Source organism: Ancylomarina sp. 16SWW S1-10-2 (genome assembly GCF_009669305.1).
Classification (GTDB): Bacteria; Bacteroidota; Bacteroidia; order Bacteroidales; family Marinifilaceae; genus Ancylomarina.
Window position 1 is genome coordinate 1 of record NZ_SADB01000023.1, and the last position, 57,671, is coordinate 57,671.

General features: G+C 33.3%; 41 protein-coding genes and 1 tRNA gene (1 of these 42 running past the window's edge). 22 read left to right on the forward strand and 20 right to left on the reverse strand.

Annotation, left to right across the window (positions count from 1 at the left end):
• Positions 1-904: IS30 family transposase (locus tag EMN46_RS15760; protein WP_154201782.1), on the reverse strand; the 904-nt coding region annotated here is incomplete at its 3' end.
• 341 nt (positions 905-1,245) lie between these two features.
• A complete protein-coding gene (locus EMN46_RS15765) occupies positions 1,246-1,662 on the reverse strand; it encodes a BT0820 family HAD-type phosphatase (protein ID WP_154201783.1) in 417 nt (138 codons plus the stop codon).
• A gap of 470 nt (positions 1,663-2,132) precedes the next feature.
• Between EMN46_RS15765 and trxB the strand changes: the two genes are divergently transcribed.
• Positions 2,133-3,107: a thioredoxin-disulfide reductase gene (gene trxB / locus EMN46_RS15770; protein WP_154201784.1), complete on the forward strand. Its 975-nt coding sequence runs from the start codon at positions 2,133-2,135 to the stop codon at positions 3,105-3,107.
• Positions 3,108-3,237: 130 nt separating this feature from the next.
• Here the strand turns inward: trxB and EMN46_RS15775 are convergent, their stop codons facing one another.
• Both EMN46_RS15775 and EMN46_RS15780 read right to left on the reverse strand, forming a co-directional pair.
• Positions 3,238-3,459 (reverse strand): (2Fe-2S)-binding protein, encoded by a 222-nt coding sequence (locus EMN46_RS15775; RefSeq protein ID WP_154201785.1) that lies wholly within the window; start codon positions 3,457-3,459, stop codon positions 3,238-3,240.
• 155 nt (positions 3,460-3,614) lie between these two features.
• Entirely contained in the window at positions 3,615-4,394 is a 780-nt protein-coding gene (locus tag EMN46_RS15780) for an HD domain-containing protein (protein WP_154201786.1), read from the reverse strand.
• Positions 4,395-4,710: 316 nt separating this feature from the next.
• Between EMN46_RS15780 and nadB the strand changes: the two genes are divergently transcribed.
• From nadB to EMN46_RS15810, 6 genes are all read left to right on the forward strand, one after another.
• Complete coding sequence (gene nadB, locus EMN46_RS15785; RefSeq protein ID WP_154201787.1) at positions 4,711-6,291, forward strand: L-aspartate oxidase; 1,581 nt, start codon at positions 4,711-4,713, stop codon at positions 6,289-6,291.
• 2 nt (positions 6,292-6,293) lie between these two features.
• Positions 6,294-7,145, forward strand: coding sequence for a carboxylating nicotinate-nucleotide diphosphorylase (gene nadC, locus EMN46_RS15790; RefSeq protein ID WP_154201788.1), 852 nt, complete (start codon positions 6,294-6,296; stop codon positions 7,143-7,145).
• A 37-nt stretch (positions 7,146-7,182) separates the two neighbouring features.
• Positions 7,183-8,109, forward strand: a complete 927-nt coding sequence (gene nadA / locus EMN46_RS15795; protein WP_154201789.1) for a quinolinate synthase NadA — start codon at positions 7,183-7,185, stop codon at positions 8,107-8,109.
• 252 nt (positions 8,110-8,361) lie between these two features.
• Positions 8,362-10,488: a tetratricopeptide repeat-containing sensor histidine kinase gene (locus EMN46_RS15800; protein WP_154201790.1), complete on the forward strand. Its 2,127-nt coding sequence runs from the start codon at positions 8,362-8,364 to the stop codon at positions 10,486-10,488.
• 372 nt (positions 10,489-10,860) lie between these two features.
• The gene (locus tag EMN46_RS15805; protein ID WP_154201791.1) at positions 10,861-13,005 is read left to right on the forward strand and encodes a tetratricopeptide repeat protein; all 2,145 of its coding nucleotides are present in this window, start codon (positions 10,861-10,863) and stop codon (positions 13,003-13,005) included.
• A gap of 394 nt (positions 13,006-13,399) precedes the next feature.
• Positions 13,400-14,740: an SO_0444 family Cu/Zn efflux transporter gene (locus EMN46_RS15810; RefSeq protein ID WP_154201792.1), complete on the forward strand. Its 1,341-nt coding sequence runs from the start codon at positions 13,400-13,402 to the stop codon at positions 14,738-14,740.
• A gap of 83 nt (positions 14,741-14,823) precedes the next feature.
• Here the strand turns inward: EMN46_RS15810 and EMN46_RS20270 are convergent, their stop codons facing one another.
• From EMN46_RS20270 to EMN46_RS15855, 9 genes are all read right to left on the reverse strand, one after another.
• Entirely contained in the window at positions 14,824-14,949 is a 126-nt protein-coding gene (locus EMN46_RS20270; RefSeq protein WP_255447794.1) for a hypothetical protein, read from the reverse strand.
• Between the two features lie 81 nt (positions 14,950-15,030).
• Positions 15,031-15,627 (reverse strand): hypothetical protein, encoded by a 597-nt coding sequence (locus tag EMN46_RS15820; protein WP_154201793.1) that lies wholly within the window; start codon positions 15,625-15,627, stop codon positions 15,031-15,033.
• Between the two features lie 47 nt (positions 15,628-15,674).
• Positions 15,675-16,490 carry a metallophosphoesterase gene (locus tag EMN46_RS15825; RefSeq protein ID WP_154201794.1) on the reverse strand — a complete coding sequence of 272 codons (816 nt, stop codon included), beginning with the start codon at positions 16,488-16,490 and terminating at the stop codon, positions 15,675-15,677.
• Positions 16,491-16,944: 454 nt separating this feature from the next.
• The gene (locus EMN46_RS15830) at positions 16,945-18,354 is read right to left on the reverse strand and encodes a TolC family protein (protein ID WP_154201795.1); all 1,410 of its coding nucleotides are present in this window, start codon (positions 18,352-18,354) and stop codon (positions 16,945-16,947) included.
• A 13-nt stretch (positions 18,355-18,367) separates the two neighbouring features.
• Positions 18,368-21,520 carry an efflux RND transporter permease subunit gene (locus EMN46_RS15835; RefSeq protein ID WP_154201796.1) on the reverse strand — a complete coding sequence of 1,051 codons (3,153 nt, stop codon included), beginning with the start codon at positions 21,518-21,520 and terminating at the stop codon, positions 18,368-18,370.
• Positions 21,521-21,554: 34 nt separating this feature from the next.
• The gene (locus tag EMN46_RS15840) at positions 21,555-22,718 is read right to left on the reverse strand and encodes an efflux RND transporter periplasmic adaptor subunit (protein WP_154201797.1); all 1,164 of its coding nucleotides are present in this window, start codon (positions 22,716-22,718) and stop codon (positions 21,555-21,557) included.
• 210 nt (positions 22,719-22,928) lie between these two features.
• Positions 22,929-23,462: a GbsR/MarR family transcriptional regulator gene (locus EMN46_RS15845; protein ID WP_154201798.1), complete on the reverse strand. Its 534-nt coding sequence runs from the start codon at positions 23,460-23,462 to the stop codon at positions 22,929-22,931.
• Between the two features lie 104 nt (positions 23,463-23,566).
• Positions 23,567-23,812 carry a VF530 family DNA-binding protein gene (locus EMN46_RS15850; protein WP_154201799.1) on the reverse strand — a complete coding sequence of 82 codons (246 nt, stop codon included), beginning with the start codon at positions 23,810-23,812 and terminating at the stop codon, positions 23,567-23,569.
• Between the two features lie 212 nt (positions 23,813-24,024).
• Complete coding sequence (locus EMN46_RS15855) at positions 24,025-24,381, reverse strand: hypothetical protein (protein ID WP_154201800.1); 357 nt, start codon at positions 24,379-24,381, stop codon at positions 24,025-24,027.
• A gap of 285 nt (positions 24,382-24,666) precedes the next feature.
• Here EMN46_RS15855 and EMN46_RS15860 point away from each other — a divergent pair, with 285 nt between their 5' ends.
• A complete protein-coding gene (locus tag EMN46_RS15860) occupies positions 24,667-25,836 on the forward strand; it encodes an MFS transporter (RefSeq protein ID WP_154201801.1) in 1,170 nt (389 codons plus the stop codon).
• 512 nt (positions 25,837-26,348) lie between these two features.
• The gene (locus tag EMN46_RS15865; protein WP_154201802.1) at positions 26,349-27,056 is read left to right on the forward strand and encodes a DUF5715 family protein; all 708 of its coding nucleotides are present in this window, start codon (positions 26,349-26,351) and stop codon (positions 27,054-27,056) included.
• Positions 27,057-27,176: 120 nt separating this feature from the next.
• Here EMN46_RS15865 and EMN46_RS15870 read toward each other — a convergent pair.
• A tRNA-Leu gene (locus tag EMN46_RS15870) sits at positions 27,177-27,260 on the reverse strand.
• Between the two features lie 170 nt (positions 27,261-27,430).
• On the opposite strand from EMN46_RS15870, the gene EMN46_RS15875 reads away from it, so the two are divergent.
• Complete coding sequence (locus tag EMN46_RS15875) at positions 27,431-27,979, forward strand: hypothetical protein (RefSeq protein ID WP_154201803.1); 549 nt, start codon at positions 27,431-27,433, stop codon at positions 27,977-27,979.
• A gap of 98 nt (positions 27,980-28,077) precedes the next feature.
• Here EMN46_RS15875 and EMN46_RS15880 read toward each other — a convergent pair whose 3' ends face one another.
• Complete coding sequence (locus tag EMN46_RS15880) at positions 28,078-28,323, reverse strand: hypothetical protein (protein WP_154201804.1); 246 nt, start codon at positions 28,321-28,323, stop codon at positions 28,078-28,080.
• A gap of 849 nt (positions 28,324-29,172) precedes the next feature.
• Between EMN46_RS15880 and EMN46_RS15885 the strand changes: the two genes are divergently transcribed.
• From EMN46_RS15885 to glgP, 4 genes are all read left to right on the forward strand, one after another.
• Positions 29,173-31,086, forward strand: coding sequence for a glycogen debranching enzyme N-terminal domain-containing protein (locus EMN46_RS15885; protein ID WP_154201805.1), 1,914 nt, complete (start codon positions 29,173-29,175; stop codon positions 31,084-31,086).
• 23 nt (positions 31,087-31,109) lie between these two features.
• Positions 31,110-32,393 (forward strand): glycosyltransferase family 4 protein, encoded by a 1,284-nt coding sequence (locus EMN46_RS15890; RefSeq protein WP_154201806.1) that lies wholly within the window; start codon positions 31,110-31,112, stop codon positions 32,391-32,393.
• Between the two features lie 27 nt (positions 32,394-32,420).
• On the forward strand, positions 32,421-33,710 hold the full coding sequence (locus tag EMN46_RS15895) for a glycoside hydrolase family 57 protein (RefSeq protein ID WP_154201807.1): 1,290 nt from the start codon (positions 32,421-32,423) through the stop codon (positions 33,708-33,710).
• Between the two features lie 136 nt (positions 33,711-33,846).
• Positions 33,847-38,091 (forward strand): alpha-glucan family phosphorylase, encoded by a 4,245-nt coding sequence (gene glgP, locus EMN46_RS15900; RefSeq protein ID WP_154201808.1) that lies wholly within the window; start codon positions 33,847-33,849, stop codon positions 38,089-38,091.
• Between the two features lie 153 nt (positions 38,092-38,244).
• Here glgP and EMN46_RS15905 read toward each other — a convergent pair whose 3' ends face one another.
• From EMN46_RS15905 to EMN46_RS15925, 5 genes are all read right to left on the reverse strand, one after another.
• A complete protein-coding gene (locus EMN46_RS15905; protein WP_154201809.1) occupies positions 38,245-39,939 on the reverse strand; it encodes an alpha-amylase family glycosyl hydrolase in 1,695 nt (564 codons plus the stop codon).
• An 81-nt stretch (positions 39,940-40,020) separates the two neighbouring features.
• A complete protein-coding gene (locus EMN46_RS15910) occupies positions 40,021-42,039 on the reverse strand; it encodes an alpha amylase C-terminal domain-containing protein (protein ID WP_154201810.1) in 2,019 nt (672 codons plus the stop codon).
• 158 nt (positions 42,040-42,197) lie between these two features.
• Positions 42,198-43,658 carry an aminoacyl-histidine dipeptidase gene (locus EMN46_RS15915; RefSeq protein ID WP_154201811.1) on the reverse strand — a complete coding sequence of 487 codons (1,461 nt, stop codon included), beginning with the start codon at positions 43,656-43,658 and terminating at the stop codon, positions 42,198-42,200.
• Between the two features lie 104 nt (positions 43,659-43,762).
• Positions 43,763-45,421, reverse strand: coding sequence for a hypothetical protein (locus EMN46_RS15920; RefSeq protein WP_229130397.1), 1,659 nt, complete (start codon positions 45,419-45,421; stop codon positions 43,763-43,765).
• A 3-nt stretch (positions 45,422-45,424) separates the two neighbouring features.
• On the reverse strand, positions 45,425-46,216 hold the full coding sequence (locus tag EMN46_RS15925; protein WP_154201813.1) for an ABC transporter ATP-binding protein: 792 nt from the start codon (positions 46,214-46,216) through the stop codon (positions 45,425-45,427).
• Between the two features lie 257 nt (positions 46,217-46,473).
• Between EMN46_RS15925 and htpG the strand changes: the two genes are divergently transcribed.
• The 8 genes from htpG to EMN46_RS15965 form a co-directional block, all read left to right on the forward strand.
• Positions 46,474-48,525, forward strand: coding sequence for a molecular chaperone HtpG (gene htpG, locus EMN46_RS15930; RefSeq protein WP_154201814.1), 2,052 nt, complete (start codon positions 46,474-46,476; stop codon positions 48,523-48,525).
• Between the two features lie 749 nt (positions 48,526-49,274).
• A complete protein-coding gene (locus EMN46_RS15935; protein ID WP_154201815.1) occupies positions 49,275-49,730 on the forward strand; it encodes a hypothetical protein in 456 nt (151 codons plus the stop codon).
• A gap of 483 nt (positions 49,731-50,213) precedes the next feature.
• A complete protein-coding gene (locus EMN46_RS15940; protein WP_154201816.1) occupies positions 50,214-50,651 on the forward strand; it encodes a MarR family winged helix-turn-helix transcriptional regulator in 438 nt (145 codons plus the stop codon).
• A 164-nt stretch (positions 50,652-50,815) separates the two neighbouring features.
• A complete protein-coding gene (locus EMN46_RS15945; RefSeq protein ID WP_154201817.1) occupies positions 50,816-52,111 on the forward strand; it encodes a TolC family protein in 1,296 nt (431 codons plus the stop codon).
• Between the two features lie 11 nt (positions 52,112-52,122).
• Positions 52,123-53,178, forward strand: a complete 1,056-nt coding sequence (locus tag EMN46_RS15950; RefSeq protein ID WP_154201818.1) for an efflux RND transporter periplasmic adaptor subunit — start codon at positions 52,123-52,125, stop codon at positions 53,176-53,178.
• Between the two features lie 29 nt (positions 53,179-53,207).
• On the forward strand, positions 53,208-56,324 hold the full coding sequence (locus EMN46_RS15955; protein ID WP_154201819.1) for an efflux RND transporter permease subunit: 3,117 nt from the start codon (positions 53,208-53,210) through the stop codon (positions 56,322-56,324).
• 80 nt (positions 56,325-56,404) lie between these two features.
• Positions 56,405-56,698: a PG0541 family transporter-associated protein gene (locus EMN46_RS15960; RefSeq protein WP_154201820.1), complete on the forward strand. Its 294-nt coding sequence runs from the start codon at positions 56,405-56,407 to the stop codon at positions 56,696-56,698.
• 711 nt (positions 56,699-57,409) lie between these two features.
• Positions 57,410-57,671 carry the beginning of a hypothetical protein gene (locus tag EMN46_RS15965; protein WP_154201821.1) on the forward strand. 2,774 nt of this gene lie beyond the right edge of the window, so only the first 262 of its 3,036 coding nucleotides appear in the window; its start codon is at positions 57,410-57,412; its stop codon lies beyond the right edge, outside the window.

Here is a 57,671-nt window from a genome sequence, read left to right on the forward strand (position 1 = left end):
GCTTTCTAGGCCTATTATTTAGTTTATCTTGAACCCATTGTACTTTTTCATTTGTTATTCCATCAAAAGAAGATCCTTTAATGAAATATTGTCTAATTAAACCATTCGTATTTTCATTAGCACCTCTTTCCCAAGAATGATACGGTCTGGCAAAATAGACATCCAAATTAAGTTGTTCAGCAATCTGCTGGTGTTTAGCAAACTCCTTCCCATTATCTGCCGTTATTGTATGTAGCAAATCTTTTATTGGATTTAGCGCCTCAACAGTTTCTTTTGCAAGCGGCTCAGCTTCTTTGCCTTCTAAGAGACGTATCCAAACCATACCTGTGAGTCTATCATTAATAGTCAGTAAAGCACCTTTATGATTTTTCCCCATCACCGTATCTATTTCTAGGTCTCCAAACCTTGACTTTTCATCAACTATTGTTGGACGTTTTTCAATACCAATACGGTTCTTTAATTGACCACGAGTATCCTTAGCACCTCCTCTTTTTCGGTACCTTTTTTTATTTCTCCAAAGGTGTGTATAAAGATCACCTCCAGCTTTCAGATCAGCCCAAATATGTTGATAAATACACTCATGTGAAACACAGGCTTGTCCTTGTGCTTTCAAGCGACCTACAACCTGTTCTGGACTATAATCTTCTCTTATCAAAACCTCTACTTGAGTTTTTAATACTGGAGTGAAATTTCGATATTTTGCCTTTTTAGAAAGACGATTTAAGTATTTAGTATGAGCTAATTCATATCTGTATTCTCCATTTCTTAGATCACAGTTTCTCTTTAATTCTCTACTTATTACTGATTTATCCTTTCCGATGGCTTTGGCTATCTCAATTTGTTGGTAGCCGCTTCCTTTCATTACCGAAATAGTATATCTTTGTTCTCTGGTTAATTGTCCCATATTACAACTTTAGTTTGGCGATTTTAGTGGTAAAAAAAAGACTTTTATTCCACATAGACAATGGGTGAGACTAATTCTCCTCATTGTCTTGAAAAAATATATCTCCTTTTTTCATCTAAAATCCCATCAGTTGCATTTGTGACTTGAATCTAAGATTTAATGAAATCTGATAAATTATACTCTTCCAATTCCCTGGTATCAATAAACGAATCAACCTTAAGATCAAACATAAACACCTTATAACCACAAACTTTCAATATACATTTAAAAGTCACTTGAGAATTCCATTTAATCAAATAAATTTAATTTTAGCCAAAAACGACTCGTATTACCTATTGACATCACTTCATAAAATACTTTCTGAAGAGCTTATTTAATCCACTTGCATTTTTCTGCTCAAATATTAAAGAAGCGTTATATTCTTTTCCAACAATTTTAAGGTAAATAGCACCCCAATCAGGCAAACCACCAAAATTACGGTCATCAATATAAATATCAGCATTTATTTTTCGACTAATGCTTTCATCAAAAACCTCTTCTGGATAATTTTTATTCACAGCATAAAACTCAAGACCATTGGTTCTACAATACTCAACGGCTTCTTTTAATTCTTTTCCAGAACGGTAAGTCCATAAAATCAAATCATGTCCTTGCTTTTGAATCAACTTTAAACTATCAAAGGCAAAAGGTATTTCTTTACCTAAATAAGGGTATCGATGCTCCACTATTGTACCATCAAAATCTACTGCTATCTTCATTTTTACGAGTTGAATATTTTAGCTTAAAGTTTTAATTTATCAATGTCTTAAATTATTAAAAGTATAGGATATTCAAGTTTAAAACGCATGTTTTTTTTGCTTTACGCTTATTTACTTTCCATACCACACAAGCACTACTATTTAGAACTGATTCTAAAAAATGAACTTATTAGTAACTCCCTTTGGTTACATTTTATTAGAAAAACAGTTTAAACACAAAGAACAACAATCTTAACTACCAGCTCAAAGACAACAACATACACATAACACACACTAAACAAACTTCATCATAATCAATTTATATTAGATACAATAATTATTAAGATACAATAAATAAATAGAAATTATACTGATAACTTAAGTAAATTAAGAGTTTGAACATCTGAACTTATATAGATATTTTATAAATTTGCTCACACAAAGTTATTTAGAATTAGAACAAAAAAACATAAATAGATCCTCTTAAGATTATGAACGTAGAAAACAAAACGACAACACCTAAAGGTGATATTGAAAAAGTAAAATGTCTAATTATTGGATCAGGTCCTGCTGGATATACAGCTGCTATATACGCAGCTCGCGCAAATCTTAGTCCAGTAATTATAGAAGGAATGCAACCTGGTGGTCAATTAACAACAACCACTGAAATTGATAATTTCCCTGGATACCCAGAAGGTATTACAGGCACTGAAATGATGGCTGATCTTAAAAAACAAGCTGAACGTTTTGGTACTGATTGCCGTTGGGGACTTGTTACTTCTGTAGATTTTTCTTCATATCCACACAAAGTGGTTGTTGATGGTAACAAAACCATCGAAGCTGAATCTGTTATTTTAGGAACTGGTGCAACTGCTAAATACTTAGGCCTTGAGACAGAAACGACATATGCAGGATCGGGCGTTTCCGCTTGTGCTACTTGCGATGGTTTCTTTTACCGTGGTAAAGATGTAGCTGTTGTTGGTGGTGGTGACACTGCTGCTGAAGAAGCAACATACCTAGCAGGTCTTTGTAATAAGGTATACTTAATTGTTCGTAAGCCATTTTTACGTGCATCAAAAGCTATGCAAGACCGTGTAAATCGTACTGAGAATATTGAAGTTCTTTACGAACACAACACAAAAGAAATTACAGGTGATGGCGTTGTTGAAGGTGTAACATTAATTAAGCGTCTTGGCCATGACGATGAACAAGAAGTTAAAATCAAAGTTGATGGTTTCTTCTTAGCTATTGGTCATACACCAAACTCAGGTTTCTTTAAGCAATTTATCACTACTGATGCTAATGGTTATGTTATTACAGAACCAGACTCAACTCGAACTAATGTTCCTGGAGTATTCGCTTGCGGAGACCTTAAAGATTCTGTTTATCGTCAAGCTGTTACTTCGGCAGGTTCTGGCTGTATGGCAGCAATCGATGCTGAAAAATTTCTTGCTGAACGCGAGTAATTTCACACAATATAAAACATTAAAATGCCACCATTTATTGGTGGCATTTTTGGTTTCTTACCTAATATTGGCAAATAAAAAAACGCTCCTTTTTATAAAGAGCGTTTCATATCTATTTAAAACATTTAGCTTACCATAATTTAAACCGATTACTTGCTTCGGGCTTTTTTGCGGCTACCTTAGGAACTTCAGAATCTAGAATTGAGTTAATATAACTCATACACTTACCACATCCTGTATTAGCTCCAGTATATCGACGAATTTCTTCGATAGTGGTAGCATATTTTTCATGAATAGCTTTATCTATAGTATCTCTGTCAACCATCTGACAATTACAAACAATATCTCTCATTATATCTTGTATTTTCTACATTTACACACATTAAAGGCTCTGCTCAATTACAATATCTTTCAACTGCTAAACCTCACTACTAAGAACAAAGATATAAAAAAGACTCATTATTTAAAATGAGTCTACATAGATATTATTGATATGCTGATTGAATCTTACAATTGATTCTCCATAAAGATCTTCATATTTCGATACATATCAATCACATCATCACTTTTAGAAAGTGTCTCAAAAATTGATTTTACATATCCTCCTTCACTTATCATCTTAAAGCTTTTCTTGTTATTCATATCAAAAATCCAAGACATTTGCGACAACTTCAAATCATTTAAATTTTGAACATCATCACGATTCGCGACTTTATCATTCATTACAGCTTTATATATTTTCTTAGAAATACCAGGCGTATCCTTAAGATCCATATCTAAACGACTATTAGGATAAACTTTCTTATGTGTATAGTAATCAGACACAATCCTTAATACATCAATTCTATCTGCATCACGAAGCAAATAAATTAAAGTAAGAAATTGATCATCTTCAACTTCAGGTAATTTATTTGTGTCATAGTTATTCACACAATCAACAACAAGTTGCCTTTCTCTCTCATTTAAAACACTTAGAACTTCATGTTCCTCAATCACTTTCAGTCCAATTTGAATATGATTCGATTCCTCATCATCAACATAAGTTCCAGACTTTACGAGTTGCTCTAAACGACCAATATCATGTAAAACGGCACTAATCTTTAGTAAAAATAAGTCTGATTCATCAAGATCTATAGTTGTTGCCAACTCCATCACATTTTCTTCTACACGAAAGGCGTGTTCTTTAATTAAGTTGATATTCATTAATATCTCTGAATCTTCACTCGAAAATTCCGAAATATAAGCATCATACCAAGTTCTAATCTTATTATAGGATTCTTGTATCACTTTATATCTAATTTGATAATTCTTGCAAAACTACATTATTTCATCAAATTGTAAAAGGTTTTTAAACACGAGAATTTTTTTTTAGGCCTTATATAATTTCATCAAAGGATATTCACATATCAATCAAGTCATTAAAGGAAGTCAATATTTTAAATAAAAATTAAAAACAATTTTAAAAACCAATTTCAGTAATGGAAAAGCTCAAGCAAATCTTAATTTTAGATTATATTTTTATGAGCTAAACCGTTAAAAAGTATTATTTTCGCATCAAGATTATAAGTCTTTATTCGGAAAGAATAAAATTGATTTCAAAAAGATGTCTACAGAAAAAGAGTGTGATTTTTTGATTATTGGTAGTGGATTAGCTGGACTTTATGCAGCTAATTACGCATCCAAGTTTGGTCGCGTAGTTATTGTAACTAAAGCGAAAATTAATGTTAGTAATTCCTATTATGCCCAGGGCGGTATTGCTGCAGTTACAAATCCTGACGACTCTCCTGATTTTCATCAAGAAGATACCTTTATAGCTGGAGGTGGATTATGTGATTTTTCTCCCGTTAACACGCTCGTAAACGAAGGTCCTGAAAGAATCAAAGATCTTATAGAGATGGGGATGCAATTTGACACATTTGAAGGTCATTTATCTCGCGGTCTCGAAGGTGGTCATCACAAAAGAAGAATATTACATGCAGGTGGCGATTCTACGGGGAAAGAATTAATTAAATTTCTTATTCAAAAGACGCTAGATAACAAAAAAATTGAAGTCATTGAAAATCAACTTGTTTATAAATTACTTTGTAAAAATGGACAATGTTTTGGTGCGCTTACATACAATAATATTGATAATACAAACCTTAAAGTAACAGCTAAAAATACATTTTTAGCTATGGGTGGTGCTTCAGCTATATATCGCAGAACAACCAACCCAGAAACAACTGTTGGTGATGGTATTGCTTTAGCATTTGCCGAAGGTGTTGAAGTTGAAGATATGGAATTTATTCAATTTCATCCAACAGCTTTCTACTCTAAAACTGGTGAAACCTTTTTAATAAGTGAAGCCGTTCGTGGAGAAGGTGCGTACTTGTATAATAAAAAAGGAGAACGTTTCATGCTAAATAAACATGAATTAGCAGAACTTGCTCCTCGTGATATTGTTGCCCGCTCAATATTTGAGCAAATGCAAGACAATAATGACGACTATGTCTACTTGACACTTGATCATCTCGACTCCAACATTATAAAACAACGCTTTCCAACACTTCTTAAAAGATGTGCTGATTTAGGAGTAGATATGTGCAAACGAGTACCCATCGCTCCTGCTGCTCACTATATGGTTGGTGGTGTTCGAACTAGTTTAGATGCTGAAACAAATGTTTCTAATTTATACTGTTTTGGAGAACTTGCTTCATCAGGTGTTATGGGAGCAAATAGACTTGCATCCAATTCACTTTTAGAATGTTTGGTCTTTGGTAAGCGTGCAATTATTCATGCAAATAAGCAATCGACCAATTCAACTAAACCTGAATTTAACTCAATAAAACTACATTCTAATCCAGAATTAGAAGAAAAGTTCTTAAGTCAAGTGAATCAAATTGCAGATTTAATGAATAACCAACTTGGTATTGTTCGTTGCCAAAAAGAAATTTGTGATCTAATAAATACCTTAGAATCTATAAAAAAAGATTTCCCTTTAGAGGATAATGAATATTACAGTACTAGACTGCTAAACTTATTACAAGTTTGCAATATTATGGCCAAAGCTGCTCTTCAAAGAGAAGAAAGTCGTGGAGGTCATATTCGAAGTGATTTTGATCACGTCAGCAAATCCTTTTTAGCTCATTCAATACAAACCAAAGACAAAGACTTGCGCTTTGTTCCCGTAGAAAACAACCAATAAATATGGAAGAAACCGGACTAAACAAACAAGAAGTCGATTTCATTATAGATCACGCCTTTCGCGAAGATATTGGAACAGGTGATATTACAAGCAATAGTATAATTCCCGAAAATGCAACAGCAAAAGCTACTATGACAGCAAAAGCTGATGGCGTAATTGCAGGTTTACCAATTGCTAAAAGAGTTTTTGAAAAATTAGACACCAATCTTATATGGCAACCTAATGTGAAAGATGGTGACCAAGTAAAGAAAGGTGATTTAATTGTTGAAATTGAAGCTAGCTTTAGAGCCCTTCTTACAGGAGAACGATTAGCTTTAAATTTTCTTCAACGCTTATCGGGTATAGCAAGCGAAACGGCTAAATACGTAAAAGAAGTTGAAGGCACAAAAGTGAAAATTCTAGATACACGTAAAACTGTTCCTGGACTACGTATCTTCGATAAATATGCAGTTAAAATGGGTGGCGGAACTAATCACCGCATTGGTTTATTCGATTTAGCTATGATTAAGGACAATCATATTAAAATTGCTGGTGGTATTGAAAAAGCCGTAAATCAGGTAAGAAAAGCAATCGCTGCTGATATTAAAATTGAAGTTGAGACTACTAATCTTGACGAGGTTGCTCAAGCTATAAATGCAGGTGCTGACATTATTATGCTTGACAATATGAGCAATGAGCTAATGACAGAAGCTGTAAAACGTATAAATAATAGATGTCTTGTTGAAGCCTCAGGAAATATGAACATTTCACGTTTAAAAAGTGTTGCTGCAACAGGTATTGATGTAATTTCAGTAGGTGCTTTAACTCATTCGGTTATTGCATTAGATATAAGTCAGAATATTTGCCAATTATAAATAGCATTGTAAACTTTTAATTACATCAAATATTAAGATGGAAAAACAAGACATAATCGAACAGATTAAAAGCTTGAAAACGCAGAAAAATGCTGTTATTCTTGCACATTATTATACTGACCCAGATATTCAAGACCTCGCAGATTACATAGGAGATTCTTTAGGTTTAGCACGTCAGGCCGCTGAGACTACAGCTGATATAATTGTATTTTGTGGTGTTCATTTTATGGCTGAAACGGCTGCAATAACCTCTCCAGAAAAAAAGGTTTTAATACCAGCTCAAGCTTGCGGTTGCTCTTTAGCTGAAAGCATTACTGCTGCTGATATTAGAAAATGGAAAGATGCTAACCCAGATGGTTTAGTTGTATCCTATGTAAATACAACTGCTGAAGTTAAAGCAGAGACAGACTATTGTTGTACCTCGTCAAACGCAATAAAAGTCATAGAACATTTAGGTAAGGATCAAAAAATATTCTTTACGCCAGATAAGAATCTAGGTGCTTATTTGAATAAGGAAACCGGTTCTAATATGGAACTTTGGGATGGAGATTGCTGTGTTCATGAATTCATATCTTCAAAATTGGTATTAGATATGCATCAACAATATCCTGAGGCAGATATTCTAATTCATCCAGAAAGTAGTTGTTCTAGTGATGATGCAATATTAAATCATCCAAGCACTTTTTTTTATGCAACTTCTGGCATAATTAAACATGCCAAAGAGTCGAATAAAAAACAGTTTATAATTGCAACAGAAAAAGGCACATTACATCAACTTCAAAAAGAGAATCCTGATAAAGAATTTATTCTTGTTGATCCTAAAGTTATTTGTAGCTCGATGAAAAAAGTTACACTGAAAGGTTTATATGAAGCCTTACTTTACGAACAATATCGAGTTGTAATAGATCCTGAAATATCGAAAAAAGCACGACTCTCTATTAGTCGAATGTTAGAAATTGGATAAATATTTTAAGCCTTGTCAGTATATGACAAGGCTTTTTTTATGTGCATACAACACCTTTAAAACAGAGATAAACTAAGCTATTTCTGTCATAATAAAACAATTAATTCCTTCCATCACAAGTCGATTTATAAGCATTCTAACTATTTTACACTCTATTTTATATAGAAAACGTTATCTTTGCTCTTCGAAAAAATCATGATAACCTCTTATTATTCATGATTATACCTATTAACCCTATTACAAGCCACATATATGTCTAAATTAACCACATTCATATTTCTCATTTTTTTCACCTGTACAACTAACCTTAGTTTTTCAATAGAAAATAAAACTCAGGATTCTATATCTAATTACCTAAAAACCCAATTCTACAAATACCAAGAAACAGATATTGATTCATGTAATTACTTTGCACAAAAACTCATAAATCACTATTATGAAAATTTGAACGATAGTCTTGCAATTACGACACAACAAAACTTAGGCTTTGCATACCAATTACATTTTAAATTAGACTCATCATTAAAGCAATACGAAGATGCTTTACAACTTGCTAGTGCAGCAAATAACCACTACTTAATAGTCCGATCACATTTATTCATTGGGAATAATTACAATAATCGTTCTCAATTATTCAAAGCTGAAAAGCAATATAAAATTGCTTTAAACCTATCTAAGAATAATAACCTTAAAAGATATGAAGCTATTTCTTATATCGAGTTAGGACATATTTATTCTGACTTAGGAAACTACTCAAAGGCATTAGATGTGTATTTAAAAGCTAATAAACTTGTAGAAACTTTTAACATAAATGATCTGAAATTTAGTGCACTGATAAACATAGCTAACACATATAGCAATAAAAAACAATGGGATCTCTCTATATTAAAATTAAATAATCTTCTGAAATCTACTAAAATCAATCAATCCCAAACTGCAATAATATATACTAATCTAGGCACAGCCTATGAAGAAAAAAAGGAATATCAAAAAGCGCTTGACTATCACCTTAAGGCTTTCAAAATTGATGAAAAAGCACAAATTCAAGGCAGTACAAATTTAGGTCAAGATTATCATAATCTAGGATCAGTTTACTATTACTTAAAAAACTACACCTTAGCAATAGAATATTTAGAGAAGTCTTTGGATTTTGCTAAAAAAACAAAATCAAGAATAGATTATATCTATAATTATGAGATTTTAGCCAAGGTTTATACAAAATTGAAACAATTCGATAAAGCAAATACCTATCTTTCCGATGCAATGTCTCTTGCTAAAGAGGTTAAGATGAAAGATAAAGAACTCAATCTAACCAAATTTAAAACGGAATATTATTTTGCGACAGGAAATTTGGGCCTTGCAGAAAAAACTTTCTTCGAATATGACTCTCTGCGAAACCTATATATAAAGAATGAAAAATCAGAGACTTTTATCCAAATGCAGACGCTTTACGAGACTGATAAAAAAGAAAAAGAAAACGAACTGCTAAAAGCACAGAATAAATTAACCCAAAACAATCTTAAAGAAGAGATACGAAGAAAAAATCAATTCATTATTAGCTTTGGAATTTCTATCGTTATACTCATAGTTATCATATTCCTTTTACGAAAAATGTCAAAAGCTCACAAGGTTATTAAGAACTTTAACAATAAATTGGAAGAATCAAATGAAAAACTAAAACTTATTAATAATACAAAAGACAAATTCTCCTCAATTATTGCTCACGATTTACGATCGCCTTTAGGTGCAATTCTCAGTTTTTCAAATTTAATTGACGATGAGTGCAATTCTTCAAAGGAGATTGAGACAGTAGCAGAATACAATACATACTTAAATCAGTCTGCAAGAAATTTAAATTCTCTTCTCGATAATCTCCTACAATGGTCTAAATCTCAACTAGGTAATATTAAGCATTATGCCACAAATTTTAACTTATCAATGGTTATCGAAGATAATATTGAGATTCAAAAATTAAAAGCAAAAGAAAAATCTATAGATATTAGGTCGCAAGTTGAAGAAAATACGCACGTGTATGCAGATATAAACATGGTTAATACAATAATTCGCAACCTCTTAAATAATGCGATAAAATTTTCTTATCCAAAATCAGAAATTACACTTTTTGCAAAAACTGACGGGAATATGCTTCACTTATCGGTCCAAGATAAAGGCATAGGCCTAAGCCAAGACAAGCAAGAGAAGCTGTTTAAAATTGGCAATAACTTATCAACTCCTGGTACTAATAACGAAATAGGAACAGGTTTGGGATTAATTCTTTGCAAAGAATTTGCTGAAACCAATGGCGGCAAAATATGGATAACAAGTGAAGAAAGTAAGGGGTCTACTTTCACATTTACAATTCCATTAAAAAAGGCTTAATTCAACGGATTTTACATAATAATCTCTATAATTAACAGATTTAATTGGCTTTTTGATAATACAAATAATATGACTTCTGGAATGCCATTAATATTTTATCCCTAGCTATATCTTAAACTTTAGTTTTACTTCCAACTTGTTTTAATCAATAGCGAGTTAAAATCAAATAAAGATACATGTAAAACAATAATCTATTTATCTTCTTCATAACAAACAGCTTAATTCCTTTCATTATCAGTCTATTTAGAATTATTCCTATCAATCATATAATATATTTTACATATAAATCATTACCTTTGTTCGGCGTAAAAAATTATGCTAACCTCTTATTATGCATGATTATACCTATTAACCCTATTACAAGCCCCATATATGCCTAAGTTAACCACAATCTTATTCCTCATTTTTTTAACCTGTTCAACCAACTTCGTTTTTTCAACAGAAAATAAAAACCAAGATTCCATATCTGATCATTTACAATATCAATTTAAAAAATACAGAGAGACAAATATTGACTTAAGTATTGTATATGCTAATAGACTCATAAAACACACACAAGAGATTTCAAACGACAGTCTGTTAATAAGAACCCAACAAGATATGGGAAATCTCTACAGAACAAAAAAACAATTAGATTCTGCACTATATTACTACAATACTTCCCTTAAAATTGCAAAAAAAATAGATAATTCTTATTTCATTAGTAGAGCTCATATATTATGTGGAATTTGCTTTTCAAGACAATCAGAATTTGAAAAAGCCATACATTCTTATCGAATAGCTACAAAAATAACTCAACAACCTGATAAATACACTCATAAATTATTCCTATTCAATAAAGTATTTGCTTTCAACCAACTTGGCACAATTTATATGGAACGTGGCGATTTAAAAAAAGCACTTCAAGCTTTCTTAAATGCCAATACTATCATTGAAGAAAACAATATTGAAGACCAAAGAATAAACAGTCTTATTAATATTGCAAATTTATACAGTACTGATAAACAATGGGGAAAGGCACTTACGAAACAAAATGAGATACTAAAATTAGCAAAAAAAGATAACGACATTTACTCACAAGCAATAGCTAATAATAATATTGGAACAATTTACGAAGATCTAAAAGAATACAATAAAGCACTTACCTATTACCTTAAATCTTTAGAACTACGTAAATCTGGAAATATAACACAGGGGCTTTCATCTAATTATCACAACCTAGGCTCTATAAACTATAGACTAGGCAAATATAAACAAGCAATTGATTTCTTAAATAAATCTATAACCATCTCAAAAGAAGATAACTCTAAAATTGACTATGTTTATAATTATGAATGCCTGGCGAATATATATATAAAGACAAAAGAATATACTAAAGCTGGACTTTTCCTTTCAAAAGCTAAAGCCTTAGCCGAAGATCAAAACTTAAGTAATAAGAAGCTTGATTTAGCAAAACTACAAACGGCATATTATTTTGCAACAGGAAATTTGGGGCTTGCTGAAAAAGCTTTCTTCGAATATGACTCTCTAAAAGACTTATCTATTAAAAATGAAAAATCAGAGACATTTATCCAAATGCAGACGCTTTACGAGACTGATAAAAAAGAAAAAGAAAACGATCTGCTAAAAGCACAAAATGAATTATCCCAGAATAATCTTAAAGAAGAGATTCAAAGGAAAAATCAATTCATTATCAGCTTTGGCATTTCTATTGTTATACTCATAATTATCATTTTCCTTTTGCGAAGAATGTTTGGAGCTAACAAAATAATTAAAGATTTTAACATTAAACTGGAGAAATCAAATGAAAAACTAAAACTTATTAATAACACCAAAGACAAATTTTCCTCGATTATTGCACATGATTTACGATCACCTTTGGGCGCAATTCTCAGTTTTTCAAATTTAATTGATGATGAATGTAATTCATCAAAAGAGATTGAAACAGTAGCAGAATACAACACCTATTTAAATCAGTCTGCAAGAAATTTAAATTCTCTTCTCGAGAATCTCTTACAATGGTCTAAATCTCAACTAGGTAATATTAAACATTACGCCACCGATTTTAATTTATCATTGGTTATCGAGGAGAATATCGAAATTCAAAAATTAAAAGCAAAAGAAAAATCGATAGAGATCAAATCGCAAATTGAAGAAAACACACATGTGTATGCAGATATTAATATGGTTAATACAATAATTCGAAATCTCTTAAGTAATGCCATAAAATTTTCTTATCCAAAAACAGAAATAATCATATTAACAAAAGTAGAGGATAAAATGCTCCACTTGTCAGTTCAAGATAGAGGAATAGGAATAAACCAAGACAAGCAAGAAAAACTATTTAAAATTGGCAGTAATTTATCAACTCTTGGTACTAATAACGAAACAGGAACAGGTTTGGGATTAATTCTTTGTAAAGAATTTGCTGAAACCAATGGAGGCAAAATATGGATAACAAGTGAAGAAAGTAAGGGGTCTACTTTCACATTTACAATTCCATTAAAAGAAGCATAATTCTTTAAATCATAGAAGGTCGAGTATACGAAAGACATCACCATATAATATAGATCTACTGCAGTAATGTAAGAAATTATATAAGCATTTGCAGCTTGTACGGAGTCTCACCCTAACTACAAATACTTATATACTCATCATTAACTTTTTATCTTTCAATCTAAAAACAAGAGTCATTTAATAACAAAATTGGGATTTCATTTTCCGATATCACTTAAATGTTATCGTATTTTAGTAAAATAGGATTTTAACTAATGCCATTAAACTAATTCTAGTCAAAATAGAAAATACCTATATGTTGGTATTTTTCTCTAAACAGCAATGAATCCGCTCGTATACACTGCTAATCTCCTCCATATTTTATACTTTCGTCATCACAACTAATAAATAAAACATGGACTTTACTCTATATATTAAACAATTCATCGTCGATTTCATTCAGATATTAAATGAAATGTCGCCTTACTTATTATTAGGTTTCTTATTTGCAGGAATTCTAAAGGTTGCTATTCCACAAAAGTTCATAGATAAGTATATGGGACAAAAGAATAGTAGATCGGTACTTAATGCTGCACTTCTTGGAATCCCAATGCCTTTATGCTCTTGTGGTGTTATTCCAACCGGCATATCGTTCTATAAAAGTGGTGCGAGTAAAGGTTCAACTGTTTCCTTTCTTATATCAACCCCTCAAACTGGAGTTGACTCTATTCTAGTAACCTATTCGCTACTCGGGCTTCCATTTGCCATTATACGTCCAATTATTGCATTAGTAACTGGTTATGTTGGTGGTATGTTAGCGAATAGCTTCGATAAAAAAGAAGAGAAAATTGAAGAGAAAATTTTATCAGAGGTTAAAAACTGTGATACCAATTCGAAAGAAGGTTGTGGATGTGGCGATTCTTGCGGTACTCAAGTAGACGAAAAACATTCGAAACTATACACCATGTTTAAATATGCCTTTGTAGACTTTCTACAGGACATCTCGAAATGGTTAGTTATTGGTTTACTGTTAGCCGCTGTTATCTCAGTTGCCCTTCCCGATGATTTCTTTGCAAGTTATATAGGTAACGATTTTGTTGGTATGTTAATCATTCTAGTCGCATCGGTTCCTCTTTATATCTGTGCAACCTCATCGGTTCCTGTTGCAGCAATCCTTCTTATGAAAGGTGTTTCCCCAGGTGCAGCTTTAGTTTTTCTGATGGCCGGGCCTGCGACGAATGCAGCAACCATTACGGTTCTAAACAAAGTATTGGGAAAGAAAACAAGCTTTGCCTATCTGATATCAATTATTATGGGAGCCCTTGTTTTTGGCTTACTAATCGACCATACTTTACCTAGAGAATGGTTTACACTTAAAGGTTTACATGCCACAATGGGAGCTCACGATGGGCATTTTTCATTACCTCTTTGGTTACAATGGGGAAGCAGTATTTCATTGACTCTATTAATCATTAATGGCTACATTCAAAAGACAATACTTAAACGTAAAATAACCGACGATACAACTCTTGTAGATAAAACAGACAAACATTTAATTTCGGTATTAGGTATGAGTTGTAATCATTGTAAAAACTCTGTAGAAAAGCATATTGGCGCTCTTAAAAACATTAATTCAGCAAAAGTTAACTTGGAACAAAAACAACTTCGTATATCAGGAAATAAAATCGAACTCGAGATCATACAAAAAGAACTCGAAAGTTTAGGTTTTGAATATGGAGGAGAAATTGATAGCTAATAAAAGCAAACATATAAATACTAGAAAAGACAGCTAAACAGCTGTCTTTTTTTAATTTTAACCAACACATGGGAAAGTAAATATTACTTCTTCCATCCTCCTCCAAATGCTTTATATAGTTCAACAACTGAGTTCAATTGCTTGAATTTTGAGTCTATCATATTAAGTTCTGAAGAAAGTGCATTACTTCTCGCTGTTAATACTTCCAAATAGGTTGTATTAGCGTAGCCATTGTTAAGTAACTCTTCTAAATAACTAACCGCATCGTTTAAGACTTGTAGTTCTAGAAATTAAAAATAGAGCGTAACACCTAGTGACAAGTTCCAAATTTCACTATACTTAACGTAATCTGTTCGAATAGCCTCAAGCAAATAATTATCCATTGTAGCTAATTCTGAATAAAAATCAATGCCTTTAATTAGCTTAAAGGGTAAAGGATGATATACCATTACACCTACAAAGGGAGCAAAATGGACCTTATTTTGAAAATAATAATCATCTGGAAAATAATCTGGCAACTTATTAAAAACATTATGAGTAGAGCCAATATTAATACTTAATCCAACGATAGGACTGAAAACAAAATCTTTATAATGAAATTTCGTTAATAAAAATGTATTCTTGAAAGCGATACTTTTTAAAAGTCTTTCATGTTCAGGATGTTTATCCATTCCATACATGATTGACAACTGATACCAATCGTCTACCAAGTAATAAGTTGCACCAATAGAGATAATACCTATATTACCAGCATATTGTATCTTTGCTGCTCTTGGTTTATACCACTTCCTTAAACTATCTTGCGCTAAGTTATTTTTTTCTACAGCCAGTAATGTGCTAGAAAAAAGAATAAAGCTTATAATCGTATATATAAATTTTCGGACCATTTCCATTTTTTTATTCTAATACTCAAGTTTAGTTATCAGATTGAATATTAAAAATCTATTCTTTCAATATCATAATTAGCTTCATCTATTGAGATAACTGCGTAATTTCTATCTGGCGTATCACCCACAATTAAATAATCAATTTGGCCATACTTTTTACCGTAATAATACGTATGCGTATGTCCATGTATTGATAGTTTAATATCCTTATCTTCCATTATATTATTAAAAGCTAATTCATTACCATAATTCATTTGATCTCCCCATGGTGGTATATGAGAAACAGGTATAACATGATTATAATCACCATCATTTATTAAATTCTCTTCAAACCAGTCAAAATCAGGATCGTTATTACCATTTTCCCAAATAATATTATCGAACATCACAAATTTGCATCCTCTAAAAGTGAAAACATAACTAGTTGGTCCAAAGGATTTTTGATAAATACTTTCTCCACTAGAGAGATAATCATGATTTCCTATAACAGTTAGAAATGGAACTTTTAACTTACTTATAATCTCGTTAAACCAGGTAAATTCTTTACTCAAAGCACTTAATGTTAAATCACCACCATGAATAACAAAATCAATATCATCCCTAGAATTAATATCTTCTATTTGATCTTCAAAATCGTCATAAGAATTATGACTATCTGAAATAAAGGCAATTTTGAATGATGTTTTTCCATCTTCTAATTCCTTTAATTTAGCTAGGTTCTTTGCTGTTAAATCTTGATACTTCTTTTCAACAACAACGTCGTAAGGACTATATTCAAAGGAAACATTACAAGCCGACAATAGCCCAGTCAAAGTTACGGCACTTAGAATACCAGTCTGTTTTAGAAAATCTCTTCTACGCATTATTATTTTAAATTTAGCCAGAGTCTTTTTTGAATTAAAGGATTAAACAGGAATAAATACTCGAAGGAGTATTCATTCCTGTTTAATATTCTTGAGAGGGCATAACTTTTTATAATCCTATTTTTGGGGAATTTTTAGCTTTAAATTTATCTAATTCATTAACCAGATATGATATGCATTAAAGTTTTGACACACAAAACCCTCACATAATCACCTCACCCTCAGACACATTTAACAATCCATGTCTTATATTATTTGCTCTAACAAACTTCTGATAGATACATAAACTTCACTACAGAATAAAACATCTTTTATTCAAGCTTAGAAACTGATTACTGCTTAAGAATAATAAATATTCAATAACATCCTATAATATACGGAACCAAAGAAGCCATATTAACCTTTAACAATAAAACAGTCTTTCATATCTAAGCTCAATTTGAAGAAGTAGATCTTACTTCTTCCATCCTCCACCTAATGCTTTATATAGTTCAACAACAGAGTTCAATTGCTTGAATTTTGAGTCAATCATATTAAGTTCTGAAGAAAGTGCATTACTTCTAGCTGTTAACACCTCTAAGTAAGTTGTATTAGCATAGCCATTGTTAAGTAACTCTTCTGAATAACTAACCGCATCAGTTAATGCTTGTAGTTCCAATTTTCTTATTTCGTAGCGTTCTTCTTCTGCCTTATATGTGTAAAGTGCATCCGAAACTTCTTTGCTAGCTGTTAATAAGCTTTTCTTAAAATTATGCTTTGCTTCAGCTTGCTTAGCTTTTGCAACTTCATATTGAGTTCGAATGTTTCTTTTATTGAACAAAGGTTGAGTCAAATTTCCAATCACATTATTAAAAATTGAACTTGTACTAAACCAATCGTCAAATTTGATACTTTCTAAACCAACAGTAGCATTCACACTAAGGCTAGGATAAAAACTACTTTTAGCAACATTGGTTAATTCAAATGCATTTCTAAGTCCTAATTCAGCTGCCATCACATCGGGACGATTGCTAAATAATTGAACTGGGAACCCCATTTTCAATTCAATATTAATTTGTTGATCATCTAACTTTCCTCTATCAACAGTACTTACAGATCTACCTAGTAAAAGTGACATTGTATTTTCAAGCAATGACACATTTTGCTCCAAATCTAATAGTAGGATTTGAGTACTATAAAGCTGAGCTTCTGTTTGCTTAACGGCTGCTTCTGTAACCTGTCCAGCATCTTTTAAGCTCTTCATCGTCTCAAGACTTTCCTTACGGTTGGTTACCGTTCTTTGTGCAACCTCAACTTGCGAATCCAGAGCTAATAACTGATAATAAGCAGAAGCCATATTAGCTACTAAAGCACTTTCAACTGCTCTTCGTGAAGCTTCTGACTGTAAGTAAGCTGCTTGCGATGCTCTTCTATTACTTCTAATCTTACCCCAAATATCAGCTTCCCATGAAACACTCCCATTAAGCTGGTAGTTTTCATAACCTGGTCCATTACCGCCTGCAGCGGTACCCGTATAACTATTGTCTGATAATTCGTAATGACCTCCATTTGCACTTAAATTCACACTAGGAAGATATCCCATCTTTCCTTGCTTAAAATAAGCTTCTGCGGCATTTACGCGTTCCACAGCCATTAATAAGTCAAGATTGGAATCTAGCGCTTCATGCACTAGATTCTTTAAATGACTATCGGTAAACAATTCTTCCCATGGCATACTAGCCAAAGTAGTAGAATCTGATGTCGCAACATTTCTGTATTGATCTTGAATTTCAACTTCAGGTTTCTGATATTCCTTAGCAACAAAACAGGATTGAAGGCTGAATGCTGTTACTACCAGACTGATGATTATATATCTTTTTTTCATTATTTCGATCTATTTATTCTGCTGATTCCAATTCGTTTTCTACCGGTTTTGGTGTGCCTGTAATTTTTTCCTGTATCGATTGGAAAATCACAAAGAATACGGGAATTAAAAACACGCCAAACAGAGTTCCAATTAACATACCACCTACTGCACCCGTACCAATGGAACGGTTACCTACAGCACCGGCACCATTTGCTAACATCAATGGAACCAATCCAAGAATAAAGGCAAATGAAGTCATTAAAATAGGACGTAAACGAGCTTTTGCTCCTTCAATAGCAGCTTGTATCAATGCCATTCCCTGACGACGACGCTGCAGACCAAACTCTACAATCAGAATTGCATTTTTCGACAGCAAACCAATTAACATGATAAGCGCAACTTGGAAGTAAATATTATTCTCTAAACCAATCATCTTCACAAAGAAAATGGCTCCAAATATCCCTATTGGAAGCGATAAAATAATAGCAAAAGGCAAAATATAAGATTCGTACTGTGCAGCCAACAAGAAATAAACGAAAATCAAACTCAAGGCAAATATTAAAATAGCCTGATTACCTGATTTCTGTTCTTCACGTGTCATTCCAGAGAATTCATATCCGTAATTTGATGGTAGTGTCTGAGCAGCTACCTCTTCAATAGCCTTAATAGCATCACCCGTACTGTAACCAGGATTCACATTACCATTAACAGTGGCCGAATTGAATAGGTTAAAACGACTAACAACATCAGGACCATTAACCTTTTTCATGCTAACAAACTGACTTGCTGAAACCAATTCACCCTGTGCATTTCGAACGAATACATTATTCATTGACTCTACAGTCTCACGATCTTCTGGTGCTGCCTGAATCATAACACGATATTGTTTACCAAATCGGTTAAAATCGGCTGCATACCAACTACCATAATAGCCTTGAAGTGTCGCAAATAAACCGTCTACCGATATACCTGCTTCTTTAACTTTCTCCACATTAACTTCCATCTCATATTGAGGAAATCCAGTATTAAAAGAAGTCATGGCAAATTTAATTTCAGGACGCTGATTTAAAGCACCAAGAAACTGTCCACTCTTAGCCATTAAATCATCAAATTCACCATTCGATCTATCCTGCAATTGAAGTTCAAAACCATTGGAATTACCAAACCCACGAACGGTAGGCGGTGTAAAAAACATAATTCGAGCTTCATTAATACCTGCTGTCATGCCAAACAATTGACCAACAATAGCACTTACCTTCTGATTATCTTCCTTACGTTCTTTCCAAGGCTTTAATTTAATTACAGCAAAAGCTTTCGATCCTCCTCGAGTTCTACTTAACATACTAAAGCCAACGACAAACATCTTTTCTTGAACCACATCAATTTGATTGATGATAGCTTCTACTTGATCTGCAACTTCACCCGTTCTTTCCAAAGTACTACCTGGTGGCAAAGTAATATCACAGAATATCATACCCTGATCTTCATCAGGAATAAATCCAGTAGCTGTCGTCTTAAACATCCATCCCGCAAGGATAATAAATACAATTAAAATTGCAACTGAGAGCCATTTTCTATGAATAAGAAAACGAACTGAATTGGTGTATCTTTCTGTAATAACTTCAAATCCTGTATTAAACGAAGTGTAAAAACGATTTACTAATCCTTTTTTATGTTCTTCGCTAGGCTTATGCGGTTTCAATAATAAGGCACACAATGCAGGACTCAAGGTTAAAGCATTAATTGCTGATATAACAATTGCTACAGCAAGTGTTATGGCAAACTGCTGATAAAAAGCACCAGTTGGACCTTTCAGAAATGAAACTGGAATAAATACAGCCGACATAATTAGCGTAATCGAAATGATTGCACCAGTAATTTCGCTCATGGCAGATATCGTCGCTTTCTTAGCACTTTTTGCTCCATTATCTAATTTAGCATGAACGGCCTCGACGACGACAATGGCATCATCAACCACAATTCCAATGGCTAGTACCAATGCGAACAGAGTCAACATATTGATAGAAAAACCAAATAAATTCAGAAAGAAAAAAGTACCAACTATGGATACAGGTACTGCTATTGCAGGAATTAATGTTGATCTAAAATCTTGTAAAAACAAGAAAACAACTAGGAATACCAATAAGAATGCTTCAAATAAAGTAGACAGGACTTTACTAATTGATGCATCAAGAAATTCATTCGTATTAAACGGAATCACATAACCAATTCCCTTGGGAAAATCTTGTTTTGATTCCTCAAGTGTACGTTCTATTTCTTTTATAATTTCCTGTGCATTGGAACCTGACGTTTGATAAACAGCAATTGCAGCTGAAGGATGACCGTTAGTGATATTACGGGTTCCGTAATTAAAGGCTCCTAATTCGATTCGTGCAACATCTTTCAATCTTAAAAAATCAGAATTTCCTTCCGATCTTAATATAATATTTTCATATTCACCCTCTGTTGAAAGTTTCCCCTTATAGCGAATAACATATTCAAAAGATTGTGATGAATTTTCACCAAATTTACCTGGAGAAGCCTCAAGATTTTGCTCATTTAATGCAGCTACAACATCCTGAGGAGTAATACCGTAAGCTGCCATTTTATCTGGTTTAAGCCAGATTCTCATCGAGTAATCGTGCGATCCAAAAACAGTTGCATCTCCAACTCCTTTAATCCTTTTAACCTTAGGAATCAGGTTAATTCGAGCATAATTCTCTACAAAAGTAGCGTCAAGATCATCATTATCAGTATAAAGAGAAAAGAACATCAAAACACTATTCTGAACTTTTTTTGTAGTTACACCAGATTGAATAACCTGCTGTGGTAACTTACTGTTTACGGTTGCAACTCTGTTTTGAACATTTACAGCTGCAATATCAGAATTAGTTCCCAGTTCGAAATAAACACTTATAGTTGCAGAACCATCATTACTAGCAGTTGAAGTCATATAAGTCATATTCTCGACACCATTCACGGCTTCTTCGATAGGTACAACAACACTTTTTAGTAAAGTTTCTGCATTAGCTCCAGGATAAGATGCTGAAATTTGCACGGTTGGTGGTGCAATCTCAGGAAACTGCTCTCGAGGTAAAGAAGAGAGTCCTAGAACTCCTAAAATTAGGATGAGTATGGATATTACGGTCGATAATACCGGCCGTTCAATAAATATTTTAAACATGATTATATTTTTGGAATGTTATTGTATTAGCGACTTATTTATTGGATACAGCAGATTTACTTTGTAAGCCTGCAGTTAATTCTGGAACTTGAGGAACAATTTGCATGCCTTCACGTAATTTAATCAAGCCATCAACCACAAAAGTCTCACCTTCGTTTAAGCCATTACTAACAATGAAATCTTGATTTAAAGATTCACTAACAATAATCTCTTTTGCTTCAACTTTATTTTCAGAATTAACTAGATAAACAAATTTCTTTCCTTGCAATTCATAAGTTGCTTTTTGAGGAACAAGTATTATTTCATTCTGATTAGAAGGAAATTTAATTTTTCCACTAGTACCACTTCTCAATAGATTAGATGGATTCTTGAAAATAGCACGATAACTAATACTACCCGTTCTTGGGTTAACCATTCCATTAATTGTTTCAATTCGTCCTTTTTGATCGTAAGTTGAACCATCAGCAAGAATTAACTCCACATCAGGTAACTCTTTAATCTTATCAGCCACACTACTTCCATTCAATCCTCTATTAAATTGAAGCAATTGTTTTTCATTTAAAGTAAAGTAAGCATATACATTCTTGATATTGGACACTGTTGTAAGCGGTTTAGCTTCCGAACGACCAACAAGACTACCAACTCTGTAAGGAATACTTCCAACAATACCATCCACAGGGCTCTTTATAATAGTGTAATCTAAATTTTCTTTAGCATTCATATAGCTAGCTTTTGCAGCAATCAATTGAGCATTAGCAGAATTTAAATTACTTTCTGCAGTTTTTAACTGAACTGCACTTATAATATTCTTTTCAACCAAAGGCTTTACTTTATCGACTTCAACTTGAGCTGAAACAACTTGCGCTTTTGCCACTTCAATATTAGCATTAGCAACATTAACCTGCTGATTCAAGGTTTCTGCACTTAGTTTAAATAAAAGTTGTCCTTTTTTAACCTCACTACCTTCGTCGATGTATATTTTTTCGACAAAACCATCAACCTTTGCACGAATTTCAATATTTTGTTCTCCTTCAATATTAGCAGCATACTCATTATATACGCTAACATTATTTTTCACTGCCGATTGAACAGGGAAAGCCATAGGCCCTTTTGCCATTTGCTGATGTGAAGTATCCTTACAAGCACTTAAGCCCAATAAAACAAATGCGATACTTGCCAAGATGTAATTCCTTTTCATATGATAATTATTTGTATTTTAACGCTTTAAAAATCTATATTTATTCCTCCTAATCGGATAAATAAGCATAGATTTCATTTTTAATTAATAGTAATATTATATTTAAGTTCTTTTTGTTCTGAACGAATAGAACCTCAACTGTATATACACAGTCATTTTTGCGTACTATTCAATATTAATACATTGTTTTAAAGTTGTGAGATTTGTTAACTATTCAGAAAAATTAGAATCGAATTTCTGAAATACAGAGCACTTAGTTCGAATATCATTTCGTAATTGCTCAATAATTGCGATTGTATTTTTAAGGTAATCTATATAAGGTGTTTCGTGTGAAAGTTCAAATTTTTCATCCGTATGACTTAAAATTTCATTGGCCTCCATTTTAAAATTTACGACTTCAACTGCCAATTGATGTTCTGTTTTGTACATTTTAAGATTCTCTTCAATTCTAGATAAGAATCCAACAGGATTCAAGGTAAAATATTTTTTACGATCTCCAGGTTTAGTGAAAAAGTCGACAGCATCTGATTCTTGTAAACTCTTTAAATTTGTGGATATCGTGCTTTTACTTGCACCAAGAAAATTAACTAACTCTTCGAATGTCGATCCATTTTCTTTATTTATTAAAAGCGTAGCAAATATTCGTGCAGAAATAGGAGCAAATTTCTCCTGCTTCTCCATAAAAAGACCATATCTTTCTACTAATAGTTTTTTCTGCTCTTCTAATTCTTGTAAATTCTTCATAATTTTTAAAACTTAACGACACAAATGTACGATTAGTTCGGACACATCCGAACTAAAAAATGTTAAATTTTTACTAAAAAATTAAAAGATTGTAAATCAGGGTATTAAAACATATTTTTATAGGTTTCCAGATACAATTTTTCAACCTCATCCCTAGCCCATTGTGTTTTTCGTAGGAAATTCAGACTCGATTTCATCGTAGGATTTGATTGAAAACAACGAATCTGTATTCTGTGGCCTAATTCTTTCCAACCATAAACAGCATGCAAGTACTCCAACATATCAACAAGCTTAACACCATGTAAAGGATTCTTTGGTTGGTCTTCTCTAATCTTATTATTATCTTCCATTGAACTAAATTATATATCAAATCTGTTGATTCTGAACCTCGCCACAAATGTAATCAAAGAAAATACATATATCACCTGAAGTAAAAATTGAGACAATGCATAAAATTTATTAATCGCTCATTCCCAATATCAGAAACAAGAATAAATTTGGTCATCGAAACTAATTAGCTTTCATTTTTTCTGATAATCAAATCTAAAATTTCATAATAAACTTAAGCTTGCTTATTTTGCTGACGACGAGCCATTACAACTAAAATATATCCAATAATTACTGGACCATAAGCTGCAAATACATATTTACCCATAACTAACATCTTAAAATAAACGGCAAAAGTTAAGATACCACCAACCAACATTAAGGCATAACCAATCAATCGTAAATCTTTGGGCTTCATTTTCCCGGAAGTCTGAGCATACACCAAGGCTTTCGCATCAACCGCTTTTATGATTTCCTTAACTTCATTATCACCGATACCTTTACCCTTTAGCTCTTTTCTTATTTCTGAGAAATCCATGCCTGATTTCTTCTTTTTAAAATAGTAATCAACCAACTCATTTGTTTGACTCATGGCATTCTATATTTTAATTAATCCAAATACTAATATTCTCTTTTAGAAAGATCTAAAATTAATCTTTTAATTGGAATTTTAGAAACCTTAGAAGATTGCATTCTATTTCTCAACATAAAACCGATAATACAAATTTACATAGATGAATCATAAGCCCATTATGCAAATCTCCATAACATATTTCAATTAAGAAAAATAGCTTACATTTGCATCTCCATCCAATAGCAATATTAATATAATGAATAGAAATCTGCTACACTTTTCTATCCAAAATTAAGTACATATATGAAAGATAAACAATCTTCTACCAGATTTCAATCGGGTAACGTAATCCTCGTAGCAGCATCACATATGTTACACGATGTTTATTCGTCTTTTTTAGCACCACTAAGACCCCTACTAATAGAAAAATTTGGTCTCAGCCTAGCATTAGCGTCTGTATGGGATCTTATTATGCGTCTCCCTTGGTTATTAAATCCTCTTATTGGAATCATTGCAGAACGAACAGCACCTCGTTACTTTATTATAGTAACACCAGCCATTACTGCCATAGTGATGAGTCTGTTAGGGCTAGCTCCTTCTTTCACCATTATTTGTATTCTACTTTTTACAATGGGCATAAGTAGTGCCTTATTTCATGTACCTGCACCCACCATGGTTAAACGCTTATCGGGTAAATCGACAGGGCGTGGTATGAGTTACTATATGTTTGGTGGTGAATTGGCAAGAACTGCTGGACCTTTAATTATTACCGCATCGGTTTCCTATTGGGGACTCGAAGGCATTTGGAGATTAATTCCTTTTGGTTTAATTGCCTCATTTATTCTATATATTAAACTCCGAAACATCAAAATTTCCGATGGAATTAAAAATCAGCAAACGGAAAGAAAAGCTATTTTACCTATACTTAAAAAGTACTTACCTTTTTTCTGTGTACTCATTGGTATCACCCTGTTTAGAGCTATCATGAAATCGGGCTTAACGGCATTTTTACCTACCTACTATTACACCGATAAGGGAGAGAGCCTATGGTTTGCCAATTCTGCATTAGCTGCTTTTCAGCTTGCTGGTGCTGTGGGAACCATTCTTGCAGGTGGTATTTCAGACCGAATTGGACGCAAATCCACTTTACTGATAATAAGTATCATGTCACCCATTATGATGTTCTTGTTTATAAACACTGCGGGATGGATTTCATTTCTATTTCTAATTTTATTAGGCTTCTTTGTTTTTGCTCCAGGACCAGTATTAATTGCTCTTGTGCAAGATAGATCAAAAGAATTCCCTGTATTTATGAATAGTATTTACATGACAGTAAGCTTTATCACTTCAGCAGCTGCCGTATTCTTCGCCGGTCTATTAGGTGACTGGCTCGGTCTTGAAAAGACATACCTTGTTGCCTCTATCCTAGCATTAGGTGCTATTCCTTTTGTCTTGTTTTTAAAGAAGAATTAATAAATAATTAAACCACAGCTCCTGCAGATATGTTATCTGCAGGTAAGGAATTTGGAGCAGCACGAAAAAATATAGGTATCGCTCCTACGGAGCTTTAAATTTCATGATTCAAACTTTACTACCATACTTGCGTTCCTAACGGAACTAAAATGAATAATCCCATAGCTCCTGCAAATATGCCATCTGCAGGTATAGATTTGGGGATTTATAATCTCCTTTTAAAGGAAAGCTCGTAGAGCTGATAGTATGGTAGAAATACCATAATCCAAGCAAAATAAAGTTCCAGAGGAACGACAGACAAAAACATTTAACCTATAGCTCCTGCAGATATATCATCTGCAGGTTAAGAGTTGAGTATTTATTCACTTCGTTCATGAAGCATGTTAGTAATTCCCCTTTTAAAGGAAAGCTCATAGAGCTGAAAAGATGGATTCCAAATTGATGCACAAATAAAATAGAGACTATAGGTGATTAAAATATGTTTTTTAACTTCGTGTGCTCAAAAATCTGGCATGAATAGAAGAAAAAGACAATATAGTATTCGTAAAATATTAACGGCCATCGCCATATGCGTAGGCCTTATATCATTGCTGTTTATAGATAGAACTCCAATACAAAAAGGCAAAACTGAAGCCCAGGTTTCTATTCCTGTACTCAATAAAAGTGAAAGTAGAGCTTTGCGCCGTTACGATAACAATTATCATCTTAAGCTAGCCCAAGCGAAGGGCTTAAAAAAGCCTTTGGTTTCTAAAACCGAATATAAAACAAACGCAGAAGAATTTAGTCAGCATTATCAACTCGATAAAATAACCGATAATGAATATTATGAGATTCCACACCTAAGCTATTCACTTCCCTATTTGCAAACACCAGCAGTTGATTTTCTTGAGTTACTTGGCGAAGAATTTTGTGACCAACTCGAAGAACTAGAAATTAGAAAATATCGATTTTCTGTTACATCGATATTACGAACCCTAGAAGACCAAAAATCGCTACGCAAAAGGAATGTAAACGCAACATCCAATAAGTCATCGCATTATTATGGGAGAACCTTTGATATTTCGCAAACACGTTTTTTTGAAAGAGGGAATAGTAAACCTGTTTATTCGTATCGCCTTCGAAATATATTACTGCGAGTATTAATTGAACTACAGGATAAAGGTAAATGTTACGTTCTACTTGAACGTCAAACAAAATGTATTCATATAACTGTAAGATAATCTAATAGGTACTTCCTTTTAAGAAATATAGAATTTAAATACCAATAGAATCAGTACCATAGACCACTAACTTTAATGAAAAAGCTTTACAAATCAATGACTTGTAAAGCTTTTTTATTGTGCCCAAATCGGGACTCGAACCCGAACAACCATAAGGCCACCAGCCCCTCAAGCTGGCGCGTCTACCAATTCCGCCACCTGGGCATGTTTGCATTAGCAAAAGTAATAAATATGTTCTATATGCAAAGTAAAAAGAAGTCCAAATCGATTTTAAATAAAAACATAAATTACACGGGTACTGATTTTCAGACTCTAAGCGAAAAGGTGATTTCAAGGCTTTTTATATCTTTGCACTATATTATAATATATTCAACATGCCAGAACAGATACAAGACTATAGCTATCTCGATAAAATAGCCCTACAAAAAGAGAAATGGAACGATTTGAACAAATCGGAATTACAGGTGATGTGCTTCAGAACCTTCCTGCTTTACGGGCAATCTCAGAATAAAAACATGATACTCACCGTTTTTGAGATATATGAGTTTCTTATGGCTAATACATCATTAACAGAACGAACCAAGATGCTAACCGCTCTTAGTGCTAACATTAGAAAGAAGAATGCAAAGGCAATTATGGGTCTTTTTCCTTTTATTCAAGTTGAAGAAGATGCTAATATCATTCGTACAGCTGCCCAGTTTTTTATCAATCTATCGGTTATATCAAATAAAGAACCCTTATCAGGAACAAAAATTCTATTGGAACTAATTCGTGAAGACTTAAACGATTCACGTTCGGCCTATGTTCTTTTGGGTTTACTCGATGTCGATAACGAAAAAGTGAATACACAGGTAAGCCTTATTTATACTGAACTGGGTAGTGAGGTTAAAACCATTCTTCACAATAATGGCGTAAAAATATAGAAGACTCACAATAAAAGACTTTAAAAAAGCGATTCTGTCATGGAATCGCTTTTCTTTTTTCTCCACAAGAGAGATTCGTTAGAAGGAAAATTGAATATCTAATAAGGGTTCCCCGAATTTAGCGCTGTCTCAATATTAATTTTTTCATCTGGTAAGTGAACATCACGTAGGGTTGGTCCGAAAGAAATCATATCCATATTTGGATATTTATTAAGGCTTAAACCGCATTCTAAACCTGTGTGAATAAAACAAACAATTGACTCACTATAAAACAAAGGTTCGTCTAATTTAACGACTGCTTTAAAATTTGATGAATCTAGTTTTAGAGCCCCGCAAAACATCAAAATCCTCAGTTTTTAGATCTTTCCTTATAAAACAACATCAATAACCTGCACAATATTAAATTCTCGCTGTAAACATCACTACATTGCGAAATGGTAATATAAATTTCACTCCCATCAGAAGCTCAACCGAAACAAAAACTGAGATACAGAATACCATAAAATAGATATCGAATAAACAAACACTCAAAGTATCTAAAGCAATCTCATTAACGTGCGATATATATTGAAAGAATAAATCTCTTGCTCATTAGTCTAAAATAGGCTTTTTAAACCTCATGCAAACCTTAAGTTTTCAAACTATCCTCTAAAATATCAATACAAACTTCGAAGTGTTATAGTCATTAAAATTAGCTGAAAAAAATATTTATAAAATCCCACTATAAATTGACTTAATAAAAATAAAAAGATAACTTTAAAGGGAGATACATATTAGTATCAAAAAACAAAAAAAGGAACTTCTAGATTTTGTAGATATTTGATATCGATTTTGATTGGCATTTTAACTGATTCAATTCTCACCAAATTTTTTATCCATATTTCATAAGCTTCAACCACGAAATATTTATATTGAATTTGATCTCAGTATTTACTGTTGTCCTTAGAATTTCAATTTTGGAAACGCTCTTTATTTTCTGTTAAAAAATTAACGTAAATCACAATACTGTATTTAAACAAACAGATTGTAATTATGTATTACAAAAAGCCCTTTTGCGTTCAAAAAAAGATGCTCAAAAAAATTAATTTGAGCTATTAAAAATAAAATAAAAAATCCTAACTTGAGCTTTAAATCAAGTTATTATAATGAAATTTGAATATAGTGTTTGAAAATAGTATTTAAATCGTTTGTACATGAACTATCTTAAATTTGATAAAGCTAAACTGGTAAATACCGAATATTCTTTAAAAAGAGAATTTGTTCGAACGAACCGAGCAGGCTCCTTTGCTAGCTCAACAATAATCAATTGCAATACGCGTAAATATCACGGTCTACTTATTTGTCCTATCGATAATTTTGGGGGTGAAAACCACGTCTTATTATCAACTCTAGATGAAACGCTTATTCAACACGGATCTTCATTCAATCTAGGTATCCATAAATTTCCGGGTATGTATAGCCCAAAAGGCAATAAGTATGTTCGTGGATACGAAATGGGACCAACATCTTCAATTACATATCGAATTGGGGGTATGGTATTGAAAAAGGAATTACTACTCGTTGAAAAAGAAGAACGCATTCTAGTTCGCTACACTTTATTGGAGGCAAATTCTCCAACAATTTTACGTCTTCAACCTTTTTTGGCTTTTAGAAACAGCCATTCATTAACTAGAGCTAATTTAAATGCCAATACACGCTCTGAGATAATAAATAACGGGATTAAGATCAAACTGTATGATGGATTCCCATATTTGCATATGCAAAGCTCTAAAGAGTCTGAATTCATTCATGTTCCTGATTGGTATTATAATGTTGAATACAAAGAAGAAAAAAAGAACGACCTTGAATGTAATGAAGACTTATTTGTTCCAGGTTATTTCGAGATGAAAATAAAAAAAGGTGAAACAATCATTTTTTCTGCCGGCACAAAAGAAATTGACCCTAGTACCATCGTTAAACTATTTAATTCGGAACTTAAGAAGAAAAATAATTTCAATAGTTTTGAAAATTGTTTAGAAAATGCTGCTGTCCAATTTTTTTCAAGAAAAGGGAAAGAAACCAAAATTATAAATGGTTTTCCTTGGTTTAGTACTAGCGAACGAAATACCTACCTCGCTTTACCAGGACTAACTCTTGCTAGAGGTGACAAAAAAACCTTTAAAGAGGTTATGGACACTTCGGTAGCACGACTTAACAACCGCTATTTAAATGAAGAAAAATCTGATAAACGAGCCGCTGATGTGCCATTATGGTTTTTTTGGTCACTTCAAAAATTTCACGAATCAGGTGCTTCAAACGCTTCTATTTGGAAAAAGTATGGCAAACAAATGGAATTTATTCTCGACACGTATCTAGATGGTAAAAAACAATTCGTTGAAGTACATGACAATGGTCTTCTTTGGATCACTCGTCACGGTTCTACTTGGATGAATACTAAATTCAACGGTATTCCCGTAACAGAACGAAAAGGCTACGTGGTAGAGATAAATGCGCTTTGGTATAATGCGATCTGTTTTGCATTAGAATTAGCAAAAGATTCTAAAGACAAAGCGTTTATTGACAAGTGGAAAGATCTACCTGAAAAAATAAAGATTTCATTCAACGAAATTTTAACTTATAAAAATGGAAAGGCTGTATATGATTATTACGACGAAAATGGTGGTAATACTCGAGTGCGTCCCAACCAACTTTTTGCAGCTTCACTACCCTATTCGTGTCTAACTGATGAAACAAAAAAATGTATCCTTGACGAAATTGAGAGAGAACTACTTACGCCTCGTGGACTAAGAACTATTTCTCCTGACTCATCTATTTATAAAGGGACATTTAAAGGGTTTGAAGCACATCGAAAAATTGCTTATCATCAAGGTTGTGCTTTTCCTTGGCTATTAGGTCATTTTGCTGAAGCTTACCTTAAACTTCACAAATCAGGAGGACACGCACTAATTCAAAAACTATATGATGGGTTCGAAGTCTGCTTAAGTGAACATGGTTTGGGTACGATCTCTGAAATTTACGATGGAAACCCGCCTCATAAACCAAGTGGAGCAACATCGTATGCTTTGAGTGTCGCTGAAATCATCAGAATCAATAAAATGTTAAAATAAGTCATCTTTTAAATAGATTGGGTATGAAGGTACTAATGTTTGGGTGGGAATTTCCACCACATATTTCGGGAGGTTTGGGTACTGCTTGTTATGGTTTAACAAAGGGTTTATCAAAAATCAAAGATTTAGATATCATTTTTGTTGTCCCTAAAGCCTATGGTGATGAAGATCAAAGTAAAATGGAATTGATTGGAGCCAATGGTGTTCGTATTGAACAAGTGCAATCCCATATCGAAGAATTTAAAAATCAACATACCTATTTGGAGGTTGAATCTCAATTGATTCCTTATAACGATCCCGAAGAATATTATACATTTCGTAGCGAAGATCTTTATGGAAAAAACAAATTTTTCAAGGTTGATAAAGAAGGTAAAATAGAATTTTCAGGAACCTATGGGGCTAACTTAATAGAGGAAATTTACAAATACGCCTATGTTGCATCAACAATAAGTGCCGAATACGAACACGATGTGATTCATGCTCACGATTGGCTTTGTTATCCTGCAGGAATAGCTGCCAAAGAAGCCTCGGGTAAACCTTTAGTTATACATGTACATGCTACTGATTTTGACCGTAGCGGGGGAAATGTAAACCCACAGGTATTTGAAATTGAAAAAAAAGGAATGGATGCTGCCGATAAAATAATTACGGTAAGTAATCTAACACGAAATATTGTTATCGAAAAGTATGGACAAAATCCTGATAAAGTTACAACCGTATATAATGCAGTAGAACCTGTTCCTATTGAAGAAAAAGCAAAAGTAGGAAAAGGCGTTCAAGAAAAAGTGGTCACTTTTCTAGGAAGAATTACCATGCAAAAAGGACCAGAGTATTTTGTTGAAGCTGCCCATCAAGTTTTAAAAAAAATGGATAATGTACGCTTTGTTATGGCAGGAAGTGGCGATATGCTTGAAAAGATGGTTGATCGTGCAGCAGAACTGGGAATTACAGACAAATTCCACTTTACTGGGTTTTTAAAGGGCGACGATGTTTTTAAAATGCTTGGCATGACTGACGTATACGTTATGCCATCGGTATCGGAACCATTTGGAATTTCGCCATTAGAAGCCATGCAATCCAACGTTCCCGTTATTATTTCGAAACAATCAGGCGTTGCCGAAATACTAACACATGCTATTAAAGTAGATTATTGGGATATAGATGCCATGGCAGATGCCATTTATGCTATTCTTAATTATGATACACTCTCTAAAGTATTTAAAGAAGACGGAAAAGAAGAAGTAGATAATCTAAAGTGGGCTAATGCAGCACTAAAAGTCTACGATGTATATAATTCTACTTTATAAATTATTTGTAACAAAAACATCAATAATATGAAGGCACTTTGTTTATACTTCCAAGTTCATCAACCATTGCGTTTAAGAAGATATCGTTTTTTCGATATTGGCAACGATCATTACTATTACGATGACTATGTAAATGAATCAACAATGAGAAGAATAGCAGATGAGTGTTACTTACCTGCCAATAAAATTATCTCTGATTTACTAAAAAAACACAAAGGTAAGTTTAAGATCACCTTCTCAATTACTGGGGTTGCTTTGGATCAATTCGAAATGTACACACCAGAAGTTATCGATAGTTTTAAGGAATTAGCTCAAACGGGTTGTGTCGAGTTTTTAGCAGAAACCTATTCCCACTCATTGACTGCTTTAACCAACAAAGATGATTTTTTCAAACAAGTAAAAGATCATAGTGATCGAATTGAGAAATTATTTGGACAACGTCCGAAAGTATTTCGAAATACGGAATTGATTTACTCTGATGAGATAGGTGAAATGGTTGCTGAAATGGGATATAAAGCAATGATAACCGAAGGTGCTAAACATATATTGGCATGGAAAAGCCCCAATTATTTATACTGCAATGCGATTAACCCAAAGTTGAAGATCTTGTTGCGCAATTATAAATTAAGCGACGATATTGCTCTTCGATTTTCATCTAAGACTTGGTCTGAATGGCCATTTACAACATCCAAATTTGTTCAGCAATTAAATGAAGTAGACAAGAAAGAAGATCTAGTAAATATCTTTATGGACTACCAAGTTTTTGGTGAATTTCATAAAAAAGAATCTGGCATTTTTGAATTCTTAAAGCATTTACCATCTGAAGTTATTCAAAATTCTGATTATAGATTCGTTACGCCTACCGAAGTCTCTTTAGAATATCAACCCGTTTCTCAAATTCATGTTCCTAATCCAATTTCTTGGGCAGATGAAGAACGTGATTTAGCCCGCTGGCAAGGTAACAAGCTGCAAAATGAAGCTTTAAATAAACTTTATAGTCTCCGAGAAAGTGTGTTAAAAGTAAATGATGAAAGGTTGGAAAAAGATTGGGAATATTTACAAGAAAGTGATCATTTTTATCACATGTGCACAAAAACTTATTTCGAAGATATCCCAACCAATCCAAATCCTTACGGATCACCTTACGAAGCCTTTATCAACTTCATGAATGTATTGAGTGATTTCCAGCTAAGATTAAAAGCCTTGCAAGGAACGTCATCGGAAAATATGGATGACTTGAAAAAACAAATTGCAGCAAAAGATAAACTTATAAAAAAATATAAGAATGAGTTGGATGATATAAAAAAGGCAATTTGATTAAAGTGATTGAAAACAGTTTAAGTTTTTTCTCTAATTATTTGTTCTAAAAAGAATTGATATTTTCACAAAAACACTTTACAGAGATCTTCTAAACATATGGAAACCTCTCTAAAATATTAATAATTCAATACTAATGAAAGATCTAAAAACGAAACCAAATTATATATTTGAAGTTAGTTGGGAAGTTTGTAATAAAGTTGGGGGAATACATACCGTTATTTCAACTAAGGCCTTATCCTTGAAAAAAAATTTTGGGGATCAGATTATCTACATCGGTCCCGACATTTGGACTGAAAATAATCCATGCAAGGAATTTGAGGAAGATGCCAATCTATTTAAAGAATGGAAACAACAAATGGATTTCACTGGACTAAAAGTTAGAGTTGGCCATTGGCTAATACCAGGAAAACCTATAGCCATTTTGGTTGATTTTAAGAGTTTGATTCCTCGAAAAGATGAAATTTTTGCACGTCTTTGGGAAGTCTACAACGTAGAATCCTACGAAGCCGAATGGGAATATGTTGAGGCTGCACTATTTGGCTATGCCAGTGGTATGATAATTGAGAACTTCGTTGATTTGAAATTATCGGAATCAGATATTCCAATAGCTCATTTTCACGAATGGATGTCGGGAGCAGGCTGTCTTTATATAGAGATGAGCTCATCTGAAATTACAACCCTATTTACAACTCATGCAACCATGATGGGGCGCGTGCTAGCAAGCAATTACGAGAATTTATATGACAATTTGGAATCTTTTGATCCCAAAAAGAAAGCAGCTCAGTATCATGTTACTTCTAAATGTTCCTTAGAGTACGCAGCTGCCACAGCTGCAGATTGTTTGGCCACTGTAAGCGGCATTACAGCAAATGAATGTCGTCATTTTTATGGTCGCCCTGTAAATATTGTCACTCCCAATGGATTCGAAGATGACTTTGTTCCTGTTGGTGCTGAACTTGAGGAAAAAAGAAGCTTATCTCGTTACAAATTAAAACAAGTTACCGAAGCTTTAATTGGACACAAATTATCTGCTGATACCATGTTTATAGGAACCAGTGGTCGTTATGAATATAAAAATAAAGGAATAGACATCTTTTTGGAATCCTTGGCTAAACTTAATGCCAACAAAAGCCTCGATAGAGAAATTGTAGCTTATTTATTAATACCCGGTGATCAAAAAGGTCCTCGTGAAGATTTATTAAATAATATAAGTAACAGAAGTGACAGCCACGTACTGCCTAATCCTTTTATTACTCACAATTTAAATAACTACAATGATGCCATTCTTAATAAAATTCAAAGTTTAGGTTTTACCAATTCGGCAGATAGTAAAGTAAAAGTTATTCTTTGTCCTACATATTTAAATGGCGAAGATGGAATTTTCAACCTATCTTATTACAACTTGCTTGTAGGTCTTGACTTATCTATTTTCCCATCATACTATGAACCTTGGGGCTACACACCTCTTGAAAGTATCGCTTTTAAAGTGCCTACAATAACAACCTCTTTAGCTGGTTTTGGAAAATGGGCAACCGATTTTGATGGTAATAATTTAGAATCGGTGGGCGTTGAAGTTCTAGAACGTACCGACCATAATTCATTGGAATTAGTCGAAAACTTGAGTACTTCTATTTTATCCTTCTCAAAGAAATCATCAACAGATTTTGAAGAGGTTAGAAATAACAGTCAAGCATTTTCTAAAAATGCGCTATGGCGTCTTTTTATCAGTTACTATCATCAGGCATATAGTATTGCCATTAAAAATAATGTAAACAGAAACCTTACCGATAGAGACGAAAATTTTGACGACTTAAACCAACAATTCGGAATTAGTAAAGCCAATAAAGTCAATTGGCGAAAATTGTTTATCGGTTCAAACCTACCAGAACAAATAAAAGGACTAGAAGATCTTTCAATGAATATTTGGTGGTCGTGGAATTACTCTGCTATATCTTTATTTAAATCTATAGATCCTGAACTTTGGAAAAGGTGTGATGAAAATCCAATTCTACTTTTAAAACAAGTAAGCAGTAAACGCTTATCTGAGTTGATTGTTGATAAAGATTTTATGAAGAAATATAATAAAATCTATCAGGATTTTAATGATTATATAGATGTAAAACCAGATGAAAATAAAGCAAAAATTGCTTATTTCTCTATGGAGTATGGTCTAAATGATAATCTAAAAATATATTCAGGTGGTCTTGGTATTCTAGCAGGAGATTACATGAAAGAAGCCAGTGATTCAAATGTGAATATGGTTGGAATTGGATTTATGTATAGGTTTGGCTATTTCAAGCAAAGTCTGTCTTTAAAAGGAGAGCAACAAGTAATCATCGAAGAACAAAAATTTTCTCACTTACCTATAACACAGGTAAGAGATTCTGCTGGATTACCCCTAACAATAAGTGTTGAAATTGCAAATAGAACTGTAACTGCAAAAATATTCCGTGTAGATGTAGGTCGAATTCCTCTCTATTTATTAGATACCGATACGAAAGTTAATGCAGAAGAAGATAAAGTTATTACGCATCAACTTTATGGTGGCGATTGGGATAATAGAATCAAACAAGAAATATTATTAGGTATAGGTGGTATTAGAACTCTAAATGCGCTCGATATAAATCCTGATTTATACCATTGTAACGAAGGACATGCTGCATTAATTAATGTAGAACGACTTATACAGTTAACGGCCAAATCTCATTCTTATAGTGAAGCCCTTGAAATTGTAAAAGCAGGCTCTTTATTTACAACACACACGCCTGTACCAGCAGGTCACGATACTTTTGAAGAAGGTATGGTTCGTTATTATCTTCCTTCTGTGCCTTTACAACTAGGAATTAATTGGGAACAATTTTTAGCTTTAGGAAGAGTTAATCCTAAAGATCATAAGGAAAAATTCTCAATGAGTAATTTAGCAGCCAATACATCTCTACAAATGAATGGTGTAAGCTGGTTGCACGGAAAAGTGTCTCAAGAAATGTTTAACAATCTATATGCTGGATTTTTCCCTGAAGAATTACATATAGGTTATGTTACCAATGGCGTCCATTACCCATCGTGGACAGCTAAAGAATGGCGTTCGCTTTACGAATCGGAATTCTCCAAAAATTTCATTCATGATCAGTCAAATCCTGAATATTGGAAAAAAATATACAATGTAGCCGATGAGAAAATTTGGGAAAACCGACAAATTCTCCGCAAAAAACTCATTAATTATATAAGAACTCGATTTAGTAAAAATTGGATTAAACGTTACGAAGACCCTCGCAAGATGGTGAATACAATTGAGGGAATTAATGAAAATGCTTTAACCATTGGTTTTGCTCGAAGATTTGCAACCTACAAACGTGCGCATCTTTTATTTAGCGATTTAGACCGTTTATCTAAAATCTTGAATAATCCAGAACGACCAGTTCAATTTATTTTTGCTGGGAAAGCACATCCTGCTGATAAAGCAGGTCAGGATTTAATTAAGAAGATTGTTGAGATATCGCGCCAACCAGAATTTGCGGGTAAAATCCTATTTTTGGAAAACTACGATATTGCACTTGGCAAACTCTTAGTAAGTGGTGTAGATATTTGGATGAACACGCCAACCCGACCTCTTGAAGCATCGGGAACATCAGGTGAAAAAGCCGTAATGAATGGTGTTCTTAACTTTAGTGTACTTGATGGCTGGTGGCTAGAAGGCTATAGAGATGGAGCAGGTTGGGCAATCACTGAGAAGAAAACCTATGAAAATCAGAATTTCCAGGATCAATTAGATGCTCAAACCATATACTATATGTTTGAGAACGACATTATTCCTTTATTTTACGATCGTGAAAATGACAAATTACCGGTAAAATGGATACAATATATTAAAAAATGTATTGCCGAAATTGCACCACATTATACAACTAAACGTATGATGGATGATTATAATGAGAAGTTTTACTCTAAAATGTATGAAAGGGTTAAAAAACTGAAAACAAATGACTACCAAATGGTTAAGGATATTGTTACGTGGAAATATCATATTCTTAAATATTGGGACAAAATTGAGGTCATTTCGGTTGATACCCCAAATTCACAAAAGAAACAATACATCTCTAGTGATATTTATCATATCGAAGTTGTATTAGATTTAAAAGAGCTTATTGACGATTCAATATGTGTTGAGTTGGTACTTCGTTCGTCTACCGACCCCAAAAATTTGGGGAAAATAGAGACACGAAAACTAGTTCTCGATAAAAAAGTTAATAGTCTAGCTTTCTACAAATTAAATCTACCTCTTTCTGATGCTGGTGTTTTCGATTTTGGACTTAGAATGTATGCCGATAACGAAAATTTACAACACCGACAAGATTTTTGCTACGTGAGATGGATCTAAAAAACACCAATTGTGTTTAATCAGAATAAAGAAAAATAGAGAGACTTGAATTCATAATCAAATCTTGATTCTAATAAAAAAACGGCTGAAATTAATTTCAGCCGTTTTATTTTATAAATGAATTTTATCAATCTAAATTCAAATTATCCAACATCAAATAAGAGTTGATATTTCGCAAACACAATATCCCCATTTAGACAGTTTAAACAGATTTCCGTTTTGACTTAATTCTTCACAAGTAATCTCTTGGACTTTAGATTCATTGATTTCTAAACTGAGTTTATCATTCATATTGTACCCCATTAACTCAATTGCATGTTGGGGAATCTTCAATCTTACATCTCTGTCCTTACTATCGAAATTAACCAATATGAGCAATGTCTGATTTGCAGAATAACGCAAGTAGGCATATATTTTTGAATGATCAAATTCATCGGAATGTGAATTACACCACATCAAATCATAAAATTCTCCATTAGCTACAGCATCCTTTTGTGCTATATCTAATATATCCCGATAAGATTTTCTTAGCTCTTTTTGTAAGTCAGATAACTGTCCGCCATCAAACTTCCCTTGGTTCATCCATTTTTGATGCTGAGGCACTCGCCAATAATCAAAAATAGTTGTTCTGCCATCATCACCACTAAAACCAGAGGCTCCATCAGCTCCATCGCCCACTTCTTGTCCAAAATAAAGCATAACAGGCCCTTTATTAAGACTTGCCGAAATAAGCATAGCTGGAAGTGCTTTCCTCGGATCTGAGGCAAAATAAGACGATGCTATTCGTTGTTCATCATGATTCTCGAGAAAACGCAACATGTAAGCATCTTTTCCATTCAAACTTTGCCAACATTGAGAAATATCCGATGCCCAACGAGAAGATTGAATCACATCCTTCAGCGTATCATACAGCCCAACTTTATCGTACAAATAATCGAACTTCCCATTATCAATATAATTATCGTATTCAGCAGGATTATAAACTTCGGCAATAAAAGTCAGCATAGGGTACTTTAATTTTACCGATGGAATCATCCAAGCCCAAAATTCTACGGGTACCATTTCTGCCATATCGCAACGGAATCCATCCACCCCCATCTGAGCCCAATAAGAAATCACTTGTTCCATTTTAAGCCAAGTATCTGGAATGGGATCAAAATGCTTACTCCTATTATTCAGGTAATCAACACCATAATTTAACTTAACCGTTTCATACCAATCATTATTGGACGGATAAGCAGAAAAGACATCATTACCGGTTGCTTTAGCTGGATTTTCAGAATAACTTGCATTGGAATGCGCCTGCAATATAGACTCTGGTAAGTGCAAACTATCGTTTGGTAAATAATAGAAATTATTATCCCTATCGAAAACTTTTGAGAGATCATCTTCCTTCCCAAAATCATCGATTCCAAAAGGTTTCTTATCAGATTGATATTCCCGAGCCAGATGATTCGGAACAAAATCAATAATTACCTTCATGCCTGCTGAATGTGTTCGCGAAATTAAGCCTTGAAATTCCTCAATTCGTTTGTCCACATCAATAGCCAAATCTGGATTTACATCGTAATAATCTTTAATAGCATAAGGAGAACCTGCCTTGCCTTTTATAACTAGAGGATTACCGTTGGGAATATTAGATTCGGGATAACCTTCGATAATTGCATGCTCGATAATGCCTGTATACCACACATGTGTTATGCCTAACTTTCGAATCTCTAATAGTGCCTGTTCAGATATATCATTCATCTTCCCAACACCATTTTCATCGCGTGTTCCGTTGAATTTACAGTTCTCATTTTTATTCCCAAAAAGACGAGTTAAAATTTGATATATAATTGGTTTCATTTTTTTTAAGATCTAATACAGATTAAAATTCAAGTATTACGGAACAAACATGTGAAAACTAACACATCAAACATTAACAAATTAGACCATTCTTTTAGAAGGTATATGTTCAAAAACTAAGGCACAACGCGATGGAATATATACGTTGAGTTTATGATATTTGGCCATAGACACTAAGGCTTTAGAATAGTATGTTTGTTTTGTGTCGATACGATCAAAACCACCAAACTCTTCGTTATCGGAACTCAATATGATATGATATTTGCCAGAACGTACTGGAATAGCATAATCTGAAAAAGATTCTGAAGGGTTGAAATTAAACACAAAAAGTAAATCGCCTCGATAAAAAGCTAAAACCTTGTTTGCTTCATCTTGTTGCGTCAACTCAGGCTTACTATATTTCAAGTTTAATTTATTATCAACCATCTGAATCATAGCCTCATCAAATTGATTTAATGTCTCGAAACGCAATGCCTTATCATCAGCCAAATGCCATTGCCTTCTGGCATATTTATAGGACCAATCGTTACCTTTGCGAGGAAAATCAATCCACTCTGGATGACCAAATTCATTACCCATAAAATTAAGATATCCCCCTCCCGAACTGGCAAGTGTTATCAAACGAATCATTTTGTGTAAAGCAATGCCTCTTTCGACTTCAAGGCTCTTACTTCCCTTTTTCATATTCCAATACATTTCTTTACCAATCAAACGAAATATAAGGGTCATATCGCCCACTAAAGCCTGATCGTGTGACTCAACATAACTGATCGTTTTTTCTTCTATTCGCTTATTAGATAACTCCCAATAAATCTCGCCAACATTCCAAGCCTCATCCTTAACTTCCTTAATCAACTTAATCCAATAATCAGGAATACCCATTGCCAAGCGGTAATCAAATTCCAAGCCTCCTTCATCAATTGGCAAAGTAAGTCCTGGATAGCCACTCATTTCTTCGGCTACCGAAATTGAATTAGGGTTGAGTTGTTTCATTAATTTATTCGCCAACGCCAAATAAGTAATCGCATCCTCATCCTGACCGCCATTAAAATACATATCGTAAGAGGTGAAATCGCACTCCAAACCATGATTTAAATAGAGCATGGATGTCACTCCATCGAAACGAAATCCATCGCAATGGAATTCGCTGATCCAATATTTAATATTTGATAATAGGAAATGTAAAACCTCATTTTTACCATAATCAAAACAAAGGGAATCCCATGCCTGATGGTTTCGTCTGGCACCTTCGTGGAAATATTGATTAGGCGTGCCATCAAAATTGCCCAATCCTTCAGCTTCATTTTTCACCGAATGTGAATGCACCAAATCGATAATCACACGAATGCCCATGCCATGAGCTTCATCAATAAGCGTCTTTAGGTCTTCGGGTGTACCAAAGCGAGACGAAACTGCAAAATAATTGGAAACATGATAGCCAAATGATCCATAATAAGGGTGTTCCTGAACGGCCATCAATTGGATGGTATTATAACCCGACTTTTGTATTCTTGGCAGAATATTTTTTCTAAACTCATCGAAACTGCCCACCTTCTCTTCTTCGGTAGCCATACCTACATGAGCTTCGTAAATTAAAGGCGATTTATGTTCCTGAATATTGTTATCGTTTTGCCAAATAAAATCAGCTTGGGGCTGCCAAACCTGAGCACTATATACCAAGGTATCGGCATCCTGAACCACACGATTAACATACGATGGCAAACGCTCACCACTTCCCGATTCCCAATGAATTGAAAGTCGATATAAATCACGATGATGAAGAGCGCCCTCATCCAAGCTCAACTCCCAAACACCATTAGCCTTCCTAGTAAATTCAAACGCTTTAGAATCTTGCCAATCGTTCATATCTCCAACTAGAAAAATATGACTTGCATTGGGTGCCCATTCACGGAAAATCCATCCACACTCGCATCTATGTAAACCAAAGTACAAATAACCGTTAGCAAAAGACTCTAGTGATTCTAAGCCTTTTATGATTTCTGTTTCTTTTTTCTCTACAGCAAGTTTTCGTTTATAAATAACTGATTTATAATCCTCTAAAAATGGATCTATTTGTATAAGTTTTAAGTTTTGACTCATTAGGACATATCTTTTTTCAGGAGTGATTTTTCTTAATAAAATAGCCTAGACAAGTTACAAAAATACAATCAGACAACTAACACAAAACGAATATTTAGACCAAAAAAAATAGCGACTCCAAAAGGAATCACTATTTATATTATATCAATTAATTAGCGCTAGTTAGAAGGAATATTTACTAAAATATCTAATAAATGTTTCCAAAATTTATTGACTGTTTCAATATTAATTCTTTCGTCTGGTGAGTGAACGTCACGTAAGGTTGGTCCAAAAGAAATCATATCCATATGTGGATATTTTTCAAGGAATAAACCACACTCTAAACCTGCGTGAATAGAACGTGCAACTGGCTCAACATTGAACAAGCGCTCGTATGACTTAACAGCCACTTTTAAAATTGCTGAATCAGGATTTGGAGCCCATCCAGGATATCCTTCAGAATGTTCTATTTTAGCACCAGCCATAGTAAAGGCAACACCCACATTCTGTGCAATATTGTATTTTTCGCTATCAACATCGCTACGCTGCGAAGTGGTAATGAAAATTTTATCATCATCAATAAACTTAACCGATGCTAAATTATTCGAAGTCTCAACCATACCTGGCATACGAGTACTCATTGTAAACACACCATGAGGACAAGCATAAAGCGCATCAAATAAATTGTTAGATGTTGCTTTATCGCAAACAAAAGCTGGCATATCAGTAGATTCTAGCTCAATCTTAAGTTTTGGTTCCGCAATAGCCCAAACATTTTCCATTTCGGCAGCATAAATGTTCAAATCGACACGAATTTGCTCCTTAAATTTAGATGGAATAACAACTACAGCATAAGCTTCTCGAGGAATTGCATTACGCAAATTACCACCTGCAAAATCAGCTAAACGAACATCATACTTCTTGTTAATCTCCCAAAGGAAACGATTCAGAATTTTATTTGAATTTCCACGGTTCTTATTAATCTCATCACCTGAGTGACCACCTTGTAAACCACTGACATTCAAACGAACAGCGAAAGATTCAGCAGGAATAGCTTCTTCTGTGTACGACAGGGTTGCTAAAGTATCAATACCTCCAGCACATCCTAAGAAAATTTCACCCTCATCTTCAGAGTCGAGATTCAATAGAATATTACCGCTAACAAAACCGGGCTGAAGCGCGAAAGCTCCTGATAAGCCAGTCTCCTCATCAACAGTAAATAAACATTCAATAGGACCATGCTCAATATCGGTAGAAGATAAAAGTGCCATTTCAGCAGCTACACCAATACCATCGTCAGCACCAAGAGTTGTTCCTTTTGCTTTAACCCATTCCCCATCAATCCAAGGAATAATAGGATCTGTATCAAAATTGTGTTCCGTGGAAGAGTTTTTCTCACAAACCATATCCATATGCGACTGCAAAACAACAGTCTTAAGATTCTCCTTACCAGGAGTTGCAGGCTTACTGATTAAAACATTACCAATCTCATCACGCTTGGTTTCAAGATTCAATTTTTTACCGAAATCCATAAGGAATTCAATAATTTTCTCTTCTTTTTTTGAAGGGCGGGGAACTTGACAAATGTCTTCAAAATGTTCCCAAATTACTTTAGGTTCTAATCCACTGAGTATGCTCATTGTATATTTTTTTTATTTGAATTGATACATATTCCATTATCAATATCAATCGATATTAGTATTCTTTTTCAATAAACTCAAAGATACAAAAAGCTAGCATAAAACTAATCTTCTATTTGATTCCATTTAATGTGTTTAATATATCTGAAACTTAAGTATTGCAAAACTAACATGATAGGTAAACCTGCAATAACACCATATTGGATATAGGTCAAACCCCAATGTGTTAATCCAAGTAGACCTGCTGATAACATCATTAAAAGACCTTTCATAAAATTATTCCCCGAATCTTGCGACGAACGCTCCTTGGAAAAAGGTAAAGCTTTACTTTGCATCACAGTAACTAATGAGGTAATAACCATAATAGATGCAAAGGCATAAATAAGATCGGGAAGCGTTTTATACGACCAAAAATAGAGAATAAGACCAGCAATTACAGTATATAGAGGCAAAACATATTTAGCAAATACAGCTTTAATTGTACCCGAAAGAATATCTCCTGGTTTTGAAATTGGCATAGAAGTAAAAAACCAACTTGATTTAGGTTCGTCACTATAAATAATATTCATACAAACTGCAAAAGCAGCAAACATGGAAAAATAAACAAACAATAAATAGCGTTTCGATGCGAATAAATTTGCGAATTGATCTTCATCACCTCCTACTTGAAACAGGGTGACTACAATCAGAACAAAAATATAACCAAAAGCAGGAAAGGCTGTTTGTTTAAACTTACGTTCCCTCCCACTCATTTTCCAAACCATTTTAAAACTCGTGCATTCAATAGTACTTTGAGTCAATAGTTGAGCCACTTTATTTGAGTAACTAAATCGATTTGCTTTCTCCTCTTTCCTTTTTGCAGGTTTAGAGACGTTCACATCCATCTGACTTAATCGTAGACTAAATTTTGGAGAAAGATATTTTATAATAAGCCAAAGACTCCCCAAAGGAAGTAAGAGTGCTAAAAACAAAAAGGTGATATTCTCTAGACTATAAACTGAAGATATTAGAGCTGTTATTGAACCAGAAAACCAAACAGAAGGAATAAGGTAAGTAAACCACTCTACTTTCATTTGTGAATTATACAAATCGTTCATCTCAATCAAGCGTGGTAAAAGCTGATAAGCTCCCATAAAAATGATAGCCATCGCAATCTGAAAATAAACCATGATATCTTTCAACTTTTCACCATTTACAAATCTCATCAATCCCAAATAGAATAAATTCGTCAAGAATAAGGTGAATAATGTAGCTAGAAAAATCATTAGCAAAAAGAACAAACCTGCCACAAAGCCATAATTAATTACGGTAAAAACAACCGAAGCTATAGATAATGACAAACTTAAATGCAGAAGGTAAATAGCAATATGCAAGATCTTAGCCAAAGTCATTGTTCTGCTATTTATAGGCCGAGGAAGAAGAATAGCATTGTCTCTTGTGTCGATAAGAATAACCGAAAATTCTGATATCATTAACATGGCAATCATCACCATAACAATTGAAAACACCATTGTATAAGCAGTTAATACATCGCCAACAGAGTTGATTAAGGTGCCTATAAAAATTCCAATAACTGCGTAAACTACTGATTGAAGTATAAGTTGATTACTCGAATCCTTCTTTTTTGTAGAAGTAGAAAAACCTCGACGGTTATCCATAGTCAGTTTTACCCTTAGGATACATTCTAATTGATGATAATCTACTCCCATCATTGTGAATAAACCCTTAAAAAGACGGACTATTCTAATAATAAAGTTAACCATAGCTTAGTTCTCAAATACATTAATAATCTCGTTGGCTGTTTCACTATGTCCTGAGGTTCCCGTTAGTTTTGTAAATAGATTCTCCAACGACTCATTGTGGGAATCAGAATTCAACTCTTCGTAACTACCGTCTGCCAAAACAACACCATTATCAATCAAAATAATTCGGTCTGATATTTTCTCAACCACATCCATAATGTGTGAACTGTAGAAAATAGTTTTACCTTCTCTTGCCAATTGCTGTAAAACGCGCTTCACAATAATAACCGCATTAGCATCTAAACCTGACAAAGGTTCATCCATAAAAATGATATCAGGATTATGAATCAAACCCGATATGATAAGTATTTTCTGTTTCATTCCTTTGGAAAAGCTATTCATACGTTCGTTGGCATGTGCTTTCATCTCAAATAAATTAAGAAGTTTAGCTGTCTTAGTTTGAATATCCTCCTCTTCCATGCCATGAAGTTCACCTACAAACTGTAAATATTCACTTGGCGTTAATGTATCGTACAAAGCCGCATTTTCAGGAATATAACCAATACGTTTTTTAACTTCAATATCGTTGGTTCGTAAATCCATATCTAAAACCTTAATATCGCCTTCAAAATCGGTAAGTATACCACAAAGAATTTTTACTGTAGTCGATTTCCCAGCTCCATTGGGTCCTATATATCCAATAATTTGACCCGACTTAATATCCAAATCAAGACCTTTTAATACATGATTAACAGTCACTCCATTTTTATACGATTTATGCAGGTTCTTTATTGATATGACGGTACGTGAGTTCATAGATTATTTTTTGTAAATAAATTGAGATTAAAGCTAATAAAAACCCAAACAGATACAACATTAAGTTAACAAAATATCTTTTATCAAGATAGAAATGATCTTTTAATAGATCGAAACGAACAGCACTGTCAGACTTACACGCCGCTTACACTGAAATATCTTCTGTTTTTATGTCGTTTTGTCAGACGATAAGTCGTGGCACAGGCTTTGACAAAAGATCATTCGTAAAATTTAAATAACAATTAAAATTTGAAAATATGTCAACAGGAAAAATTGGTGTTACCAGTCAGGATCTGTTCCCGATTATTAAAAAATTCTTATACTCAGATCACGATATCTTTTTACGTGAAATCGTTTCGAATGCAATTGATGCAACTCAAAAGCTAAAAACTTTAGCTGCAACAGGCGAATTTAAAGGAGAACTAGGTGAGCTTAACGTTTCAGTTAAACTTGACAAAGAAGCAAAAACGCTTACTGTTTCTGACCGTGGTATTGGTCTAACTGAAGAGGAAGTTGAAAAATATATCAACCAAATTGCTTTTTCAGGAGCTGAAGAATTCATGGATAAATATAAGGACCAAGCCAATGCCATTATAGGTCACTTCGGTTTAGGTTTCTATTCTTCTTTCATGGTATCTGATAAAGTTGATATTATTACTCGTTCGCATAAAGAAGGTGCTGAAGCTGTAAAATGGAGTTGCGAAGGTAATCCTGAGTTTACACTGGAAAAAGTTGAGAAAGCTGATCGTGGTACGGATATCGTGATGCATATCTCTGAAGATGGAAAAGAATTTTTGGAAGAAAATCGTATTCAACAGCTTTTGGATAAATACTGTAAATTCTTACCTGTAGAAATCACTTTTGGAAAGAAAAAAGAGTGGAAAGATGGTAAAGATGTTGAGACTGAAGAAGCCAATATTATAAACGACACCAATCCAGCATGGACAAAAAAACCAGCTGATTTAACTGAAGAAAATTACAAAGATTTCTACCGACAGTTATATCCAATGGGCGAAGATCCTTTGTTCCACATTCACTTGAATGTAGACTTCCCATTTAACTTAACAGGTATTCTTTATTTCCCTAAGTTGAAAAACTCGGTTGAAATTCAGAAAAATAAAATTCAACTATACTGCAACCAGGTATTTGTTACCGATTCGGTTGAAGGTATCGTTCCAGAATTTTTGACTCTATTACATGGTGTAATCGATTCTCCAGATATTCCTTTGAACGTATCTCGTTCATACCTACAGAGCGATAGTAACGTTAAGAAAATATCTAACCATATCACTAAAAAAGTAGCTGATAGCCTTTTCGATATCTTTAAAAAAGATCGTAAAGACTTCGAAAACAAATGGGATGATTTGAGAATTTTCGTTCAGTATGGTATGCTTAGCGAAGAAAAATTCTACGATCGTGCTAAGAAATTTATGTTGCTTAAAAACACAGAAGGTAAATACTTTACTACTGAAGAATACGAAGCAATCGTTAAGGAAAATCAGACTGACAAAGACGGTAACATGATTTGCCTATATTCAACTAACGCTGAAGAACAATACACTTATATCGACCAAGCTAAGGCTAAAGGTTACGATGTATTATTGATGGATAGCCAGTTGGATAATCACCTAATTAACACATTAGAGCAAAAGACTACGACAACTAAATATGTTCGTGTCGATTCTGATATTGTTGACAAGTTGATTCAGAAAGATGAAGTGAAGACTTCTAAATTATCTGAAGAGCAGAGAAACGATTTGATTCCTGTATTCAACTCTCAATTACCTAAAGAGAAAGTTAACTACATTGTTGCTTTCGAATCTTTAGGAGAAGAAGCTCAGCCATTGATGATTACCCAAGCTGAATTTATGCGTCGTATGAAAGATATGGCTGCTATGAATCCAGGAATGGCAATGTACGGCGAAATGCCAGATTCGTACAATTTGGTTGTTAATACCGATCATCCACTTATCGAAACAATTCTTAAGAGTAAAGATGCTGAACTAAGCGACAAAATTGCAGAAGTTGCAGCAAAATTGACTCCTGTGGTTGCCGAAAGAGAAGCTCTTGAAGCCCTTAAAAAGGACAAAAAAGAAGACGAAGTTCCTCAAGAGGAAAAAGATAAAATGGCTGAGGTTCAAAAACAAATCACAACGATTAACGCTGAACGTGAAGCTTTATTAACTGGCTTTGGTAAGGACAATAAAATTGTGAAACAATTGATCGATCTTGCTCTACTTGCTAACAACATGCTTAAAGGTCAAGAGTTGGCTAATTTTGTGAAACGTAGTATCAAACTAATAAAATAGACTGTTCGGTTACTAATTCGAATCGAGTTTTAAATAGAAAGCCACAACCTTACGAGGATGTGGCTTTCTTACTTTCTAGTTACTAATCAATTGCGGCCTAAACACCTCTAATATATAATCCTGACATAATCACAATTAAATTTAAAACTGAGTTTATTTTATGAGCACTTTAAGAGATGGCATCTTTTTTTAATATCTTTTGTTTAACGAAGGCTTTAGAAAGACCAGGATCCGCCTTAGGCGGATTGTTCGAAAATCACCCGGCCGCACTTAAGCATGAGACAAACTGAAGCGAAGCAGAAATCATGAATGCCTTATATAATAAACACTTATGAACTAATAAGAAAGGTATTTAAAAAGTAGCCTTGTATTTTTGCGATAAGTAAGTACAGTGTCAAGCTTGCTTGAACAATGTCGAGTGAAGCAAAAATAATGAAATAATTTCTTTGCTTCGTTTCTTGTTTCAAGACAAGAATTGGAGCGTAGCGGAAATCGTGAATACAAATGAAATCAATTACTAAATGAACAAATGATGTTGGGTTTATTCGTAAAACTCATGAGCTCGCAATAAGCTCGGTTGGGCGGAAAGCCCAATTTCTATAATTAAGTCAAGATTTTTAGAAAAAAAATATCATCAACCAATTTTTAAGCACTCAAATAATTATCCTATAATTCTAAAAAACGATTTTATTTCGATGATTCAACAACAAAGCTTTTATCTTTGTGCTCAATTTAGAAATTAGAAACCCATGGAAAGAACAGAATTCATTAGTTATATATTCGATGCCCTTTATGCTCAACCCGAAAATGAAGCTTTAGATATTGCTTGTTGGGGAATGGAAAATCTTAATACTGAGGATGACAGTCCCATATACGAATCGATTATCGAGGAGTTTATATCAAACGAATGGGCAAAAGATCAAGGTTTGGGTTTTCTTATTTTAACTCCCGAAGGACGTGACATTATCAATGTTTTTGGATCTTACACAGCTTTTATAGAAACCTATTCACAAACTGCTCCACAAATTAAGCCTCCTATTAGTTTAAAAACAATTAGCTTGGTTCTAAATCTTATTTTGATTCTATTTATTGCTTTCCTTTTGATGACTAAAAACAATGATGACAAAATTATTGAAGGTCAGAAAACTCAGATTGAAGCACAACAAGCTACAATTGATTCTTTGCATCAAACGATGAAAAAATAACAATTCAGATATTTAGTCATCATTTATAGAGCATTTCCCAACTAGATATGTTTGGAGCTTTAGTTACCTCCAAACCTTAACCAAGACATCATAAAACCGACTATAGATCCCGTGTATCTTATCCCCATAGTTATGCACAAGCGGCAAAAAAGACATGACAGATAATTAATGAAGTAACATTTCATCTGCAAAATAATACTTACCTAACTTTAACTGCACACTAACCAAGTTCAAAGATTTAAATTTTCACCCACCTCATTTTTCACTAAAAACATTTTGCTAAGCAAGATTACAACACACTCGCAAGTCTTAACAACCTGTTAAAACCTATAGGGAAGAACATTCAATCCAAAAATTCACAAAATATCTACAATTTTAAACGCCCAAAAGTAAATTCACTTTTTAACAAAAGAATATTTCCCCCTATTAGTTGTGTTTATCAACTAATTATTTCTTACATTTAGTAAACTTTAAATTATAAAAATGGAAACAAAGGATTTTTCTTTATTAGACAAAATGAATCGCGAAATATTTCGAATGTTAAAGAAACGTTTCAACGGATTAAATGATGAAGAAATTACGTTATCTACTGATCAATATGAGCTATTGCAGGCTATATCTCTTAAAGAAGAAGATGTCATACAAAAAGATATGGCAGAAATTATGGGAAAAGATAAATCGGCCATACTACGATTAATTGATTCACTAGAAGAGAAAGAGTTAATTAGAAGAGTTGTTGATAATAAGGACCGACGAAAAAATTATTTAATGATTACAAAAATAGGGTATCGAGTATTAAAAAAATATTCTAAAATAATAGATAAGTTAATATTCGATATACAACAAGGTGTTTCTGATTCTGATAAAGATACTTTTCTTAAAGTCATAAACCATATTAGAATTAATGTACAAAAATTATAATTTCTTATGTCATTAGTTGACAAAGTCAACAATTGACAATAGAATCTTTTAATATGAAATAACTTTTAAATAAAAACAATACCAACATTATTTAAAAATAGAAATTTTGATACGACTTTAAATGGACAGATCCACTTAAATCGTAAAAATTAAAATATTTACAAATGAGAACAATCTTAAAATTCTTTTTTAGCAGTATTTTTTGTTTAAGTATTTTCTCGCTAAAAGCACAAGACCCCATAGTACTATCATTAGACAGTGCTGTTAATTATGCCATTATTCACAATAAGACACTAACAAATTCGAGATTTGCTATTGACAAATCAAGTCAGCAAATAAAAGAGGCCATTTCAAAAGGCTTGCCCCAAATAGACGCATCAATAGATTACACAAGTTTTTTGGGAGCTGAAGCATCCTTGCAACTTGACCCCGCAGCAGCACCTGCTGTTATTAAGTTTAATCCTACAAGTAATTTTAACCTTAGTGCAAGCCAATTAATTTTTAACGGCAATTATATTGTTGGCATTCAAATGGCAAAACTTACAAAGAGTATTACCGAACAAAGTTATCAGAAAGACGAACTCGATGTTAAAGATCAAACCATTCAGGCTTACTATATGATATTGGCTAGCGAACGAATATTAAATACACTAAAAGGAAACCTAAAAAATGCCAAAACTCTTTATGAAAAGACATCTAATCTGGCAAATGCAGGCATAATCGAGCAAACTGATGCAAAAAAACTTTCCGTAATGGTAACATCAGTAAATAATGCTGTCAAATCGAATGAAAGACAAGTGGAACTAGCTTATAATTTATTACGCTTAAACTTGGGTCTGGATTCGAATCAACAAATCACCTTATCTACCTCACTTGATGATATTACAACATCGACTCAATTAAATCCAATTGAAAACTTCAATATAGAAAACAATATGGATTACAAATTAATATCCATACAAGGTGAAATATCAAAGAAATCGATAAATATGGCTAAAGCAAGCTATTTACCTTCATTAGTAGCTTTCTATTCATATACAAAAAAACTAAAGGAACCCGTTTTTGATATGAGTCCAAAAAATTCACTGGGATTAACTTTGAATATACCTTTATTTTCAGGAGGCATGAGAAGATCACAATTAAATCAAGCAAAAATTGATTATGACATAAATAATAACACGAAAGACTTATTAGTTGATCAATTAAACTTGCAGGAAAAACAATTAGAATTCAATTATGAGAACTTATTGGAACAATATTATTCCCAAGAAAAAAATGTTCAGGTTGCAAAAGAAGTATTGGAACAAATGAATCGGAAATTTCAACAAGGCGTTGCTTCCAGCTTGGATATAACCAGTGCAAATAACGATTATCTTTCCGCAGAAACAGACTTAACTGGAACATTACTTCAATTATTAAATGCCAAATTAGCCTTACGAAAATTGAACAATAATATTTAAATATTATAAAAATGAAATTAAGTAGCATATGGATTATATCCATCGCAGTAGGAATCGTATCCCTAGGAACGATATCATGTGATTCTAAAAAGGGTGAAACCACAACAGATGAACAAGATGTAAAACAAGCTATACCGGTTAAAACGGCAAAATTGTATATTAAATCTGTAACCAAAACCATTGAGTACACGGCAAGCTTAATCCCTTTTGAAGAAGTTTACCTTGCTCCTGCAACTCCTGGTAAGATTAAGGAGATTAATGTGGAAATTGGTGATCATGTATCAAAAGGACAAATTATAGCAAGCATGGATCCCACTAACCTAGAGTCGGCTCGCCTTAATTTAATAAACCTAGAAACCAACTTCAAACGTTTAGATACGCTAAAAAAAACAAATACGATTGCTGATCAACAATACGACGAAGTAAAAACTGCTTATGAAGCAGCAAAAGTCAGTTTTCAATTTCTTTTAGATAATACCCAAATAAAAGCTCCTTTTGATGGTACTATTTCTGGTAAATATTTTGAGAATGGCGAAAATTTTTCAGGAACACCCAACACACAAGCGGGTAAATCTGCAATAGTAACAATTGTACAAATCAAACAGCTTAAAGCTCTTGTAGGATTATCAGAAATTTATTTTCCAGAAACTAAAAAAGGTATGAAAGTAGATATAGTTTCTAATATTTATCCTGATGAGATTTTTAAAGGTGAGATTTATAATATATACCCAACCATTGATAATGCTACTAAAACATTTACGGTTGAAGTGAAAATTAATAATTCCGAGTCAAAACTTCGCCCAGGAATGTTCGCTAAAATAGAATTAAACATGGGCAAAGGAGATGCTATTTTGGTTCCTATGATTGCTTTAATAAAACAAACAGGAACAGACGATATGTATTTGTTTGTAAACGAAAATAATATCGCCATAAAAAAGCCCGTTAAAACAGGCCGTATTATTGATGATAAAACTGAGATTGTAAAAGGAATTAAAGTAGGAGATGAAATAGTTGTGGAAGGACAAAATAAATTACAAAACCAAAGCCCAATTACTATCATTAAATAGGATCGATTAGTTTAATAAATAAAAGTATTATGAGTTTATATAGTACAGCAGTTAAAAAGCCCGTAAGTGTAATTATGATATTTCTTGGGGTAATCATTTTCGGGATGTATTCCTATCTTAATTTACCCGTTGATTTTTTTCCTAAAATGGATCCTCCGTACATCTCTGTTATGACCTCTTACACAGGAGCAAATGCCGAAGATATAGAGCAAAATATTACAAAAATCTTGGAAGATGGAATGGGGACACTCACCAATCTTAAAAAGATGACTTCCACTTCTAAAGATAACACATCGGTTATTGCTTTGGAATTTGAATGGGGTACTGATTTGGATAATGCAACCAACGAAGTAAGAGATGCAGTAAGTTTGGTTGATAAAGAATTGCCTGATGATGTCGAAAATCCGATTATTTTTCGATTAAGCACAAGTATGATACCTGTAATGATTATGACAGCCTCTGCCGAAGAAAGTTATATAGGTATTTCAGATATATTAGATGATAAACTCATTCAGCCACTGAATAGAATTGAAGGAGTCGGTAGCGTATTTATGATTGGTGCTCCCATACGAGCTATTAATATTAATGTGGATCCGAGAAAATTAGATGCATATCAACTGTCTGTTGAACAAATTGGTCAAGTTTTGGCTGCTAATAATATTAATTTGCCATCAGGTAATCTTGAAATGGGTAAATCGGATATTCCCCTTCGGCTCGAAGGTGAGTTCGAAAATAGTAGCGTTATAAAAAACATTATTATCAGTAATGCAAGTGGACATCCTGTTTATTTACGAGATGTTGCCACTGTACAAGACAGCTTAAAAGATATTAAATCGTACGAAAGAGCCAACGGGCATAAAACAGTCAGAATAATGGTGCAAAAAACCTCTGATGCCAATACGGTTACTGTAGCAAACAAGATTAAAGAAAAATTAAAGAAAATTAAACAGACATTACCTCCCGATATAAAAATCGAAACATTATTGGATACATCATTGAATACACAGGCTTCCATAAGTAATCTTACGGAAACGATACTTTATGCTTTATTCTTTGTTGTCATTGTTGTTATGTTGTTCTTAGGCCGTTGGAGATCAACTTTAATTGTAGCACTTTCAATCCCAATTTCTTTAATCGCCGGATTTATCTATATGTATATTTCAAGCAATACAATTAATATCATTACACTTTCATCGCTTTCCATAGCCATTGGTATGGTGGTTGATGACTCCATTGTAGTTCTTGAAAACATTACAAAGAAACTTGAACGGGGTGGATTTGCTCGAGAATCGGCTATTTATGGTACAAATGAAGTAAGCCTTGCGGTTATTGCATCTACTTTAACAATCGTAGCAGTATTTCTTCCATTAACAATGCTTGGCGGAATGACAGGTATGATATTCAAACCTTTAGGTTGGGTTGTAACCATTGCTATTGCTACATCTGTAATTGTTGCTTTGACACTTGTGCCTATGTTGTCATCAACGATCTTAAAATATAAAGAACCTGATAAAAACACTTTTACAGGAAAACTTTATTTTCTCTCTCAAGCCATGCTTACCAAAATGGATGATTTTTATGAGAATATATTAAAATGGGCTGTTGGTCATCGTTGGCTAACTATTGCAGGAGGGACATTTATATTTTTGTCATCCTTATTTTTACTCAAATTTATTGGGTCTGAATTTATGCCACCGCAAGATAACGATCAAATATCAGCACAGGTAAAACTGGCTCAGGGTGTAAAATTGGATGAAACCATTAAAACAGCTCATTACCTTGATTCATTGTTTTCAGCAAAATATCCAGAATTTACTGTCGTTTCATCTAGTGCAGGTGTTGGCGACGAAAATAGTTTAGCATCCATGTTTCAAGAAACGGGGAACTATATCATAACTTATACAATAGCCTTGAAACCTTTTAATGAACGTGACCGAAATATTTTTGAAATTGGTGAAGAAATGCGTCATGACATTGAAAAGCTACCAGAAATTGAAAAATTTTATGTTGATCCAGGTAGTTCTAAGAATCAGAAAATGGGAGGCGGAAGCAAAATGGAAGTGAAAATTTTTGGTGAGAATTTTGATAAAACAAATCTTGTAGCCGAAGAGATTTATAATGCCTTAAAAAAGATTAAAGGAACTAAAGACCTCTTAATTAGTCGTGACAGAGAAAAAGCAGAAATGAAATTGCTTATAAATCAGGAAAAGATGACCTTTTTTGGCTTGAATACGACTATGGTTGCAAACGCGATACGAAACAGAATTACAGGATTAACTGCAACAAAATATAAAGAAGATGGGAATGAATATGATGTAATTGTGCGTTACGATGAAAAATACAGGCATTCGACCAATGATATTGAAAACATAAGTATCATAACCCCCACGGGCAAATCAGTTAAAGTGAGCGAAATAGCTCAACTAAAACACTATTACGCACTACCAAATATCGAAAGAGAGAACAAACAACGTCTTGTAAAAGTTTCATCAGCAATTTTTGGTACTGATCTAGGCTCTATTCAACAGGAACTAGATAAAAAACTTGAAACAATGGATATCCCTGATGGTGTTTCTATTGAATATGGAGGTAGTATTGAGGATATGCAGGACTCTTTTAGTGATCTATTTATGTTAATGGCTCTAATTATAATATTGGTTTATATTGTGATGGCTTCTCAGTTTGAATCATTATCCGAACCATTGATTATCATGTTTTCAATTCCGTTTGCATTTACTGGCGTATTCATTTCCTTATACTTATTTAATGCCACTATTAATGTTATATCGATGATAGGTATGGTAATGCTGGTAGGTATTGTTGTTAAGAATGGTATTGTTTTAGTTGACTATATCAATTTGTTGGTCGATAAAGGAAATTCACTTAAGCAAGCTGTTATTGCTGGTGGTCGCTCAAGATTAAGACCCGTATTAATGACATCATTAACAACCATACTGGCTATGTTGCCGATGATTGTATTAAAAGGTAGCGGTTCCGAAACGTGGCGACCAATGGGGATTACCGTGTTTGGTGGTCTAATTTTCTCAACAGTCATAACTTTGGTTCTTATTCCAACAATTTACACCGTATTTGGTGTCGGTAAAATTAAACGTCAAAAAAAGGCCATTGAACAAAAAACAGTTTAGAAATGGTGTAAGAATTATTTGCAGGATGCAATTCACATGATATCCTGCATATTTTATATTAATCTAAAATAGAAAAAAAGATGAAAGCTGTATTTATATCATATAATCAATCACTTACATTTGAAGTTCAGGCTATATTGGACAAACTCTCCATTCGTGGTTTTACCCAATGGATGGATATTAAAGGAAAAGGTTCAGATAAAGGAGAACCACATGAAGGAACGCACACTTGGCCCGAATTGAACAATGCTCATTTAAGCATGGTTGAAGATGAAAAGGTGGACTTACTTTTAGCCCAAATAAAAACGTTGGATGAAAAAGTTCCGGCACAAGGATTAAGAGCTTTTGTGTGGAATATAGAAAACAGTATTTAATTCCATGCTTAAATTTAATTATTGATACATCAAACTAAAGATATTCTTCTCGAATACAGATCTAGTTTAAAATAGAAAGCCACAACCTTACGAGGATGTGGCTTTCTCATTTACTTTTATATAACAAACTAGTGAACATATAAGTAATCATGAATAATTTTAAAAATTAATTTCATTTAGATGATTAAAAATCAAAGCTTTTATCAAACGAATGGGCAAAAGATAAAGGTTTAGGTTTTCTAGTTCTTACACCAGAAGGTCGCGACATTATTAATCTTTTTGGTTCGTATACAGCTTTTATAGAAACCTACTCACAAACTGCTCCACAAATTAAGCCTCTTATCAGCTTAAAAATAATTAGCTTACTTCTAAATTTTATTTTGGCTCTATTTATTACTTTCCTTTTGATGACTAAAAATAATGATGATAAAATTATTGAAGGTCAGAAAACTCAGATTGAAACACAACAAGTTACCATTGATTCTTTGCAAGTGATATTGAAAACCAAACCACTTCAATAAATTAAACCAACAACTAAATTGACTCTTGAGTTTACCAACACATACAACAATCTAAATCAAAAGAACTTGGAGATATTCTTTAAGTTGTTTTTATTTTACATGATGCTAAAAGAAAAAAAAATCAAATTCTAACATAAATAATTTCTCACTCATCATAAAAAAGATGTATTTTAGTATAAAACATACTAATATGAAAGTTGAGAAAGATTTCTGTAATGATGAGGTAAAACAGTTATGGGATAGCTTTAGCGCAATATCTCAAGAAGAATTGTTTCAAAGCTTTAATGAACACATTAACGAACTCCATAGTACTTTAAAAGATTATGCAGAATATTACGAATCACTAAATAAAGCAAGAGTTGAGGATAAAAATAATTTTGCAAGTTTAACTGAATTCAATCAATCAACACTTAACTTATTAATAAAAAGCCAGAAGCACCAACTTGAACATG

Excerpts from the sequence above, each read along its gene's own strand:
- EMN46_RS15765 (WP_154201783.1), bottom strand. The coding sequence starts at position 1,662 with ATGAAGATAGCAGTAGATTTTGATGGTACAATAGTGGAGCATCGATAC.
- trxB (WP_154201784.1), top strand. The coding sequence starts at position 2,133 with ATGAACGTAGAAAACAAAACGACAACACCTAAAGGTGATATTGAAAAA.
- EMN46_RS15775 (WP_154201785.1), bottom strand. The coding sequence starts at position 3,459 with ATGAGAGATATTGTTTGTAATTGTCAGATGGTTGACAGAGATACTATA.
- nadB (WP_154201787.1), top strand. The coding sequence starts at position 4,711 with ATGTCTACAGAAAAAGAGTGTGATTTTTTGATTATTGGTAGTGGATTA.
- nadC (WP_154201788.1), top strand. The coding sequence starts at position 6,294 with ATGGAAGAAACCGGACTAAACAAACAAGAAGTCGATTTCATTATAGAT.
- nadA (WP_154201789.1), top strand. The coding sequence starts at position 7,183 with ATGGAAAAACAAGACATAATCGAACAGATTAAAAGCTTGAAAACGCAG.
- EMN46_RS15800 (WP_154201790.1), top strand. The coding sequence starts at position 8,362 with ATGTCTAAATTAACCACATTCATATTTCTCATTTTTTTCACCTGTACA.
- EMN46_RS15805 (WP_154201791.1), top strand. The coding sequence starts at position 10,861 with ATGCCTAAGTTAACCACAATCTTATTCCTCATTTTTTTAACCTGTTCA.
- EMN46_RS15810 (WP_154201792.1), top strand. The coding sequence starts at position 13,400 with ATGGACTTTACTCTATATATTAAACAATTCATCGTCGATTTCATTCAG.
- EMN46_RS15820 (WP_154201793.1), bottom strand. The coding sequence starts at position 15,627 with ATGGTCCGAAAATTTATATATACGATTATAAGCTTTATTCTTTTTTCT.
- EMN46_RS15825 (WP_154201794.1), bottom strand. The coding sequence starts at position 16,490 with ATGCGTAGAAGAGATTTTCTAAAACAGACTGGTATTCTAAGTGCCGTA.
- EMN46_RS15830 (WP_154201795.1), bottom strand. The coding sequence starts at position 18,354 with ATGAAAAAAAGATATATAATCATCAGTCTGGTAGTAACAGCATTCAGC.
- EMN46_RS15835 (WP_154201796.1), bottom strand. The coding sequence starts at position 21,520 with ATGTTTAAAATATTTATTGAACGGCCGGTATTATCGACCGTAATATCC.
- EMN46_RS15840 (WP_154201797.1), bottom strand. The coding sequence starts at position 22,718 with ATGAAAAGGAATTACATCTTGGCAAGTATCGCATTTGTTTTATTGGGC.
- EMN46_RS15845 (WP_154201798.1), bottom strand. The coding sequence starts at position 23,462 with ATGAAGAATTTACAAGAATTAGAAGAGCAGAAAAAACTATTAGTAGAA.
- EMN46_RS15850 (WP_154201799.1), bottom strand. The coding sequence starts at position 23,812 with ATGGAAGATAATAATAAGATTAGAGAAGACCAACCAAAGAATCCTTTA.
- EMN46_RS15855 (WP_154201800.1), bottom strand. The coding sequence starts at position 24,381 with ATGAGTCAAACAAATGAGTTGGTTGATTACTATTTTAAAAAGAAGAAA.
- EMN46_RS15860 (WP_154201801.1), top strand. The coding sequence starts at position 24,667 with ATGAAAGATAAACAATCTTCTACCAGATTTCAATCGGGTAACGTAATC.
- EMN46_RS15865 (WP_154201802.1), top strand. The coding sequence starts at position 26,349 with ATGAATAGAAGAAAAAGACAATATAGTATTCGTAAAATATTAACGGCC.
- EMN46_RS15875 (WP_154201803.1), top strand. The coding sequence starts at position 27,431 with ATGCCAGAACAGATACAAGACTATAGCTATCTCGATAAAATAGCCCTA.
- EMN46_RS15885 (WP_154201805.1), top strand. The coding sequence starts at position 29,173 with ATGAACTATCTTAAATTTGATAAAGCTAAACTGGTAAATACCGAATAT.
- EMN46_RS15890 (WP_154201806.1), top strand. The coding sequence starts at position 31,110 with ATGAAGGTACTAATGTTTGGGTGGGAATTTCCACCACATATTTCGGGA.
- EMN46_RS15895 (WP_154201807.1), top strand. The coding sequence starts at position 32,421 with ATGAAGGCACTTTGTTTATACTTCCAAGTTCATCAACCATTGCGTTTA.
- glgP (WP_154201808.1), top strand. The coding sequence starts at position 33,847 with ATGAAAGATCTAAAAACGAAACCAAATTATATATTTGAAGTTAGTTGG.
- EMN46_RS15905 (WP_154201809.1), bottom strand. The coding sequence starts at position 39,939 with ATGAAACCAATTATATATCAAATTTTAACTCGTCTTTTTGGGAATAAA.
- EMN46_RS15910 (WP_154201810.1), bottom strand. The coding sequence starts at position 42,039 with ATGAGTCAAAACTTAAAACTTATACAAATAGATCCATTTTTAGAGGAT.
- EMN46_RS15915 (WP_154201811.1), bottom strand. The coding sequence starts at position 43,658 with ATGAGCATACTCAGTGGATTAGAACCTAAAGTAATTTGGGAACATTTT.
- EMN46_RS15920 (WP_229130397.1), bottom strand. The coding sequence starts at position 45,421 with ATGGTTAACTTTATTATTAGAATAGTCCGTCTTTTTAAGGGTTTATTC.
- EMN46_RS15925 (WP_154201813.1), bottom strand. The coding sequence starts at position 46,216 with ATGAACTCACGTACCGTCATATCAATAAAGAACCTGCATAAATCGTAT.
- htpG (WP_154201814.1), top strand. The coding sequence starts at position 46,474 with ATGTCAACAGGAAAAATTGGTGTTACCAGTCAGGATCTGTTCCCGATT.
- EMN46_RS15935 (WP_154201815.1), top strand. The coding sequence starts at position 49,275 with ATGGAAAGAACAGAATTCATTAGTTATATATTCGATGCCCTTTATGCT.
- EMN46_RS15940 (WP_154201816.1), top strand. The coding sequence starts at position 50,214 with ATGGAAACAAAGGATTTTTCTTTATTAGACAAAATGAATCGCGAAATA.
- EMN46_RS15945 (WP_154201817.1), top strand. The coding sequence starts at position 50,816 with ATGAGAACAATCTTAAAATTCTTTTTTAGCAGTATTTTTTGTTTAAGT.
- EMN46_RS15950 (WP_154201818.1), top strand. The coding sequence starts at position 52,123 with ATGAAATTAAGTAGCATATGGATTATATCCATCGCAGTAGGAATCGTA.
- EMN46_RS15955 (WP_154201819.1), top strand. The coding sequence starts at position 53,208 with ATGAGTTTATATAGTACAGCAGTTAAAAAGCCCGTAAGTGTAATTATG.
- EMN46_RS15960 (WP_154201820.1), top strand. The coding sequence starts at position 56,405 with ATGAAAGCTGTATTTATATCATATAATCAATCACTTACATTTGAAGTT.